This window comes from Actinoplanes sp. NPDC049668, assembly GCF_044465445.1.
GTDB lineage: Bacteria > Actinomycetota > Actinomycetes > Mycobacteriales > Micromonosporaceae > Actinoplanes.
The window spans coordinates 618718-673058 of the sequence record NZ_JBITLR010000006.1 but is presented as its reverse complement, the minus strand read 5'-3'; the positions used below and the strand labels follow the sequence as shown (position 1 = coordinate 673058).

Below are 54341 nucleotides of genomic sequence, written 5' to 3'. Positions count from 1 at the left end.
CCTCAAGTTGCTCGGTGATCCTGCCGAATGAAATGCGGCGGGGAGCGTAAGCGCTCGACGTACGACTGGTCTTCGCAGGGCGGGAAGCTGCCAAGATGCGTCCTTCCGAGGACCGGTGCTGCTGATGCGGCTGAGCTGCTGATGCAACTGTCTGCGTCACTTGTCTGCGTGCACTCCAATGAACCCCCAGGAAATCATCCGGATGGATATTCCTGCAGGGCTCAAGACAGAAGGCAGCGCAAACTAGCAGTGTAGCCGCTCGGCTAACCGCTGTCCAGCCCACACCAGAGGGTGCCTGCGGAACGCATCCCCGCCGCCCCTGACCTGCGCCTCCAGGTCGGTGCGTCGTGCGGGGCCGCTCGGAACGCGGCTTCTCTCCCTCGGGTGCCGATCTGCGAGGACCCGTTGAATCCCGGTGTACCCGCAGGGCGGCTGTCGCAAGCGCGGAAACTTGCTGATGTCAGCGTGCCTGTCACGGGACACACAGTCAAGGCCTGCGCCATTGGTCGGTACCGCGCCGACGACCGCCGGGCACGTAAAAGCGACTTTAGCGTACGAAAAGCGGGGTTTGGGGGCTTTTGTCCGTCGACCTTCGGACGGTCGACAAAACCGGCGCTGACCTGCGTATCCATCGAAACGAAGACGGGGGTGGCGGTCCTTGCGGACCACCACCCCCGACCGGCACAGCCTTAGATCACTTGAGGGTGACCTTCGCGCCTTCGCCCTCGAGCTTGGCCTTGGCGGCCTCAGCCTTCTCCTTGTTGACACCCTCGAGGATCGCCTTGGGGGCGGCCTCGACGGCGTCCTTGGCCTCCTTGAGGCCCAGGCCGGTCAGCTCACGCACGACCTTGATGACCTGGATCTTCTTGCCGCCGTCACCCTCGAGGACGACGTCGAAGGAGTCCTGCTCGACCGCGGCCTCGGGCGCGGCGGCAGCGCCACCGGCGGCGGCGACGGCGACCGGCGCGGCGGCGGTGACCTCGAAGACCTCTTCGAACTGCTTCACGAACTCGGACAGCTCGATCAGCGTCATTTCCTTGAACGCGCCGAGCAGCTCGTCGGTGCTGAGCTTCGCCATGGTGGCAACCTTTCGTTGGTTCTGTGGATTGAAAGTCAAACTCCGCTCGGGGCCCGATCAGGCCTCGGCGGAACCGTCCTGTGCGCGCTTGTCCTGCAGGGCCGCGGCCAGGCGAGCGACCTGGGCGAGCGGGGCCTGGAACGTCGCCGCCGCCTTGGTCAGGTTGCCCTTCATGGCGCCGGCGAGCTTCGCAAGCAGCACCTCGCGGGACTCGAGGTCGGCGATCTTGCCAACCTCGGCGGCCGTGACGGCCTTGCCCTCGAAGACGCCGCCCTTGATGATCAGGACGGGGTGGGCCTTGGCGAAGGCACGAAGGCCCTTGGCCGCCTCGACCGGGTCCCCGCCCACGAAGGCGAGCGCGGTAGGACCGGTGAACAGCGCGTCGAGGCCCTCGATGCCCGCGTCGGTCGCCGCCCGCTTAGCGAGCGTGTTCTTCGACACGGAGTACTTGGTCTCGCTGCCGAGCGAGCGCCGCAGCTCGGTGATCTCCGAGACCGTGAGGCCGCGATACTCGGTCAGCAGGGTGGCCGACGAGTTACGGAAGTTCTCCGTGAGCTCGGCGACGGCAGAGGCCTTGTCGGCCCGGACCGGCTTGTCCGCCATGTCCCTCCTCTCTCAGTGCTGGGCCGCCGGTCGTCCGATCGGCCCGAACAATGAGAAACGCCCCGGCGCAGGGCGCACGGGGCGGGACACGGACGCGTTGCCGCGTCGACGTGATCACGAACCGTTCTCCCCTGCGCGGGCCGCCCGCATGCTGCGAGGCCTTCGTCCGCGACCCGTGAGGGCGCGGCGACCAGCGGTCTATGGGTGGAACTTCAGGAGGAAGAGTACGCGGCCGGACACCCGAAAACCAAATCGGCGTCAGGCGCGGCCGCGGCGCAGCCGGGCGTACCCGGCGAGCGCCGCCGCGCACCACGCCAGGGTCCAGCCGGCGAGCAGCAACAGCGTGCCGCCGGGCGGCGCGGCGTCGGCCGCCAGCGCCCGGGCGGTGGCCATCACCGGGGGGACCAGCCACGGCGCGATCGAGTCGCTGAGGCCGAGGACGATCGCCAGCACCGCGCCGGCGACCAGCACCGTGATCCCGTTACGGACGGTACGCGTCACCGCGCGGCTGGCCAGCGCGCCCAGCGCCACCGCGGCGGGCAGCGCCAGCAGGTGCGCCAGCACGCCGAGCGCGACGCCGGCGGCCGTCGACGGCTCGCCGGAGCCGAGCAGCGGGCCGCGGATCGCGTGGAACGGCCACCAGGGCACCACCATGGCGACGGCGCAGAAGACGGCTCCGAGCAGCGCGGCGGCCAGCAGCCCGGCGGACGCCTCCCGGCCGGGCCCGACGCCGAGCCGGGCCAGCCGGCGCTGCACGTCCGGCTCCGCGTCCAGCACCAGCTTGGCCTGCCAGGCGAGCACCGGGAAGAGCATCACGGCGGAGTAGCCGTACGCCGGGGCGGCCGCGGACTGCCCGCCGCCGTGCACGACCCCGAGGACCACCACGGCGGCGATGACCGGCGCCAGGGCACGCCCGCTACGCACGAACCCCGCGAGGCGCATCCGGACGAGCGCGGTCATTGCGTGCGCTCCGCGCGTACGCCCAGGACACGGTGACCGTCGGCACGCAGCCGGGCCATCGTCTGGTCGGCGTCCGCCCGGCGGACGGCGAGCTCGACGACCACCTCGTCGGGTTCCGCATCCGGCGCGAGGTCCGCGGGGGTGACCGTGCCGCCGGTGACCGTCCAGCGGATCGCGTCCGGCAGGCCGGCGATCTCGCCGCGGTGGTCGCTGACCAGCACCGCGCCGCCGGCGGCGGTGACCTCGCCGACGAGCTGCGGTATCAGCGCGCGGGCCACGGAGTCGAGACCCTCCCACGGCTCGTCGAGCACCAGCAGGCCCGGGGGGACCAGCAGCGCCTGCGCGAGGCCGACCTTCTGCGCGGTGCCCTTGGAGAGGTCCGCCAGGCGGGTGTGGCGGTGCTCGCCGAGCCCGAGGCGCTCGATCCAGCGGTCGGTCCCGGCGCCGCCGCGCAGGCCGCGGACGGCGGCCATGTGGGTCAGGTACTGCTCGGTCGTGAACGGCTGATCGGCCGGGAAGCGCTCCGGGACCCAGCCGACGACCGGCGGGCGCTCCCGGACCGCGCCGTGCACGGGCCGCAGCACGCCGGCCGCCAGCTGCAGCAGGGTCGACTTGCCGGCGCCGTTGCGGCCCAGGACCACCACCGTGGCGCCCGGCTCGACGGTCGCGTCCACCGTCCGCAGGGTCCAGCCCGCGCGGCGCCCGTACCGGAACCAGACGTTGTCGAATCGCACGGCGGAAGCCTCGCACAGAAAAGGCCCCCGGGGTGTACCCCGGGGGCCTCATTCGATGTTGCCGACGATCAGCTGGCGGGCTTCTCGCCGCGCAGGTTCTTGACCACGTTCGGGTCGATCTGCACGCCGGGGCCCATCGTGGTGCTGACGGTGACCTTCTTCAGGTACTTGCCCTTGGCGGCCGACGGCTTGGCCCGCAGGACCTCGTCGAGCACCGCGCCGTAGTTCTCCAGCAGCTGGTCCTCGCTGAACGAGGCCTTGCCGATGATCAGGTGCAGGTTCGAGTGCTTGTCCACCCGGAAGGTGATCTTGCCGCCCTTGATGTCCGAGACGGCCTTGGTCACGTCCATGGTGACCGTGCCCGTCTTCGGGTTCGGCATGAGGCCACGGGGGCCGAGGATCCGGGCGATCCGGCCGATCTTGGCCATCTGGTCCGGGGTGGCGATCGCCGCGTCGAAGTCGAGCCAGCCACCCTGGATGCGGGCGACGAGCTCGTCCGTGCCGACCTCGTCGGCGCCGGCCGCGGCGGCCTCCTCGGCCTTGGCGCCCTGCGCGAAGACGATCACGCGGGCGGTCTTGCCGGTGCCGTGCGGCAGGTTGACCACGCCGCGGACCATCTGGTCGGCCTTGCGCGGGTCGACGCCGAGGCGCATCGCGACCTCGACCGTCGCGTCGAACTTGGTGGGGCTGGTGTCCTTGGCCAGCTTCACGGCGTCGGCGGGCTCGTAGAGCTTCGCGATGTCGATCTGCTCGGCGGCCTTGCGGTAAGCCTTGCTGCGCTGCATTTCTCTCTTACTCCTGTGGTAGATGGCGGGGCGCGCGGTTCGCGCCCCTCCCACGACTTGCGTCTTAGATCTTGGCGACCTGGTTGAAGTTGAGCTCAACCGGCGTCTCGCGGCCGAAGATCGAGACCAGCACCTTCAGCTTCTGCTGGTCGGCGTTGATCTCGCTGATCGAGGCCGGCAGCGACGCGAACGCGCCGTCGGTGACGGTGACCGAGTCGCCGACCTCGAAGTCCAGCACGCGGACCTCGGGCTTGACCTTCTTCTCCTCGGCCTCGACGGCCGGGGCCAGCCACTTCAGCACCTCGTCGAGCGACAGCGGCGCCGGACGGTCGACCCGGTCGGTCGCGCCGACGAAGCCGGTCACACCCGGCGTGTTGCGCACGCACGAGTAGGACTCGGGGCTGAGGTCCATCCGGACCAGGATGTAGCCGGGGAAGACCTTGTTCTGCACCTGGAGGCGCTTGCCGTTCTTGACCTCGACCTCTTCGCGGGTCGGCACCTCGACCTGGAAGATGAAGTCCTCCATGTCGAGGCTCGTGATCCGGGTCTCGAGGTTGGTCTTGACCTTGTTCTCGTAGCCGGCGTACGAGTGCACCACGTACCAGTCACCCGGTGCGTAGCGCAGCTTCTGCCGCAGCTCGGCGACCGGGTCGTAGTTGTCGTCAGCCTCGGGGGCCTCCGCCTCGGCGACGGGCTCTGCGCTGGCGGCCTCTACCGACTCGGCGTCGTCCGCCGTCGCGACCGTGGACTCGTCCGCGGTCGGGGCGGTCTCGTCGTCGTACTCAGGCACGCTTGCTCACTTCCGTAGCTAACAGCTTCAGTTGCCGAACGTCGCCAGAACAGCCTTGCCGAATCCGTAGTCGAGCGTCACCACGATCGTCGTCACCACGGTGACGAACACAACCACCACGGTTGTGTAGGTCAGCAGTTCCTTGCGGGTCGGCCAAATGACCTTACGCAGCTCACTGACGACCTCGCGGAAGAACCCGCCGATGCGGTTGCCGCGGCGGCCTGTCTTGGTCGTCTTCGAGCCGCCGTCGCGGTCGGCCTTGTCGCCGCCGCGGGCCGCCGGCTCGTCGGCCGCCTCGACAGCATCGTTCTGGACGTCACCGTCGGCGAACGCCTCGTCCTCGGGGCGGTCGCCTGCGGCGTCGTCACCGGGTCGGTTCCTCTCGGCCACTTCCGCCCTCTTCCGTCGTCGATAGGGGTGTCACATCGGCGCCGGGTGCGGCGCTCGGTCAGGCCGGCCGCCCGCCGCCGGGCGGACCAGCCGCATGGCCGGTCCGGATTACTGGGCCGATCGGTGCGCAGGGGTGACAGGACTTGAACCTGCAGCCTGCGGTTTTGGAGACCGCTGCTCTGCCAATTGAGCTACACCCCTTTGTGGGGCTCTCCTGCCCGTCGCAGCGCGAAAGGCAGGGTTCACTTACCCCACGGCGGACCAGTGTACGGGTAGGTCCGCCGCTTTCCCAACCCGCCCCTACCTCTTACGGATGGTCGCCCTCGCGAGCGACAGGACCTTCTCGCCGTTGCAGGTCGCGGTCAGCTCGAGCTTGGTGAGGCCGTCGTCGGTGACCTCCTTGACCACACCGGTCACCACGACCTCGGTGCCCTCGTCGGTGTCCGGCACCGGGACCGGGCGGGAGAACCGCACGCCGAACTCGACCACCGCGTCCGGCGCGCCGGCCCAGGTGGAGACCGCGCGACCGGCCAGCGCCATGGTGTACATCCCGTGTGCGATCACGCCGGGCAGGCCGACGCTGTTCGCGATCCGCTCGCTCCAATGGATCGTGTTGAAGTCGCCGGAGGCGCCGCAGTAGCGGATCAGGTCGGCCCGGGTGACGGTGAACGTCTGGGTGGGCAGAGTCTCAGCCATGATCATTCCTCCCCGCGCTGAACGAGCTTGGACCACACCGTGACGACGGCCTCGCCGGCCTCGGTGGTGACGTCGGTGCGGGTGGTCAGGAAGTCGTGCCCGCCCCGCGAAATGATCTCCTCGACCGTGTTCACGCAGACCAGCGAGTCGCCGGCGACCACGGGCCGGCGGTATGCGAACCGCTGGTCGCCGTGCACCACCCGGCTGTAGTCCAGGCCGAGCCCGGGGTCGGCGACGATCTGCCGGCTGGCGGTCATGGTGATCACGACCGGGAACGTGGGCGGCGCCACCACATCGGCGTAGCCGAGGGCGCGGGCGGCCTCCGGGTCGTGGTACTCGGCATCCGTGGCGCCGATCGCGGTGGCGAACTCACGGATCTTCTCGCGGCCCACGAGATAGGGCGCGGTGGGCGGCCAGCTACGGCCGGCGAACGACTGGTCCAAAGGCATTGCTAGAAAATACTCTGCGGCGACCGGAAACCGGTCGCCGCAGCAGGCGTTGCGTTTTCAGTACGCGGTCAGCGCGTCTCGCGGTGCAGCGTGTGCTTGCCGTCCCGGGGGCAGAACTTCTTGAGCTCGATGCGGTCCGGGTCGTTACGACGGTTCTTGCGCGTGATGTAGTTGCGCTCCTTGCACTCCGTACACGCCAAGGTGATCTTGGGACGGACGTCGGTCGCCTTGGCCACGGCGGGGTGCCTTCCTGCTAACGGGATTCACATACGACATAACAGCGTAGACGCTAGCCGCGCTGACATGCAAAAACCTGGACGAAAGCCCGGGTCGTACGGCATCCGGGACGGGTCCCGGATGAGTAGCGGTGGCCGGACTTGAACCGGCGACACAGCGATTATGAGCCGCTTGCTCTGCCATCTGAGCTACACCGCCGCGCCAGGCTCTCGGTCACGAACCCGGGTGGAGCCCCCTTACGGAATCGAACCGTAGACCTTCTCCTTACCATGGAGACGCTCTGCCGACTGAGCTAAGGGGGCGCGCGCGATCTCTCGCTTGATGCGCAGACAGAAGCTTACACGGCCACGCAGCCGAGGTGAAATCGCCTCCCCGGCCCGGCGAAGCCGCAGGTCACTACCGTGTCAGCCGACCGCGCGCAGTCGGCGGACCTCGCCGGTGGGCGTCTCCTCGGGCTCGGTCTGCGCGCTGAGCCACGTGTTCAGCCGCTCGACGGGCAGCGGCCGGCTGAAGAAGTAGCCCTGGCCGATCTCGCAGCCGAGCTCGGCCAGCAGGTCGAAGGTCAGCTCGCTCTCGACGCCCTCGGCCACCACGGTGAGGCCGAACTCACGCGACAGCCCGATCACCGCGCGCACGATGGCGAGGTCACCCGAGTCGGTCGCCATCCCCTGCACGAAGCTGTCGTCGATCTTCACCTCGTGCACCGGGAGCTGCCGCAGGTAGGAGAGCGAGGACGCGCCGGTGCCGAAGTCGTCGACCGACAGCCGCACGCCGAGGTCGCGCATCCGGTAGAGGGTCGGCAGCGCCCGTTCGATCTCGCCGAGCATGCCCGGCTCCGAGATCTCGAAGGTGACCTGCCCGGCCGGGACCTTGTACTGCTTGAGGAGCCCGTGCACCTGGTCCGGGAAGCGCGGGTCCAGCAGGGTGCGCGCGGACAGGTTCACGGCGATGGAGAGCGGCCGGCCGGCGTCCGCCCACTCCCGGCAGTGCCGCAGGCCCGCGGTCAGCACCACCTCGGTGAGGCGGTGCAGCTGGCCGGTGTGCTCGGCGACGGCGACGAAGTCCTCCGGGGACACCTCGCCGTGCGCGGGGTGCTGCCAGCGGGCCAGGCACTCGACGCCGATCAGGTGCCGGTCCTGGATGGTCACCTTGGGCTGGAAGTGGACCTCGAGCTGGCCCGAGTCCAGGGCCCGGCGCAGATCGGCGGCGAGGCCGAGGCGGCGCACGGCCCGCGACTCCAGCGCCGGGTGGAACAGCTGCACGCCGTACGGCAGCACCTTGGCCGCGTTGGCGGCCAGCTCGGCGCGGCGCAGCAGGGCGTCCGGGTCGTCGCCGTGGTCGGGCTGCACGGCCACCCCGGCCGCCGTGTCCACGTCGAGGGTGAGCGTGCCGACGGCCAGCGGACCGCGCAGCTGCTCGCGCATCTCGGTGGCGAGCCGGACGGTCTCCTCGGTGCTCTCCGCGCGCAGCGTCACGACGAACTCGTCGCCGCCGATCCGGCCGACCAGGGCACCCGGGTCGGCGATCTTGCACAGTCGCCCGGCGACCTCGGTGAGGAGCTTGTCGCCCGCGTCGTGGCCCATGGACTCGTTGACGTCGCGCAGCCCGTCGACGTCGAAGAGGATCACTGCGACCACCTCGCCGGGCGTACGGATCTTGACGGACTCGGTGAGCGCGTCGATGACCCGCCGCCGGTTCGGCAGCGCGGTGAGCCGGTCGTGATAGGCGTCGTAGCGCAGCCGCTCGACCAGCCGGGAATTCTCCACCGCCGCGGCCGCGTGCGCGGCGATGGTCTCGACCACCGGCACGTCGCCGGTGGTGAAGTGCTTCATGTCGCCGAGCCGGTTGACCATCTCGAGCGTGCCGATCACGGCCTGGCCCGACCGCAACGGCACGACGATGCAGTCCTTGACCCCCGCCTCCCGCAGCGCCGGCAGCAGGTCCCGGTCGGTACCGATCTGCGTCCCGACGGCGACACTGCGGCGCTCGGCGGTCGCTCGCTGGGTGAGCGCCGCCGGCGTGCGGCTGACGTCGAGCAGGCCCTGTGCCTCGATCTTGGAGGTCAGCAGCACCTCGGGATAGCGGCCGGAGGTGGGCAGCCGAACCGTCGCGTACTCGGTCTGCATGAGGGCCCGCGCGCGGACCAGCACCGAGTCGATCAGGGTGACGTCCTGTCCGGACTCGACGACGGCGTTGGCCAGCTCGTAGAGCTCGGCGAGGGTGTGGTGCTGCCGCAGGAAGTCCGAGTAGGACCGGTACGCCAGCGTGAGCACGGCGGCGAGCACGAGCAGCAGGAAGGCGGACCACCACGTCGTGTCCAGCGCGATGGTGAAGACCAGTCCGATGACGATGCAGACCTCGGCGGCGAGCAGGACCGGCCAGGCGACACGGACGATTTCCAGGCCCGCCGACAGGCCCTGCACGGTCACCATCGCGGCGGCCACCGCGAGAACCGTCACCAACGTGGTCACCGTGACCGCGACACCGAGGACGCCCCAGGTGACGGGGCCGACGCCGTCGATCGGTGGGAACAGCTGCAGGACGATGCCGCCGGTCGCGGTGGCAGCGGCGGCCCGGGCGACGTTGAACGAGAGTTTGTCCGGCGCGGCGTGCCGGCGCATCTCCTTGATCAGCACCGCCACGGCGCTAACGGCCACCACGAGGACGGCCGGAACGAAGAAGAAGGCGAGCACGAGGGGAATCTCGATGATGCTCAGGGAGACGCTGTGCCGGCGGATCAGAATGTGCCGCGAGCTCATTCCCAGCAGTACGAAGAATGGGAGCGCCAGCAGCGCAACGGGCCACCCGTCCTGCCAGTCGTCGTGCCGAACGGCGAGGATCACGCTGAACACGACGGCAATGACCGTCAGCGTCCCAGTGACCAGCCAGACATATTCAGGAGATCGTCGCGGTGGGGACTGACGTCCTGCCATCCAACGCCCCTACCGTTCGAGGTGCTCCATGCTCGGTCCGCGTCAGGCCCCTAGGTGTGACTTCAGGACCAGTCGAGGTCGAGCTGGGCCGCGGCCGCCCCAGCAGTCACCGTGGTGGCGCTGACCATAGCCACGCCGCCGAAGACCAGTCCGAGCGCCACGAGCAAGCCGACGGCGAAGCGGCCAAGCCTCTTTGCGGACATCTGTGGCTCCCGTAGTGAAGTGGTATCGGGTATGCGTTCCATGATGGTGCCACACGCCGCGTGCGTCAGACAGCGGCGAACGGCCGGTCGAACCCGCACATCCCGAAATCTTGACTGAACGGCTGAGGCGTTCATGGAATTGTGGGCAGCAAAATTGGTGGCTTTGAGCCCGATTTAGCGGGAGAAGTGAGTCCAATTCGCATGTCATCGTCAGGGCTTCTTGACGTCAAGACGGCCTGACGAAAGACTGCGAGTCATGACGACTCCCGACGAACTGGAGCAACAGCACACACTCTCTACCGCCACAACGCGTTACGACGAGCTGAGGATGCGGGAGGCCCTCGCCGCGATGACGCCGGACAGTGGCGAGGAGGCCCTGACCCGGGAGGAGACCCTCGAACTGCTGGCGCTCAGCGAGGTGGTCATCCGCAAGGCCGGCTACGGAAGGCAGTCGATGGTCCGCTCGGCGCGGGCGGCCGGGGCGTCGTGGAACCAGATCGGCGCGGCGCTGGGGACCAGCAAGCAGGCCGCCTGGGAGGCGCACAACCGGTGGATCGAGGAGCAGGCGCGGCAGCACGAGCTCACCGGGTACCAGGGATTCAACCCGGACGAGGCGTCCGCGGCCCGCGGCCTCGCCGGCAGCCCAGACTGAGTTACCGGTCGCCGGTCGCCGCCGGTCGGCTCGTGGCGCTGTACTGCGACCAGGAGCCGGGGTAGAGCCGGCCGACGCCGAGGCCGGCATGCTCGATGGCGAGCAGGTTGTGACAGGCCGTGACGCCCGAGCCGCAGTAGGAGACGACATCCGCGCCGTCCGTCACCCCGACGGAGGCGAAACGCTCCCGCAGCACCGGCACCGCCAGAAAACGGCCGTCGTCGGCGAGATTCTCCCGGCACGGCAGGCTGCGCGCCCCCGGAATGTGCCCCGCCCGCGGATCGATCGGCTCGGTGTCACCCCGGAACCGCGCCCGATCACGGGCGTCGAGCACCACGGCGGAGCCGTCGGCCGCATCGTCGATCCCGGCCAGCCGGTCGGCCGGCCAGGCCCGCGCGGTGAAGACCGCCGCCGGCCGCTCCGGCTCACCACGGACCAGTTCACCCTCGTACGCGCCGAGCCCGCCGTCGAGCAGGGCGGCCTCGTGCCCGATGGCGCGCAACATCCAGACCAGCCGCGCCGCCACCACACCCCCGGCGTCGTCGTACCCGACCACGATGTCGCCGTCGCCGATGCCGGCCGCCGCCATCCCCCGCGCGAACACCTCAGGCTCCGGCAACGGATGCCGCCCGCCGCCCGCCGAGCCGCGCTCGGCCAGCCAGCGATCAAGATCCACAAACACGGCACCCGGCAGATGCCCCGACTCGTACGCGGCGCGCCCCGACCGCCCGTCGAGATACCAGCGGACATCGGCGAGCACGACCCGATCGCCCTGCTCCCGCACCCATTCCGAGCCGACCACCGGATCGATCACCAGCCGCTCCCCTGTTCTTCTCTAGCCTTCATCCCCCGGCTTTGAACGGCGCGGCCGATAACGCACCACCGCGACAACGACCAGCGCGACCGCCAGCACGGTGATCACCAGCGTCGCCCCGGTCAGCAGGTTCAGCACCATCAACACCAGCGCCACACCGAAGAGCAGGTGGTACATGCCGGCGGCACGCACCCGCGTGAAGTTGCGCAACGTGACGGCCGGGGCCTTGCCCGTGACCAGCATCGCCGCACCGAAAACCGCCAGCAACAGACCGGCCCCGCCGCCAATCAGCAGCAGAGAGTCAGCAAGGGTCATAACCCTCAGTCTGCGCTGCCGCCCGTCCCGCTACCGGTAGTTCGTGAACTGCAGCGCGACGCCGAAGTCCTCGGCCTTGAGCAGCGCGATGACCGCCTGCAGGTCGTCACGCTTCTTGCCGGTGACCCGCAGCTGGTCGCCCTGGATCTGCGCCTGCACGCCCTTCGGCCCCTCGTCGCGGATCTTCTTGCTGATCGCCTTGGCCTTGTCGGCCTCGATGCCCTCGAGCACCTTGCAGTCAATCTTGTAGGTCTTGCCGGACTGCCGCGGCTCGCCGGCCTCGAGCGACTTCAGCGAGATGTTCCGCTTGACCAGCTTCTCCTTGTAGACGTCGAGCGCGGCGACGGCCCGCTCCTCGGTCTCGGAGGTGATGGTGACCCCGTTCTCCCCCGACTTCGCGATCGTCGTCCCGGTCCCCCGGAAGTCGAACCGGGTACCGAGCTCCTTTTCCGCCTGGTGGAAGGCGTTGTCCACCTCCTGGCCGTCGACCTTGCTGACGATGTCGAACGACGGGCTGGCTGCCATGATCAGACTCCTGCTGGTGGGCCACGTATCGATGTACACGGAAGGCCGAGACAAACCTCCGACATGCCGACCGTACCCGGTTGTGGATCCGCCCGGCGGTATGGCTATCCTGTTGTTCGCTGCCGCGGGCGACTGCGGCGGCATGCCCAGGCGGGTTGCCCGAGCGGCCAATGGGAGCGGACTGTAAATCCGTCGCGAAAGCTACAGAGGTTCGAATCCTCTACCCGCCACCACAGGCACAAGAAGGCCCCTCACCAGCCGAAACAGCCGGGAGGGGCCTCTCTCGTGAGTCTCACTCGCTCTCGCTCAAAACAACTCAGACTCAGTCGCTGTGCCCAATACGTGCCCACGGGGACAGGGCAAGATCACTCGGCCGTGTCGTCAGCTTCTGGCAGCTCTTCGTATCGCTCGGCGATGCGATCCATGGCGGCTCTCTCCTCCCCGAAGATCCAGCTTGCGTAGACCGTTAACAGGACCTTGACGCTGTGACCGGCCCACCGCGCTACCAGGGCCGGGGAGATCCCCATACTGAGCCACAGCGACAGGCAGGCGTGCCGAAGCTGGTACGGCACAGTTGCCAACGGAGACCGGTGCTCGGCAGGCGTCAGCGCGACCTCTCGTGCCTTGCGCCACGCAGTCGAGATCGCGTTGCGCGTGACCGGCCGGCCAGCTGTTGGCACGTACATGCCGCCCGGCCCGCGCCGGGTGACGAACAGCCGGCCGTTCGGTCCCGGCGGCCATTTCGTGATGTGCCGGTCAAGCAGTGCGCACAGAGGCGGCGATGCGGGAACGTCGCGGACCGCCTTCCGCGACCGGTGCTTGAGCCCTCGGTCCTCGGTCGTGTCGTCCGTGTCGCCCCAACCGTTGCCGATCTCCACGGTCGCCCCGGTGAGGTGCAGCCAGCCCCAATCACCCTTCTTGACCGGACGCTCGTACTCGTCGTTCGTCAGGTGCAAGGCTTCCTCGGGCCGCAGACCGGCGAAATACAGAGTGCCGAAGAACGCCTCCAGCTCGGGCGCGGTCTGACGGACCCCGACAAGGAGTCGCCGTGCCTGCTGCTGGTTGGCAACGGCTCGCCGGTCGATCTCTTCGTCCTCGGCCGTAGGCGCTGACCACTTCACGTTGTCCATCGGGTGACCGGCGAAGTGGCCCAGCTCGACCCCGTAGCGGAGTGCGCCGCTGAACACGGCCCGCTTGCGATGGACCGTGCTGGCGGCGGCGGCCCGCCCATCGAGAGTCAGCGCCAGGCCGTCGAGCACCTTCCGCACAAGCGACGCATCGGCGAGATCAATGAGATTGACCGTGTTCGACTCCACCCACGCGACGGCCGAGGCCAGATCGGGCGGCGGCGGCCCGGCGTCGCGCCGATTCTTGTTGCAGACGTAGGTACGCAAGGCCTTCCGCAACATCGCCTCGGACGGCATACCTCGCGTCGAGGAAAGCAGCAGCATTGTTGCTCCGGCCAATGTCTCGGCGATGCCCTTGCGGTGGTTCGCCGAGGCGCGCGCCCACTTCAGGTCCACGAAGGCCACAACGTGCTGATACCAGCTTCGGGTGTTCAGCGCTCGGGCCATGGGTTCGGGCAGCCCGCAACGCTCATCGAACGCGATGCCCTCCCGCTGGGCGGTGATCAGCTTCGCGCGGAAGCTCTCGGCGAGCGCACTGGTCTTGAAGCTGTCCCCGAACCGCTCCCCTGCCACCTGCCAGCGAACCCGATACGTGGAGGTCGGCTTGCCCGCCCTCTTGCTCTTGCGTTCCTCGATCTTGTAGACGCGAACGTCGTAGCTACTCATGCGGCTTGCGGCTCCTCGCGGCTCGACAACCAGGCGTCGTAATCGGTGCGGCGGATGCGGATTGATCGGTTGGGGAGCTTGTAGGTCTTGGGACCCTGCCCAAGCGCCTTCCAGCGGAAGAATGTCGATCGCGGGACATCCAGCTCGGCGAGAAATTCGTCCAGAGTGATGAAGGTGCGTGCCATCGGGTCCGGCCTCCCTTGGCGGGGTCGTGCGGGCAGTCAGCGTTGCTATGACGGGCTTTCAGCGGGCTGGAGTCCTCATTGGAAGAGCGGGAGGCGACGGCTGAAGGGAGGGCTCCTGCCTGCCCGCTGAGAGCGCCGTGGGCGCATGATTTGGAGTGCTCCGGCATGAAGCGGAATCTCTGTGCGGCTCTGAGCGGGTCGGCGTCCCCGTGGTCGAGGGGGTGCGGGCCGCGCGGAGGGGCCTGCCAGAACTGCCACAACTGCCAGAACCTCGGCGGGTGGGGAGTTGTGGCGGTTGTGGCAGTTCTGGCAGGGCCATCACGCGGACCTCCGGCCGCCGGCAATCGGGTGCACGGTCGCGGCGGGGCGGTGGACCTCGGGATGCACGAGGTAGCTCGGCGAGCGCGGCCTACCGCCGACGCTTTTCGGTACGGGCGGGTCGAGCGGCCGGAGGTAGCCGTGTGCTTCGAGCACCGACAGCGGCGAGTCGAAGTCGGCGGCAGTCGGTAGCTGCGAGGACTTCAGCGCCCGGAACACCTCTCGCTTGGTGAACGCGGTGGAGCCGGTGCGCTCGATCCACGCCAGGATCGTTCGGGCGCTGCGGGTGCTCTGGTCGGCGCCCATGTCGTCGAAGGCGGCCAGGGCGTGCGCGGCGTAGTAGTCGCCGATCATCGCCGCGCGTTCGAGGGTGTCGGCGCTGACGGGTTGTCCCCATCCGTCGCGCAGGTTCTCGGCGAGGTGGATCAGGCCGGCGATCCGCACGACCGCGCCGGTGTACTTCGATCCCCAGTCCACGATGTGCGCCCACGCCCCACCCGGCGCGAGCCTGGGCTCTACCGTCCTTTCGATGTCCAACACGAGGTTGTTGGCGTCCGGGGTGAGGACCAGCACTGCCGGGTCGGTCCACCCGGCAAGGGTGAGGACCAGGGCGTGCAGGTTGGCGAGGTAGTCCGCCGCGACGTGGGTAGGGATCGGGTCGGCGCCGATCTTGCGGCGGCCGACGGTGTTCTCCGGCAGGGCGAACAGGATCCGGGCGAGCAGGCCCAGCCCTCGGAAGCCGGGCATGTTCGCGATGTCGCGCAGGATCTCCGGCTGCACGGCGAGGCCCATGGTCAGCGCGGGTTTGTCGACGTGCTCGGTGTCGCGGGACTGCCGGCCGACCCGGAGCATGTCCCCGGCGTGGCCCTTCAGGAAAACCTCGAGGTTTGGGGTGCCGGAGTACCGCCCGGCGATCGTGGCGAAGATCCCGCCCTCCGGCGACAGCACCGCCAGCCGGCCACCTTGCGCGGCGAGCCACGAGGTCGCGGTCTCGCTGGTCACGTCGTCAGCGATTAGGACCGGCTTGACCGGCACCGTGATGGCTTCGGCGTTCATCGCGGCGGCGGTCGCCTCGGCAATCAGCGTGTCCCGGCCTGAGGCGTCGGCGTTGGCGGCGGCGAGGGCCGTTTTCTCGGCTGCTTTCCCGGCGACCTTGGCCATCAGTTCGGCTTCGATGATCGCGGGTGCGGCCCGCTCATTCAGGGCCTTTTCTGCGGCGAGGATCGGCGCGACCATCGCGGCGAACACCGCCGACTTCCGTGAACCGGGCGGCAGGACAACGACGGTGTAGAGGTTGGTGGGTTCGCGCCACGAGCCGCGTACCTCGACCTCGGCGCGACCTCCGGCGGCGGTGGACAGGCAGGCCAGGGCGATACTCCCAGCCAGGTCGACCGGGGTTTGGGTGAACTCCGCGACGGCGAATACCTGCTCGGCGAGCCAGCCGGGCAGTAGCTCGGCGGGGAACGGCGGTAGGTGCCGGCCGCGCCCAAGCGGGATCAGCGGCGACCAGCCACCGGGAGTGTCCGCGTCGTCCAGCAGGGCGCGGCCGGTGGCGACCACCTCGGCCGCGTCGGCCCCGGAGGCGGCGAGCTGGGCGAGCTGGGTACCGAGGTCGGCAACCTTCCGCCGCTTGGCGTGCCCGGCGACGATGCCGGCGTAGTGGCCGGCGTTCGCGGCCGAGGGGACCTCGGCGGTCAGCGTGTGCAGGTACGGTGCCCCGCCGACCTTGCCGAGGTCGCTAGCCTCGGCCAGGTGCGCGGTCACGGTAATCGGGTCAGTCGGGATACCGGCGGCGTGCATGGCGCACATCGCCTCCCACAGCACCGCGTGGGCCGGGCGGCCGAAGTCGGACGGGGTGAGGGTGGCGGCGAGGTCGGCCATCAGGGTCGGGGCGAGCAGGGCGGCACCGATGACGGCTTGCTCGGCGGCCAGGTCGAATCCGGCGTGTGCCAAAGGGATTCACTCCTCCACAAGTCAGCGGGACAGGACGACGGGCTGGGTTAGTGGCGTCGCGCGGTGAGATGGTCGGCGGTGGCGTCGAGCGCGGCGAGGGTGCCGGGGTCCATGAGGAGTCGGTCGGCGAGGTCGAGACCGTGCCGGATCGCGGCGACGCGGCGGGCCTCCAGTAGTGCCGGGAGGTCGGGGTGGTGGATTTGGCGTCGGCCGCCGGGCAGGTGGGTGACGGTGAGGCCCTGGGCGCGGGCGGCGACGTCGTGGCGGGCGTGGATGCGGTCGGCGATGCGGTTGAGCAGGCTCACGGTGGGTCCTTTCGGCGGGTGGGTTAGCGGGAGGCGCGGCGGATGCCGGACAGGTGGTTGTAGATCCAGCGGCCGGCGCGGAGGCGGCGGCCGGTGCCCTCGCAGCGGCGGCAGAGCCGGAACGCCCGCCGGGACGGTGAGCGGCGTTTGCCGTCGCCGCCGCACTTGCGGCAGGACTTGAACGGCCAGATCCAGCACGCGACGGCGTAACCGAGGGTGAGCGCGAGCAGGGCGAGGATGAGGGCGGTAGCAGCGGTGAGGTGGGGGGTCACAACAGCCTCCAGGGCCGGTTTTGGGTGTGCGGCACCGTGAACTGCTATCCGCTAGCGGGCAGCTCAGGTTTCGGTTCGGGTGCTAGCGGGTCTGCTAGCGCTAGCAGCAGCAGGTGCTAGCGCTAGCAGCCCTGGTGACCTCAGTCCGTGGGTCGTTTGCGGTTACGGTCTGCGATCGCATCGAGCAGGTCGGTGTGCTTGATGCCGCGCCGGGTGACCGACTTGCCGTCGATGCGGCGGCCGACGTCGGCGACCTTGATCGCGGGGTACGGCTTGAGTGCGGTAGTGAGCTGAGCGGCTTCCCACCCGCCGTAGACGGCGGGCCTCAGTTCGGCGAGGTGGGCGCACAGGGTCTCGTTCCATGCCGACTTGTCGTCGTCGGGCCAGATCCGGGCGAGGTCGTGCAGCACGCTGTGCTGCGGGGCGATGTCCCGCTCGGCGGGGAAGGTCGGGATGTTCCCGGCGGCTGTCCGCAGGGCGATGGCGCGGGCGACGATGCGGGCGGCGGCGTTGGTGTCGACGTAGTACGACCGCACGGCCTGCGCTCCGGCGCCGAAGCCGCGCAGGATGCCCCACCCGGCCTCATCGACCGGCCGGAACACTGTGGCCCGGTAGCCGTTCTTGTAGGCGCTGGTGCCGAGGATCATGTCGTTGGCGGTCTGGTCAGCCACCGACAGGCAGAAGCGGCTGTTGACGTTGCGGGTGATGCCGGTCGGCAGGCTGTCCTTGTCCGGGATCTGGGTGCCGATGAACAGGATGATCCCGAACGCGCGGGCCAGCTTGATGACCTTCTCCAGCAGGATGCCGGCGTCTTTGCCGTACTTGCTGAGCATCAGCTCCTGCAGCTCGTCGAAGAACGCCACGAGCGGGTGCAGCCCGGACCCTTTGAGCGAGGCCAGTTCGGGGGTGACCTTGTTCTCCGGAGCCTTGCCGAGCCGGGCGTAGTGGGCGATGCGCTTGGAGCGGCGCTGGCACTCCTCGTAGAGCCACTCGATGAACGCGAACGCCCGGGCGAGGGTTTCGTCATCGAAGCCGTTGCCGTACTCGGCCATCACCGGCTCCAGCACCGCGAAGTCCCCGACCCCCTTGAGTTCGTAGCCCCGGATCTCGGTACGGGGGTCCAGAGCGGCGGCCAACACGAGGTCCCGCAGGGCGAAGGTCTTGCCGGAACCGGGCTGACCGCCGAAGAGGAAGTTGCGGTACATCAGGTCCACGCTCACGGTGTCCAGCCGTGGTGTGGTGGCGAACGGGAACGGCTTGAACACGTCCACCTTGGCCGACTCGCTCAACAGCGGCCAGGTCGGCTGCTTCATCTGCGAGGCCGGTTCGTAGCCGACCCACAACGCGAGGCGGCCGGTGTGTCCGGGTGCCGGTTCGGGCCAGACCTGATCCAGCGGCAGCCGCATTGCCGAGGCCAGCTTGCCCCTGCGGGCGATGACCTCGGAGGCTTCCACGCCGTACGGGAGGTCCACGATGGCGATGTGGCCCGGGCCGTCGCGGTGGATGTCGACCGGGAAGCTGATGGCCTTCGGGTCCTTGCTCACGGCCGAGTTGATCGCGGCCATCTGCAACGAGGTGAGCGCGCGGCGGACCAGCTCGGCGGTGAGCTTGCGGTACCGGGTCCCCTCCGATACGCGGTCGGTGAGGGGCTTGTCGGCCGGGCGGCCCACGGTCGCCAGCAGCGGCACCACGGCGGCCAGGGCGAGCCACCGCCACCAGACCGGGCCGAGGGCGAGCACGACGGTGCCGGTGATGATGAGTGCGGTGGTGAACGCCAGGACCCACCAGCGCCAGGCGGTCTGGCGCTGGCGGCGGGCGTCGAGCTTGAGCCAGGTGTCGGCCTCGCCGCGCTGCGCGGCGGCCTGCCGCAGCTCCCAGTTGCCTTCCTCGGCGGTGGCCCAGTGCAGCGCGCGGCCGAGGCCGCGGAACAGCCCGACCGGTGCCCACACGGCCGTCTTCGCGGCGTACTTCGGCGTCCGGACCGCGTGGTAGGCCAGGACGTAGCCAGCGTCCTTGCTCTGGTGCTTGGCGGCGGCTTTGAGGGCGCGGCCGGAGCGTGCCCAGTCGGCCAGGATCGGCCGGCGCTCCCGCTGGCGCAGCTGGATCTCGTGCGGGATGTCCTCGGCCACGTCGACCGGGCCGCCATCGGCGGGCGCGGTGTCGTCGACGGTCTCGGCGTCCGTGTCGTCGGTGTCGTCCTCCGCCGGGGCCGGGGCGGCCGTCGCGCCGGTGCGGCGGGTCCGGGCTGCTTCCAGGTCGACCACCTCGGCCTCAGCGGCGGCCTGGTCGGTAGCGTCAAAGTCGTCGGGTTCGTGGTGGGGGTGGGTGCTCACGATGTCCTCCGGTCTCAGGCGGCGATCACGAGGGCGGCGACGAACAGGAACAGGTAGTGGAAGGACTGATCCAGGGCGTACGAGCCGGTGCCGAGCGAAGGGTTGTCGTCGCGTCCGGGCCGGGGGCAGCCGAGGGCGTAGAACCTGGCGGAGCCGGTCAGCTCGGCGAGCTTGCGCAGCGGGGTGCGCCGGTCGGCGATGTAGTGCGTGACGGCGGAGACCGCGAGTCCGGCGGCGACCTGGCCGACGCTGGTATCCAGGTCGGTCGACAGCGCCAGGGCGGCGAGGGCGACCAGCGCGGTCAGCGTGTAGGTGGTGACGTGCGCAGCGCAGGCGATGCGGCCGGGCCAGCCGAGGCGGCCTTTGCAGTCGGCTTGGTGCTGGGTTTGGATCCAGTGGTCGGCGACCTGGTGAGCGACGAAAAGGGCAACGAAGACAGCGGCGAAAGTGGCAGTCATGATGGGGGTCTCTCCTGAGGTCTGATGACTGACGGGAGGGCCGGTGACGCGGCGCTTGCTTGGCGGTAGGGGCCGCGTCACCGGGCGAAGCTAGGCAGCGGCGAGGGCGGGGGTTTCCGCAGGAACCGGGGCAGATGGTGACGCGTCGGTGGCGCTCAGCGCGGCGAGGTGACGCCGGGCGGTCGACGGGGAGACACCCGCCTTTTCCGCGATGGCCTTGACCGGGGCGCCGGGCATTCTCGCGGCGACCTTGGCGACTTTCTCCGCCGATGCGGGGCGCGGCGTGACGCGTTTGGCGGGTGTCTTCTTGACCACCGGAGCCGGTACGGGTTGCTCGGCGATCACCGGCGCGGCGACCGGTTCCGGCGTCACCACGGCGGCGACCGGGGCAGGCGATTCGGCCGGCACGGAGACTTCAGCCTTGCGGCGGGCGGTCGCAAGCAGCGCCGCAGAAGCCATGACCATCAGGCCGTCGACGGCGAGCGGGCCGAGGTGGGCGGTCAGGACGTCCTCGCCGTAGAAGGTGAGCAGTCCGGAGCCGTGCTTGTAGGACACCAGCGCGGCGACCAGGGCGACGGGGAGCAGGCCGAGGAACCGCAGCGCCGTCCAGCGGCGGCCGGTCGGCCAGGCGACGCGGGCCAGGATCTCGGTAGCGACGAACAGAGCGACGGGCCAGAAGATCGAGCCGATGACTGCGCCGGTCTGCGGCGTCCACTCGGCTGGAGCTCCGGCGGGCGGGACGTAGGAATGCGCGACGTTCGCAGCGATCGAGACCGAGCCACCGAGAGCGGCACCGATGTAGGCCCAGCCCCGGCCCGACACGGACAGCTTGCGCATCACGCCACCGCCTTGAAGGCGGCCGGGCGGGCGGCCAGCTCGGCGGCGACGCGGGTCACGCGGGCCTCGGCCCGACGCAGCCGACGCCAGTCCAGCGGCGACGGACCGCCGTGGTCAGCGGCGTAGATCAAAGCGAGTTCGGCATCGAGCACGTCCATGTCGGCCTCGATCAGCGGCCACTCGACCTCGATTGCGTCCAGGTCGGCGGCCGACGGGCCGTCAGTGATGAGGTAGACCTTCTTCACGGGATGTCCTCCGGGAACGGGAATCGAGGGTCCTTGGAGACCTCTTGGCTTGCCTGGCTAGTCAGGCTGGCTGAGATCAACGTAAGCCGACCTGACTAGTCAGGTCAAGGTCTAAACGAGAACTTCCCTAACTTGGCTAGTCAGCGATACCGTGTAGCGGTGACCGAGAATCTCGACTTCCTGGGCCAGCTAGACCCCGATGACCCCAAGCAGGCGTCGCAGCAGATCGCCAACAAGCTGCGCGCGGCGATCCTCACGCGTCGCCTCCAGCCGGGCGACAAGCTTCCGTCGCAGCCGGACCTTGCCACCCGCTATGGCGTAGCGCGGGAGACGGTTAAGCGCGCGCTAGAGATCCTGCGCACGGAACGGCTGATCGTGACCCGGCAGGGCAGCGGGGCCTTTGTCCGCGCACAGACGCAGCTCGCGGTGGAGTTGCGGCCGCACATCGAAGCCGCGTTCGAACGGGCGCACGTCACGATCGACTTCGCGGGATTCTCCGGCGAGACGCTACGAGACGCGGTTGCCGAGGCCCTCGACAAAGTGCGCAGCGGCCGGCTCGCTCCGGAGACGATTGCCGTACGGGTCCTGATCTCCGACATGACGGCGCCGATGGCGCTGCCCGCACGCGCTGAGACCCAGGCCGACGATCCGGCCGTGCGGGAGCGGGCTGAGCGGATCACCCGCCGCGCCGCAGACGGGATCATCGATCAGGTCGCCGAGCTGGGCGACCTCGGCCTGGTCCGCTCCACCACAGTCGAGGTCCGAATGCACCGGGCGTCGCCGCTGTTCAAGCTCTACATCATCAACGGCGAGGAAGTGTTCTACGGTTTTTACCCCGTTGTGGAGCGCACCGTTTCGATCAAGGGCGAGCCCACGGCCATCTATGACCTGATGGGCAAGGACGTGCCGCTGTTCCACTACGCCGTGACTGAGGACGACGCGTCCCACGGCACCCAGTTCGTGCAAGCGTCCCGCCAGTGGTTCGACTCGATGTGGTCGACGATCGCCTACCGGTACGACGGATGAGCGCCGACCTCGCCCGGTTGCTCGCCGAGGTGGACGCCGTCCTGCTCGACTTCGACGGTCCGGTGTGCAGCATCTTCGCCGGCTACCCGGCCCCGAAGGTCGCCGCGGAGTTGGTCGACATGCTGCAACGTCGAGGGGTCGCGATGCCGCCGGGCCTAACGACCGAGCCGGACCCGCTTGAGGTGCTGCGCTGGGCTGATACAGCCGGAGATCCGGCAGTCACCCGGGCGGTGGAGGATGCGCTGTGCGCGGCCGAGCTGCGTGCTGTCGAGAGCGCCGAACCGACGCCGTATGGCCGGGAGGTGATCGTCGCAGCCCGACAGGCCAGACTGCCCGTGGCGGTGGTCAGCAACAACTCGGCGGGGGCAGTGACCGCGTACCTGTCAGCGCACCGCCTGGCGTCGTACGTGTCGCCGGTCGTGGGTCGGGCGTACGCCGAGCCGGGACGGATGAAGCCCAACCCCGAACCGATCCTGCACGCCGTATGTGCCCTCGGCATATCGCCGGACCGAACCATTCTCGTCGGCGACTCCCTCTCGGACATCGAAGGCAGCCGCATCGCTGGCGTTCGGAGCATCGGCTACGCCAACCGACCGGCGAAGGCTGCAACGTTCCGGCAGGCAGGGGCAGACGTCGTGATCGACAGCATGGGGGCAATCGCTAATGCACTGATCGAACGGGCAACAGGCTGAGCACCCGGTCTGCCTACTAATCGGCCGGCTAGGAATGGCTCGTGATTGAAGATCGCCTATCGTGCCGGGATGATCACCGGGGAGATCCGCCGACCGCTACCGCGCGGGTCGTTCGTAGCTGGGTGGAGCCTCCGACGGCGGTGGGCGCTCGCTGTTTGCCTCATGGTCGGCTTCCTGTGCTGCGGCTTGGGGGCCGCCGTACCCGTTGCTGCGTTCCTCGACCACACGGACAAGCAAGGCGACCCGCCGGCCACTGCCGTCGAGGCGGTGGACATCTACCTCAACCAGCTCTTGCTCAGAGAGCGGATCGGGCTGACGCACGCCCTGATCACGAGGGAGCGTGACGACCTAGTCCAGCAATGGGAATCCTTGATCAAGGACATGCAGCGCACGGACCCGCCACCGGACAAGCTCGAATGGGGTCCGCACTTCGACGTTGAGGACCAGGGCGACGAGGTCGCTCGGGTAACCGTGCCGGTCCGGGCGGTGTGGTGGCAGGAACGCGGGATGTCGATGCAGGGCACCGAACACCCGTGGGTCTTCATTCTCCGGGCCGAGGACAGCGGATGGCGTATCGCAGCGGTCCGGCCGCATCCGTGGTGCGGTGGCCACGTACGGGTCGACGCGTGCCGGTGATCGCCCGGCCTCGGACGATGACGAACGTGGCTAGGTCTCGTCCGCGTTGACGTCGGGGCGGTTCTCGCGTAGCCACGCCTGAACGTCCGGCACTCGCCAGACTGTGATGCCGTTCTCCCACTCGTCGTACGAGTCCGGGAAGCCTTTCCGGCGCGTGAGGGAATAGGCGTACTGCCGGGTGACGCCGAGCAGGTCGGCGACATCTCCGGTCGTGTACAGCTTCCCCTTGCGGCCCACGTGATCACGCTAGGTACCCGCGAAGCTTACCGAGGAAGTTTACCTAGGACAGCTACCTGCGTAACCTGAAGAACCCAAGGCGGTGCACATGTGCAGGAAGGCTTGACGGATGCGCTGGTATCTCACTCAGAAAGTCGTCGGGGAGCCCGAGATCGACGTGCGCGACGATGAGGATCTGACGTTCGGCTACTCGATCATGCGCGAGCTGGCCCGCCGCGACGCGACGCTCGTGGAGATCGCTCCAGGAGTCTGGTGGCAGAGCAAGACGGACAACGTCCGCGAGAATTGAGGCGTGAGGCAAGTCAGGACGGCCATGTAGGCCATGCGTGGGCTACTTCGCCGGCTGAGCGCGGCCCGTGGCCGCACGCGGGGTAACTCGCCTGCCCTCTAACCCGAGTAAGCCTCCACCTGCCTGCAGCTCCACATTTCAGGCAGGAGCGTCCGTGGGACTCGCTTCGAGCCGCTCAATGACCTCGATTACCTCGCGAACTGTTGCGTATCGCTTACTGGCCTCGTTTGCGGTGCATTTTTGGACGATGCGACTCACCTCGTCGTCACCCGACTTTAGCGAGTCCCGCCCCGTGAAGATATACGACAGAACCCATCCGACTGAATATATCTCGTTTGTCTCCCCATACTCCTTGAAGCTCGCCAGAAGAGGGTCGCGTATGCTGCCTCGCATCTCTGTCTGCGTTCTAGTGAACTTCGATGATCGATCCTTAGCTAGCCCGAAATCAGACAGCTTCACTAATACAGCGCCGCTGACGTAGACCTTCAGCAAGACGTTCTGCAAGCTCAGGTCTCGGTGCCACAGGCCCTGCGTGTGGATGTAGTGGATGCCGTACAAAAACTGCAGGGCGATGCGCTTTCTTGAGGAGAAAGAGAAAGACCGGTCGCCGTTCCGCCTTGCAATATAATGCCTAAGAGTCTCGTCACAAAACTCCATCCTGTACTGGTTGTTGTCTTCTTCGTAGCTATAGACCTCCACTATGTAAGGGAAGCTGAGCCGCTTCATGATTTCAAATTCCTGCTTAAACCGAAAAAGGTCCCGCTCCGAAATAGTCGGTTTAGCGCGTTTGATCGCGAATTTCTTGCCGTAGTCAGGATCTACATAGGAGTAGACAATCGCATAACTGCCCTCACCCTCCATCTTCAGTTTTGGTTGCGTGTCGCGCTTTCGAAGCTTCACGGTCGTCGGCCGACTGAAGACTGGCTCATGCTTAATCAAAGCGATGGGTTCAAAATCGTCAGGCACCCTACTGCCGCCACCCATGGCCAACCAAGGCACACAGCGCTCAATTGCTTGCCGATACCTGTCATCTAGCGCAACCTGGATGCCGGCCGCCTTCAGGTCGGCGAGGTCTTGGTTTAAGTCGTCAATGAGAGCAATGAGCTCGCGGCTAGGATCCGCCCAGTAGTGGCGGGAAGTCCTGGCTCGGTCGTTGATTTCCTCAAAGTGTTTGTTAAGCAGCATATGGAGCACCGCGAACATATGCCCGAATTCCTGATCATCGTACAGCCGCGTGAAAGCAGACGACACCTGCTGCACCTCAAACTTGGATTTGAGATCTTCTAGCATGAGTTCGACGGGGCTTTGCGCCATGATGTTACCGCTCCTTTGACCGTGGGCCGCGGTCCGAGGGTATCCGGATGAAATGCGAATCACAATCGCCGAAACGCCACCTCCGACTTATCCACGCTGAGTTGACACGCAGCGGGGGTGCCAAGGGTGCACATCACCCCATCCTCCCGACCAGAAGGAGATCAAGTCCTCTACCGAACCGGCATTTTTTCATCCAGTTGTTCGATATCCAGCCAATAGGTATTGCGCAGTCGGCGGTAATCGAGATCACGACTTTGCGGAACGCGCGTGATACTGAGGAGCCCCAACTCCTCAAGTTCTTTACGCGCTCTCGTCCATGTGTCGTCGGATATTCCATAGCGTTTTCTGTCACGCCCAGAAAGCCAGGGGGGCTGACTAGGATCAAGATTGCTTCGCATATCACGCGTAATTATGATAAGCGCCACCGCCCCGGCGGATAGGTGGTAAATCCATTCGTATGACCAGAAGCCAATCGGGATGTTGACCCACCAGTTCTTGGTCCGCAGACTTACTTCCTGCACGGGAGCTTCTAGGACTGTAATCGTTGGGGGCATCCCTGGCCGGCGTTCGAGCTGGACGAGATTGGCAGATTCCAGGCTGCTTAAGGCATCTGAAATGCGTCTTGCCCCATTCACATCCGGATCTGGGAGCGCGAGCATCGACGCCCACACTCTTGCAGGGGTATTACGGATGTCGTGCGGCGCCCTCGTAGCGAGCATCTTCATCGTCATGTAGAGCTTCAGCCGGACTTCGCCGCCATGACCACCGCGGAGCAGCTGAGCAAGTGGCGGAACGTTCTGGAGACTGTCGTCCCTGTAGAAGCTCGGGAAGAACGAGACCGAGCGCCGTTGTGAACGCTCGACTGCACGTTCGAGGCGACGCCGGCCCTCCGGCGTAGGACTGCTGGTGGCGATGTTCGGCAACTCAATGACCTTTGCAGCGGGGAAACCAGGGGTACGGGGGTTATAGGGGTACGTGGGGTACTAGGGGTACTGGGGGTACAGAACTTCTTCCTATAACTTTCCTGCGCTAGCTCAGGCTAACACCGCTCTAAAGGTGGCTTAGATCTAGGTAGTAGCTCGGCGTTCCACCGCTACAGCCTTACCGATACTCCGCAGCAACCGTGCCATGCAACCCGAAGCAAGCGTCGTTCTCATACCGCTACAGAGGTTACGGAAGGCGCTTTGACCAGGGGTAATGGTCCTGTCAATCTTGGAATCCAAGCCACGCAACTTGTCGAGGTCGGCGAGATCGGAACGAGACGCGTGGAAGGGCGGGCAGCCGGTGCAACGACTGCCCGCCCAGTGCCCCAGATGACCGCTGAAGAGCAAAAGGCCAGGTGAGACAAGGCGATGGTAAGAGAACGTAAGCGTAAAGGCACTCGAAACGGGTCGACGTGCACGCAATGCGGTCGGCAGGCTTTCGTGTCCGGCGCGCCGATGTGGGTTGCCGTAGTTGACATTGCCGCGAAGGTCGTGGAGGCGGTGTCCAGGCTGATGAGCTGACGTAGGAGCCGGGGTCGGGTAGTACGAGCGGCCGACCCCGGTTCCCGTGGGCTTCGACCGGGCCGCTCCCGCGCTGTTGCGGTAGGGGCTAGAGGTCGCCGAAACACAGGGATGGTTGGCCGCCTGCCCAATACGTGCCCAGGTCCGGCGGATCTCCCCTGTTTCAGCAGCTCAGAGGCTACGCGCAGGGCGGACTGTAAATCCGTCGCGAAAGCTACAGAGGTTCGAATCCTCTACCCGCCACCACAGGCAAAAGAAGCCCCTCACCTGCTAAAACAGCAGCGAGGGGCTTCTTTCGTCAGTCCCACTTGATCTCACTCAAGACCGCTTGATCTCACTGGTCGTGTCGCATACGTGTCGCCGATCAAGCTGCCTTGACCGGCCGCTCCCCCACCGGCGCGTCGGCCGCCGTGAGAGCCGCCTCAACCCGTCTGCGGGCCGCTTTGTCCTGGCCATAGACGCACTTCGCGTACACCCGCATGAGGACGTGCACACTGTGTCCGGCCCACTCGGCGACCTGGGTAGCCGGGACCCCGGAGTTCAGCCAGAGCGACACGGCGGCATGCCGGAGGTCGTACGGGCGCCGGGCCAGCGGCGAGCGGACCTGCACGGGTGTCAAAACGGCCTCACGGGCATCACGCCATGCCTTGCCGTAGGTGTTGCTTGGGATCGGCTGGCCCAGCGTGGGCACGAACCGGCCGCCGGGGCCGCGCCTAGTGACGAACAGCCGGCCGTCCTTCGACGGCTTGTACTCGGCAAGGTGGTGGTCGAGCAGGGCCACCAGCGCGGGTGGCGCGGGGACATCCCGGGTTGCGGAGTCGGCCCGGTGCTTGAGGCCACGGCGCTCGATCGTGCCCGCGGCGTCGCCCCACCCGTTGCCCACCGCGACCGTTGACCCGGTGAGGTGCAGCATGCCCCATCCGCCCTTCGTGGTCGGGCGTTCGTACTCGTCCTCGCGGAGGTTGAGCATTTCCTCGGGCCGCATGGCCGAGTAGTACATAGCTTCAAGCTCGGGAACGCTGGCACGCACGGCGGCGAGCAGGGCGCGGGCCTGCTCGGGATTGACCACCGCCTTCCGGTCGATCTCGTCTCTGTGCTTCGGAGCCACCCAGCTCACGAGAGACAGCGGGTGTACCTCTAGCAGACGTAGCTCAACCGCGTACTTGAGAGCGCCAGAGAACACCGCACGCTTCCGGGCGACAGTGCATGCGATTACCCACCGGCCGCCGCTGAGGAGCCGGCTTGATCGGCGTGCGCACGGTCGACGCGGAGCGTTAGGCCGCGGGGGTAAAGGGTGGCGGTCGTGTCGGCGGCGACGGGGCCGGAGTCGGCTGCCAGTCGGTATCGGCGGAACACGCGGACGGCCTCGACGAGCTGCGCCTTGGCCAGGTGTGTACCGACGCACCAGCGTGGGCCGCCGCTGAACGGCAGGTAGGCGCCCGCCGGAGGACGCCAGTCGCGCCAGCGTTCGGGGCGGAACTCGGCCGGGTCCGGAAAGTGGCGTTCGTCGCGGTGGATCGCGTACGGGCTGATCATCAGCGCCGCGTGCGCCGGGAACCGCCATGGGCCGCTCACCTCCTCGGCGTGGGTGGCTCGGTAGATCAGCCAGGTCGGCGGCCACAGCCGGAGCACCTCGTCGACGATGTGTGCGGGCTCGCCGGTCGGCCGGTGCAACGCCAGCGCCCGCAACGTCCACGCGTTCGCGGCCGCCGGGACGAAACGGGCCGCGACGGAGGCCGACACCAGGATCCGGACCAGCGGCTCGCGGGGCACACCGGCGTCGCGCAGGATCTCGGCGAGCCCTCCCGGCGGTGGGCTGTCGACAAGCACTCCCATCTGCGCCTCGAGCCGCTGCTGGGCTCGCGCGGCGCGGCGTCGGCGCCCGGTCAGCAGTTCGAGGAACCAAGGCAGTTCGTACGATGACCGCACGATCGGCCTGAGCGAGTCCAGCAGTTCCTCCACGGCGGCGGCGAGTCCGGCGCGCTGGTCGGGTCGGCCCGACGGGCCGGAGCACAGCCGCAGGAAGGCGTCGGTGTCGAGTCGTACCAGCGGCGACAGCGGATCGTCGGTGCGGCCCCGCGTCGCCCAAGTGTCGAGCAACGCCTCGAGCCGGGCCGAATACCAGCGCAGGTGCTCGGCGACCAGGCCGCCGGAGAGTGCGGACAGCAGCGACCGGCGCGCGGACAGCCAGCTCTCCAGCGCGTCGCTGCCGCGGCGGCCGTCGATGGGACGCCACGCGCGGTCGCGGTCCTTCAGGTAGTCGCGGTCGGTCCGTCGCAGCACGTCCTGTGCGATCTCACCGTCCGCGATGAGCACGGTGCCGGGGCTGAGCTCCACCACCGGGCCGTACCGGCGGACCGCGCTCAGCAGGAAGCCGAGCCGGTCCCGGTTGTACTCCTTGATCAGGTCGGCCCGGGACAGGTTCGCCTGCACCGGCGGCGTCACGATCGCCAATGTCTCCTCCGGGTGGCCGGCGGTGGCCGGTGAGCGCCGCGGCGCTCACCGGCCACCGGTCATCGATGTCACTCCCACTCGTAAGTGCCCCCAAGGGCCTTGCGTGCGAAGCGCGCCTTGAACCACCGGATCATGTCAACACCTCCCCCGTTTCCGTCGGGCCGAAAATCCGGCACGGCAAGACGCCGCGCCCGCTCGATGACAGGTGTCGGTCGTTTGGCGGGTCGGCAACCCGCCGGAGATGAGTCAGATACCGAATAGGTCGTCGCGGCGTTCTGCCGACAATTGACATTGACCGTTAGTGATGGCGGACTGGAAGTCGCCACTGTGGAATCCCCGTTAGCCCCGTTGTGGAATCGACTCTATGAAGACCGCAGGCGGGTCGCAACCCCTGCCGACGACGAGCACCGGAAGCGGCGCCTAGATCTTCAGGCGTTGGCGGAACTCGGCCTTCAGGGTTTCCGGTTGCGGTCGTCATCGGGTGTCCTCCGGCAGGTCGTGATCGGGCGGGAGGTAGGCGTCGAGGTAGACGCGGAGTTGGTCGGGGTTGTCGCGGTTCGGGTAGAGGCGGATCTTCATCAGGCGGCCCCGGGTCAGCGCAGCCAATAGACGGCGGCGCCGAGGAACCCGGCGAGCCCGACGACCACGGATGCGGCGAGGCGGGGCATTCCGGCGCGTAGTTCCCACCGGTAGCGGTAGGCGAGCCGGGTGAGAACGAAGAGGGCTCCGGCGATGGCGGCCAGTGCGGGGATGCGCGGCATCCACCACGCGGCGGTACGGACGGCGACCTAGACGGCGGCGCCGAGGACGGCGAGGATCAGCAGGGTCGGCAGGACCCGGCGGATGGCCCATCGGATGATCTCGAACGTGGTGAACCAACGCCAGAAGCGCCGGCCGAACTCGTAGGCGGCTCCGCGGCGGGCGAGCCGGAAACCCATGACAACATCAGCATCACTTTCTGTACATGATCGAGAGCCTTCACGGATTTCACGGAGGCTTGCACGCGCACGCGTAGATGCACCTCAAAGGCCTGCGGGTGAAGTCCGTGAAGCGCGTGAAATGCCCACCAGCGCGCATCGCATTGCGTGATGTTCGAGCGTGTCGTGCGAGGGTGAGTGATCAGCCGTTGCCGATACGCGGGCGGCAGCCGAGGGCGCTGCGGCGGAAATGCCGGGCCGGGCGCATAAGCCCGCAGTACGGGCATCGGATGCTGACGGTGGCGCCCCGGCCGCCGGGCGGCCAGGATGCGGCCCGGCGGATGCGGCGGGCGATCGTCGAGCCGGTCATGCGGCACGCGCCACCCGCCGGCTCCAGGTCGGGTGGGATCCGCGGACGCGCCGGCAGGGTGATCGGCTCGTGCGGATCCTCGTCCGGCGGCAGTCCGGATCGACCGGCGGCGGCGCGTACTCGAGGTCCTTGTCGGCGTCCGGGTCGTCGTCCTCGTCGTCGCGGACCGGCATCGACGGGCAACCGGGATCGGCGCGGCCGGCGCGCCGGCTGCGGGCGCCTCGCCGATGCCGGCCAGGTAGTCGACCAGCTCGGCAACAAGCCCGTCCCGGTCAATCTCAATTCGGCAGTAGACCGCTCGATCCGCTCGATCCGAAGCAGATCGCATATTGGGTTCGGTCGTTCGTTTGGAGGCAGGCAGGTGCGAGGCAGGCAGAGCCTGGCGTTGTCTCGTTACGGCTGCTGCTCCGCACCGGCGTCGGCAGGATCCCCGGCCACCCTCCGCCAGAAGGCTAGGTTGTTGACGGTTTCCAGCGTGTGGGGGTGATCCGGGCCCAGCACCCGCAGCCGATCGGCCAACACCTGCTCGAAAGCGGCGACAGCCCCGACCGCATCCCCGACCCCAGCCCGCCAATGGGCGAGGCTGTGCCGGGCGGCCAGGGTGTCCGGGTGATCCGGGCCCAGCACCCGCAGAGCATCAGCCAACACCTGCGCGAGGTCGGCGACAGCCCCGACCGCATCCCCGGCCACGCCCCGCCAATGGGCGAGGTGGTGCCGGGTCGTCAGGGTGTCCAGGTGATCCGGGCCCAGCACCCGCAGCCGATCGGCCAACACCTGCTCGAAAGCGGCGACAGCCTCGACCGTGTCCCCGGCCTCACCGCGCCACCGGGCGAGGTCGTGGCGGGTGGTCAGGGTGTCCGGGTGATCCGGGCCCAGCACCCGCAAAACATCAGCCAACACCTGCTCGAAAGCGGCGACAGCCCCGACCGCATCCCCGGCCTCACCCCGCCAATAGGCGAGGTCATGACGGGTGGTCAGGGTGTCCGGGTGATCCGGGCCCAGCACCCGCAAAACATCAGCCAACACCTGCTCGAAGGCGGCGACAGCCCCGACCGCATCCCCGGCCTCACCCCGCCAATAGGCGAGGCTGCGCTGGGTGGTCAAGGTTTCCGGGTGGTTGGGACCGAGTATCTCCAGCGCCTTCGCAAGCTGGAACTGGTAGTGGTCGCGAGCGGCGGCGACCTGCCCCACCTGCCCGAGACTGTCGCCTGCCCGGAACAACACCCTGCGGATGCCGGGTTCGCCGGTGCCGGTGTGCCACAGGTGCTCACCACCGGCGATCGTGAGTGCGGCGGTGTTGGCGCGTAGGAGTTGGCCGAGCCGCGTGGTGGTGGAATCGCGTTCGAATTCCGGCCAGATTGCTATCAGTGCCTCAGAGGCGGAGTGAGCGAGCAGTTGAATCTGATCGGATGGCGTGGTCTCCGCGGCGACACGTTGCACAAGGGCATGCACTCGTATCAAGGTGACGCCCGTGTCCGGATCGCGGGTCGTGTCGGCCAGGCTAAGCCTGTGCAGAACATGGATGGCGTCGACGACATCGTTGGCATCGGCATCTTCCCCGCTCTGCTGGCGGCATATGTCCACGACGGCCTGGGCCGTGAAGAGGCTGGTAGGGATGCCGTTGGGGTCCAGCAGTGCCGCCAGCCGCAGGATTGGCGTTGCCAGTCCCTCAGTCGCAGTGTCGGCAAGCTGAATCGACAGATCCCAGGTCTCGGCGACCGCGAGTTGCTGCTCGTCGGGCAGAGTGTCGGGGCGGACCCGGCCGAGACGGCGCTCGTGTAGCCGCGTGCGGTATCCGGTGCAGGTGAGACCCAGGTCCAGCAGGTAGGCAGCGGCCTGAGCGAGGGCGATCGGCAGGTACCCGAGGTCCGACGCGAGTTGGTCCGCTTCCTCGAAACGGTGCGCGTCGTCGCCGATCTGCCCAGCGAGGTAGGCCCGTGCCTCCACTGTGGTGAACACCCCGACGTCGATCACCTGCCGCCCGGCCAACAGGGCCGTGTCACGGCGCCGGGTGGTGACTACTGTCCGTCCGGATCGGGTGTCCGGCGGCCACCATCCGGCCAGGTCGGCAGGATCTGTCAGGTCGTCGAGTACCACCAGCCACCGCACCGGGGTTGCGGCCAGCCAGTCCAGGAACCAGTGCGCCGCCCGCCGAGGGTCGCTGTCGTCGCCTGTGCCCCTGATCTCAGCCGCTGCCCGGGCGTAGTCGTCCACAATGCTGGTGCGGTTGGTAGCGGTGACCCACACCAGCAGATCTACCTGCCCCGCGGCCCATAGTCCGGTAGCCAGATTCGCCGCCAGCTGGGTCTTGCCGACCCCGCCCATCCCGGCCAAGACCTGACACACCACCGCCGTCCGGCCAGCAGCGACCGCGGACGCCAGCAGCCCATCCGCCGGCCGGGGTTGACGACCGGCCGCCAGCCGGGGCACCGCCCCCACCCGCAACGGCCACTGCACCGAGGACCGGCCACCGATACTGACCGGACCGTGAAAGACACCCACCGCACCCGCCGACCCGACGCCAGGTGGCGGACCTCCGGCAGCCGCTGGGCCTACTGTCCGGCTGCCGGCGACGAAGGGTCCGGCGGAGCCTGGGTGCGTTGGTCGAATGAGACCGGACCATGGAACTGCCCGACCGCGCCGTTCACCGTGCCACTGATGTTGAACGTGGCCGCTGCTTTCGGATCCGCCAGCAACAGCAGTTCCCGCGCAGCGCTCAGAATCTGCTCGTCGGATGCCGCCCCTGAATCCTGAAGGTCCCCACCAATCAGTGCCTGCCACACCCCCGGCTCGGTCTCCTGCGCCTCCAACGCCGCCCGAGCTTGCTCCCGCCCACCGAAGCTGCGCCGGATCAACTGCTTGAGCAGCCCATACGTGTCCGACATCGCCTGCGTGGCCGCCCCCGACACCCCCGCAGTCGCACCCGCCGCCAACGCCGCAACGATCAAATCCACCCCGAACACTCCCAGACCTCCCCCGCCGCCATGATCGCTATACGCACAGTTGGCAACACGGAAAGTAGCAGTCACGTGTCAGGCGGCCAACCAGCAAATGAGGGAATCCCTTGGCAAGCCAGCGGTACAGCGAGGTGCATCCGTGGCTGATCACGGTGGCGGAGGACGACGGGTGGCGTGTGGCTGCCGTCAACAGGCTTGCATTTGCAGCCCGTTCACCGATCATGAACCGTATGGAGGACCAGCAGGCGCCGCGGCCGGCCGAGGGGGTGGCGAAGGTCGTCACGCTCTGTGGCTCGACCAAGTTCGAAGCTGAGTTCGCGGAGGTTAACCAGCGGCTCACGATGGAAGGTTGCGTCGTGGTCAGCCTCGGAATGTTCAGCCTCCCCGATCTGCCGGACTACGACTGGACAGTCGACAGCTCGGACCTGAAGGGGCGGCTTGGCAACGTGCACTTCCAAAAGATTCGCATGGCTGACGAGGTGTACATCGTGGATCCGGGCGGCTATTTAGGTGAGTCAACCCGACGGGAGATCGCCTACGCGGAGTCGCTCGGCAAGCCGGTTCGGTACTTGAGTCGCGAGCGCTCGCCGCGAACGGGAGACGGCCCCCAAGAGTGAGTCCGACCGAGCGGTCCGCTCATCGGCAGTTCCGCCTGTTCGGCGAGCCAAGCCGTCGTCACGCCGAAAGAGCTCAAGTGGTGGGCGCGTTGGTAAGCGCCGCACCGCGCGAACGCAGGACTGCCAGCAGCCGGGCCCGTTCGGTCGCGGTCAGATCGGCGGTCGGGATGCTGGACATCCGGCGCTTGCCGTTGGGGAGTCCGCCGTGCGAAAGCAGGATTTGGCCGCGCGCCCGACGCACCGCCTTGATCGCCGACCAGGGCAGCGTGACCCGGATCGCCGGCCCGGTATGCGCATCATAGAGACGATCTTGGTTGCCTCCTCGGGGGAAGTCGGGGTCGGGAGGCCTGCTCGCTCGGGGCTGCGGCTGTCAGCGCTGGTCCGTTACGGTGGGCTCTGGTCTAGTCATGTTCGGAGTTCTCGGTGGCGGAGCCGACTGGTGAAGCGCAGCTCGGGTTCTTCCCTGAGCTGAGAGGCCTGGAACGGGATGCCGCAGCCCTGGCCGGCAAGCTGAAGGCCGCCGAGGCGGCGGTAACCGAGGCCTCGGGCAGGGACCCGTCCGAACAGGTGCGAGTAGCGCTGGGAACGCTCGGCCGGGTCGCGTTCGTGGAGGTTGATCCGCGTTGGCGTACCCGGATCAGTCCCGGGGACCTGCCCGCCGCGGTGCTGGCGGCATATCGGGAAGCCGGCATTCGCAGGTCGGAGACCTGGGCGGCCGAGATCGGCCGGACCGACGCCGGCTCTCTTCTCGACGATCGAGGCTCGATGCCGAGCGCCGGCGCCGGGTCAGGGCCGGCAGATTTCGGGTCCCACGAGTCGATCCGCCGGTTGTGGCACCTGCTTCAAGAGGCGACCGACCGGCTTGACGATGTGGTGCGGGAGGCAGCAGCCCGCCGCGAGGCTGTGGTGACCGGCCGCGATCCGAGTGGGCACGTCACCGCCTCCTTCAGCGGGGGCGGCGAATTGACCGACCTGACCGTCGACGACGAGCGGCTCGCTGAGGTCGGCGACAGGGAGCTGGGCGCGGCGATCACCGCAGCGATCATCGACGGGTACGCCGTGGTGGACCGGCTCGCCCGCGAGTCGACCAGCCGGTGGCCCTTCCCCGACCTGGATCGGCTCAGCGGCAGCCCGGCCGCCCTGTTGGCGACGCTGGGTCTGCCCGCGGTCGCCCCGGACGATCGAACCAGGGGTGGTCATGCCGCCGACTGAGCAGCAGATCAAGGCCGCTATCCAGGCGCTGCGCAAGGACGCTGACATCTGGGCCGCCGGGAAGGACAACCTGGTCGACGCGGCTGCCGTCGCCGCCCGGCTCGAGTTGAGCGCCCTGCACTTTTCGTATATCGCTGACCAGCTCGGCCTTGCTGAGGTGTATCAGCAGTTGCAGCAGCGGCTGTACACGCTGCTCAACGAAGGTGCCGCCAACTTCCTCGCGTTGTCCACGGCCTTGCACGAGGCCGCCGACGGCTACGAGCAGGACGAGAACAACGCCGTGCATCGCCTGACGGGCATCTACTGACCGGGGGAACCGTGATGGGAGCAGCGCTGCCGCTGTCGGAGGGCGAGTTCAACGACGTGCTGCGCCGGGTCGACGAGGGAATGCAGAAGATCGGCGATCTGACCAACGACATCGTCGACGCCTGCAACCGCTTCGGGCGGTGGCTCGGCCCGCTCTGGGACGACGTGGCGGACCTGCTCGACAGGTTCGTCGACCTCGTACAGAGGGTGCTCTCGGAGATCGGGAAGTTCTTCACCCGGCCCGGTGTGCCCTGGACGTTGTGGAATCACGGCACCGACTGGGTCAAGGGCGTCGGCAAGCCCGTCAGTGACCTGATCTCCCAGGCCACCACCGGGCAGAGCGACATCGACGAACGGTGGCAGGGGCCGGCTGCGACCGCCTACCTCGGCACCCTCCCGGACCAGGGCAAGGCTTTGGCGGCGATCGTCGCGGCGACCGCCGACATCGACGACGCCCTCACCAAGGTCGCCGGCGGCATCATCGCGTTCTGGCTCGGGGTGCTGGCCGCGATCGTCCCGTTCATCATCGAACTCACCGGGTGGGGAGCCGCCGCCTCCACCGGGGTCGGCGCGCCGCCCGCGGCCGCCGGGGCCGGCGTCTCCACGTTGAAGGTGCTCGGCATTCTCACCGCCGTGATCACCGCGGCCATCACATACCTGACCGCGGTCTCCAGTCAGTACAAGGACCTGTTGCAGCGGGTCGAGAACAACGACGGCTTCCCCCAGGGGCACTGGCCGCGCTCGACCAACGACGTCATCGCCGACGGCAGCATGACTCCCGACGAGGCGGGCGACAAGACCACCAACTGGCACCTTCGCACGTCATGACCGTCGGCCGGGCCGCAGGGAGATGCCATGAGTGACCGCGTCCACGTACCCGATCCAGAACTCATGCGGCGAGCCGGCAGACGCATGACCACCGCCCTGGTCATCATGCTGATCCTGACCACGTTCCTCACCGTCGCCGGCATCAGCCTCGTGGCCGCCGGCGAGCTCGCCGGGCTGCCGCTGGCGGTCGGCGGGGCCGTGCTGGAGATCGCCGCCATCGTTCTCGTAGTCGCGACACTCCGCGTTCGCCGAACGCTGGACGGCCGGACGATTGCACGTTCGGCCCTGCTCACGGCGCGCCAGACGGCCAATCGGGTTTACCGCGTCGCACTCGTGACGACGATCGCGCTCATCGGGTACGGCGTCGTCCGGCTGGTCCTCGGCGATCCCTGGAGCCTGGTCACGGCGTGCGTCATCAGCATCGGGCTGTTCCTGCTCGCCAGAGGCAGCAAATCCATGGGCCTTGCCCAGGACCAGGCGCTGAACCCTCAAGCAACGTCATAGGGGTCAGCCGGCCGCCCTCCGGACGAGGTCGGCGATCCGCTCCTCGGCCTCGGCGGTCAGCTCCGTCAGCGCGTACGCGGTCGGCCACATCGTGCCGTCGTCGAGCTCCGCGATGTCGTTGAAGCCCAGCGTCGCGTACCGGGTCTTGAACTTGTCGGCGGGCTGGAGGAAGCAGACGACCTTGCCGTCCTTGGCGTACCCGGGCATGCCGTACCAGAGTTTCGGGCCGAGTTCCGGCGCGGCGGCCGTGATGATGGCGTGCACCCGCTCGGCCAGGGCGCGGTCGGCTGCCGACAGCTCGGCGATCTTCGCGAGGACCGCCGCCGTCGCGTCGGCCTTCTTTCCGCGTGGGGCCTTCAGCTCCTTGGCCCGTTCCTTCATCGCATCGCGTTCTTCGTCCGTGAAGCCCACGCCGGTGTCCTCCCTGCATAGCAGTCATCACCATGCTAGTGAGCGGACGTCATTACACTGCGCCGAATGGATCAGCCGGCACCGCACACCGTCCAGTCCCTGGCGTCCGACCTGCGTGCGCTCGGTGTCGCCGCGGGCGACGTCGTGCTGCTGCACTCGTCGATCCGCAGCCTCGGGTTCGTCGCCGGCGGATCGCAGGCGGTCGTGCAGGCGCTGCTGGACGTGCTCGGGCCCGGCGGCACCCTCGTCGTGCCGACGCAGACGTCCGAGAACACCGACCCGGCCGGGTGGTCGCGTCCGCCCGTCCCCGAGGCGTGGTGGCCGGTGATCCGGGAGCAGACCCCGCCGTTCGACCCGGCGCGGACCCCGAGCCGGGGCATGGGCGTCATCGCCGAGACGGTACGCACGTGGCCGGGCGCGCTGCGCAGCGATCACCCGCAGGTCTCCTTCGCCGCGGTGGGCGGGCGGGCCGCCGAGATCGTCGGCGGGCACCGGCTCGACGACGCGTTCGGCGAGACCTCGCCGCTCGGCGCGGTGTACCGGCTCGGCGGCAAGGTGCTGCTGCTCGGCTGCGGCCACGGCTCGAACACCTCGCTGCATCTCGCGGAGTACCGGCAGGCCTCGCCGCCGCGCGTGGTCACCGGATCGTCGGTCCGGCAGCCGGACGGTACGGGTCGGTGGACGACCTGGCTCGACGTCGATGCCGACGAGGGTGACTTCGAGCGGCTCGGTGCCGACTTCGAGGAGACCGGCGCCGCGGTGGTCGGCCGGGTCGGGAGCGCGACAGCCCACTTGATGTCGCAGCCTGATGCGGTCGACTTCGCGACCGCGTGGCTGAGCGTCAACCGGGCGTAGTCACCCGTAGAGGTGGCGGCGGACCAGGGCGTCGTGTTCGAGGACGGTGTCGACGACCTTCCAGAATTCGGGGAGCCGGGGGTGCTTCAACCCCTGCTCGCGGGTGAGCTTCTGGCCGAACATCGGGTCGTCGGGGGTGACGGCGCCGCCGTCGACGAGCGTCGCGGCGGGCGCCGGCGAATTGTCGACGGGCCCGACCCGGCAGCCGAACGTGAGGTGGTCGTCGACCCGGTTCTCGCCCCAGGTGCCGAGGATCGCGTCGATCCAGGTCTCGTGCACGCCGTTGTGGTGGTAGCAGCTGGCGAAGTAGACGCCGAGCGCGCCGTCGCCGTCGTGGATCCAGGCCCAGGTCCGGTCCGCCTCGGTGTGGCAGCACGGGCAGACGAACTGCCGTACCTGCCGGCTGCCCTCGTCGATGGTGTAGGTCACGACGGGACCCTACTGCGTTCGGCTAGATCTTGAGGCGGCGCCGGAATTCGTCCTTCAGGGTCTCCGGCAGTTCCAGGTCCAGGTAGCCGCGCAGCCGCTCCGGCTCGTGCAGCCAGGCGTGGAAGCCGTCCGCGACGCTCACACCGTGGCCGGGGCGGTCGAGGATCTCGATGCGGTCGCCGGCCTGCACGTTGCCGGGCCGGACCACGCGCAGGTAGGCGCCCGGCCTGCGTTCCGCGCCGAAGCGCTTCACCCACTGCGGCTCGGCCATCTTCCACTGGAACGTCGCGCACGGGATGCGGCCGAAGGTGGTCTGCAGCACCAGCTCGTCGCCGATCCGCCACGTCTCGCCGAGCATCGCGCCGTTGACGTCGAGGCCGGCCGTGGTCAGGTTCTCGCCGAAGATGCCGCTCGGCAGCTTGCGATCGAGTCGCTCCTCCCACCAGTCGTAGTCCTCGCGGGCGTACGCGTAGACGGCCTGGTCGTCACCGCCGTGGTGCTCGGTGTCGAAGATCTGGTCACCCACCAGGCCACTGTGCAGTCCCGTGCGCTTCGGCCCCGGTGCCCGCACCGCGACCGGATGGTCGACCGGCTGCTTGTTGATGCCGGTCGTGCCGACGTGCTTGGCGTTGCTCTTCTCGGGTACGGCAAGGTTGACCTGCAGAACGACGGCATTGCTCATCAGGCGAACTCCACTACGCTGCGGTCCTCGATCGGCAGGTAGCCGATTCGCTGGTAAAGGGCGTTGCTGGTCGGGTTGGCCAGGTCGGTGAAGAGCACCACGTCGCTCACGCCGGCGTCCAGGGCGGCCTGGCTGACGGAGACGGTGACCGCGCCGGCATAGCCGCGGGTCCGGTGCTCGGGCGGCGTGTAGACCGACAGCACCCGGACCATCCCGGCGTCCCGGCGGGAGGCACCGGCCATCGACACCGGCTCGCCGTCGACCTCCCACAGCCGCAGGCCACCGTACGAGAGCCGGTCGTCGACCAGTTCGCCGGCGGCGTCGGTCGGCTCGCCGAGCTCCCGCATGAAGGCGTCCGTCCAGTCGACGAGCAGGCCGCGATCGCCGGGGCCGGCGACGCGGGCCCGGCCGGGCGCCGGCGGGGTCGGGGGCGCCAGCGTGCCGAGGCGGAACAGGCGCATGCGCCCCGCGACGCGCGGTGTCGCGCCGGTGCGGCGTTGCCACTCCCGGGCGAAGGCCTCCGTGACCGCGTCGGGCCCGGCGACGGCCGGCAGCGCCACGCCGTCGAGCCGGCCGGCCAGCTCCGCCGCGGCGGCCGGGGACATCGCACTGAGCACGCCGGCGCGGGGCGGCGTACGCAGAAAGGCGCCGCCGTCGCACCAGCCGAAGATCGGCGGCTGGTCGCCGAAGGCGTTGGGCCCACGCTCGCGCACGGTCTCGCTCACGGTCAGGAGCAGGGTGTTCTCCACCGGGTGCGCGCGCAGAAACTCACCGGCGCCGGCGAGGAAGTCGTCGACGCTGTCGGTGATGTGCCAAGTCATGCCCCATCCTGTGCCACGAGCCGTGCGCGGCGCACCTCAATTCGGCAGGCCCCAGGCCTTGGCGATGCGGGCCAGCGAGTCCTGCCTGGTCGCCGGGTCGTAGGCCGCGCCGGCCAGGATCAGCTCGTTCGCGCCGGTGCGCTCCACCAGCGCGTCGAGGCCCGCGACGACGTCGTCGGCGGTGCCCGCGTACTGGGTGCCCGGGAGGTGGTCCAGGACGTCGCGGTCGAGTTCGGACAGTTCCTGCCGCGCCGCCGATTCCGGTGAGACGATCGGGCCGAGGCGGCCGGTACGCAGGCTCAGCGCGACGATCCGGCTCGGCCCGGCCAGGAACTGCGCCTCCTCCCGGGTCTCCGCCGCGAGCACGGAGGCACTGACCATCAGGTGCGGTTCGGGGTATCGCGGCGACGGCTTGAAGCCCGAGCGGTACAGCCGCGCGGCGGTGTCCACATCGGAGCTCATCGCGAAGTGGTACGCGTAGCAGAACGGCAGCCCCAGCTCGGCCGCCACCTGGGCGCCGTAGGTCGACGAGCCGAGCATCCAGACGTCGGGGAAGGTCCGCGGCGCCGGGGTCGCCCGCAGCCGGCTGACCCGGTTCGGCGACACCCGGTCGTCGCCGAGCAGGGCCAGCACCATGGCGAGGTGGTCGGGGAACTGCTCGACGGTCAGGTGCGGCGAGCCGCGCAGCGCGGCGGCGGTGGCCTGGTCGGTGCCGGGCGCCCGGCCGATGCCGAGGTCGATGCGGCCGGGATGCAGCGCCTCGAGCAGGGCGAACTGCTCGGCCACCACGAACGGCATGTGGTTGGGCAGCATGACCCCGCCGGAGCCGACCCTGATCCGGCTGGTGTTCGCCGCAACGTGCGCGATCAGCACCGGCGGCGAGGTGGACGCGACGGCCGGCATGTTGTGGTGCTCCGCGACCCAGAAGCGGGAGTATCCGAGGTCGTCCGCGGTCCGCGCGATCTCGGTCGTGCCGCGCAGCGCGTCGGCGCTGTCGTGCCCCTCGCTGACGGTGGCGAGGTCCAGCACGGACAGGGGTACCCGACTCATGACCACGGATCCGACGTTACGTCGCCGGCGCCGGGCGCCACCCGCCGCCGGCCCATGAGCTGCGCCACACGTCTCAGCGGCGGCGCTGCCTGCGGATCGACTGGACGCCGACCGTGGTGGCGGCCAGGGCGGCGCCGGGCACGAGCACCCAGATCGGCCAGGGGTAGACGTGGCCGGTGGTGGTCACCTCGACGACGAACCAGACCATCAGGTTGACTGCCGCGATCGCCGCCCAGATGGTCCAGAGGACCTGCAGCGCCAGCGGCATCTTGCGGGCCAGGCGGCGGGCCTCGGCCAGGCGGCGGGCGTGCACCTCGGCCGCGCTCAGGCCGGGCTTCGGCAGGTCCGCCACCAGGCCGAGCAGGTCGGCGTAGGTGCGGGCCGCGTAGGCCTCGCTCACCCGGTCGTCGTATTCGCCGAGGGAGAGCCGGCCCTCGTCGAGCGCCGCCTTCAGCTCCTCGGCGATCTTGTGCCGGTCGGCGTCCGCCGCACGCATCGTCTCGACACCGGGTCGCGGCACGACTTCCCTCGCCATGCCCGTCAGGCTAACCGAGCGACCGAGACCTCTCCAGCCCCGAACGGCGCAAACCGCCCGGACCGCACCGCCAATATCGGCGGTCAGAGAGAGGTCGCCATCGCCGCGCGCATGCGGGCCGCGGCCAGCTCGTCGGCGCGGGCCATCGGGCCCGCCGGGACCGCGGCGACCAGCGCGGCCATGCCGAGCACCGCGGCCGCGAAGACGAACGCCCACGGCAGGCCGCCGGGCCGGTCGGCGAGCGCCCCGGCCACCGCGCCGCCGGCCGCGCTGCCCGCGACCGTCACGGTCACCGCCCAGGTGTACGCCTCGTTCAGCATCCCCGCGGGCGCGATCCGGCCGATCAGGCTGTTCTCCACGGTCAGCGCCGGTGCGATCGTGGCGCCGCCGATGACCAGGGCCGCGCCGAGCGACAGCGGGCCGGGCATGAACGCGAGCACCAGGAAGCTGAGCGCGACCGCGCCGAGCAGCCAGGCGAACTGCCGGGGCAGCGCCATCGCGGGCCGCCGGGTGCCGAACCAGATGCCGCCGATCGCGCTGCCGATGCCCCAGACGCCGAGCAGGACGCCGCCGAGCCCGTCGCCGCCGCCGTGCTGCGCGGCGTACGCGGGGACGATCACGCCCGCCGCGCCGAACGCCATGCCGAGCGCGCCGACGCAGGCGAGCAGCGCCGGGAAGCCGCCGACCCGGAGCGGGCCGAGACCGCGGGTGGTGTCGGCGTCCTCGTGCCGTACCCAGTGCCGCATGATCGGCAGCCAGGCGATCGCGAGCGTGCCGCCGAAGGTGACGACGGCCGCGAAGATCAGCGCGGACGCCGGGTCGTGGGTGATCACGATGAGGGCCGCGACGAGCATCGGGCCGAGCACGAAGACCAGCTCGAAGAGGGAGGTCTCGGCGGCCATCGCGGCCGAGCGCAGCCCGTGCCGGCCGGTGCCGACCTCGGTCGCGTCGGTCCAGGCCCGGCGGATCGCCGCGGTCAGCGGCGGGTAGGTCGCGCCGGCCAGCGCCGAGGCCACGATGATCGCGGGGAGGCTCGCGCCGCCGCTGCGGCTGACCAGCAGGAGGCCGATCAGGGCGAGCGGGTGCAGGATCGCGGTCGCCAGCAGTACGGGCGAGGGGCCGATCCGGTCCGCGACGCGGCCGGCGACCGGGCTGATCGCGGCGCCGGAGAGGGCGTAGATGCCGCCGGCCAGGCCCGCGACGGCGTAGCTGCCGGTGGCCCGCTGCACGAGCAGCAGCAGGGCGAGCGGGGTCATGCCGATGCCGAGGCGGGCGAGGATGCCGACTATGAGGAGGACCCGGCCGCCGGGCATCCGCCACACGCCAAGGTACTGACGCAACGCGGCCATCCGGTCCTGCCTCCGAAGCTGGGTGGGGGTGTAACGAGCGGGAGCGCTCATCGAACCTAACGTTCGGTGAGCGCTCCGCACATCTGAATTCGTCGTCCTGTCACGGACGTCACCAGGGGCGGCCGGCCCCGTTGCCGGTGACCGCGGCGAGGTGGTGCAGCCGCCTGATCCGCTCCTCCATCGGCGGGTGCGTGGAGAAGAGGGACGCGATGCCGCCGGCCCGCAGCGGGTTGGCGATCATCAGGTGCGCCGAGCCGGCGAGCTGGCCGTCGGCCGGCAGCGGCGCCCGCTGTGCGCCGTACTGGATCTTCTGCAGCGCGCTGGCCAGCGCGAGCGGGTCGCGGGTCAGGGTCGCGCCGGACGCGTCGGCCTGGTACTCCCGGTTGCGGCTGATCGAGAGCTGGATCACCGACGCGGCGATCGGGGCGAGGATCATCATGAGCAGCAGCGACGCCGGGCTCGGGCCGTCGTCGTCGTCCGAGCCGCCGAGCGGCAGGAAGATCGCCAGCTGGGCGGCCATCGTGATGATCCCGGCGAGCGCCGCGGCGACGCTGGAGATCAGGATGTCGCGGTTGTAGACGTGGGAGAGCTCATGTCCGATGACGCCGCGCAGTTCGCGGCTGTCCAGCAGCCGGGTGATCCCCACGGTGACCGCGACCGCGGCGTTGCGCGGGTTGCGCCCGGTCGCGAACGCGTTGGGCTGCAGGGCCGGGCTGACGTACAGCCGCGGCATCGGCTGTCCCGCGGTCGTGGCGAGCTCGCGCACGATCCGGTACAGCTCCGGGAACTCGGCCTCGCTGACGGGCCGCGCCCGCATGGACCGCAGGGCGATCCGGTCGGAGAAGAAGTAGGTGCCGGCGTTGAGAGCCAGCGAGAGGATGACGGCGAACACCAGGCCGCCGCCCCCGCCGAGCCAGTACCCGATGGTGAGGATCATGGCGGTGAGCAGACCCAGCAGAGCGGCCGTCTTGAGGCCGTTGTGGTGGCTGTGCACGATGTACTCCTTCAGAGAGCGGGCCGGTGGGCCCACGTCTCATGGAACATCGCGATTATGTGAATCAATCCGGGATGTAGCTGTGAGTTCACTGTGTGTGACCTGGGCCACGGCTCCGAATCAGCTGAGGGCGTCGAAGACCCATTGGGGGGCGAAGCCCAGGATCACCGTCAGCAGCGTCGCCACCGCGACGGCCGCACCCACCGTGCGGGACACGTCGACCCGGGTCAGCGTCGCCACGGCACCTGGCTCGGCGGCGGGCACCGGCTCCGACGGGAGGCCGACCGGGGCGTAAAGGCTCGCGGCGACCCGGGCGTAGTAGGCCAGGGCGATCACCGCGTTCAGGGCGACCACGCCCGCCAGCCAGCCCCAGCCGTTGTCGATCAGGGACGCCACGATGGTCACCTTGGCGAACAGCCCCGCCAGGCCCGGCGGCAGGCCCGCCAGGCCGGCGAGGGCCAGCACCAGCGCCGCGCCCAGCCACGGGTGGTGGCGGCCCGTGGCGCGGTACTCCGTCAGGTCGCCGCCGTCGCGGCCGGGTCCGCGCAGCGCAACGACCACGCCGAACGCCACGAACTCCAACAGGACGAAGAACACCGCGTACGCCAGGGCTGCGGGCACGCCCGCCGCGCCGGCGGCCAGCGGCGCCAGGATGTAGCCCGCCTGCGCCACCGACGACCAGGCCAGCAGGCGGATCATCCGGGTCTGCCGCAGCGCCACCAGGTTGCCGACCGTCATGGTCAGCACCGCCAGCACCGCGACCAGCGGGCCGGTGTCCAGCCGCTGCGCCACCGCCGCGAGCGCGATCACGCCGCCCAGCTTCGAGGCCGTCGACAGGTACGCCGCCACCGGGATCGGTGCGCCGTCGTAGGTGGCCGGCGCCCACGCGTGCAGGGGCACGGCCGCGACCTTGAAGGCGAAACCGATCACCAGCAGCGCGGCGCCGACCGACGCGAGCGGGGCGAACTGCCCCGCGCCGCCGGTCAGCTCCGCCAGGTGCAGGGCGCCGGTCGAGGCGTACAGCAGGGCCGCGCCGAGCAGGGCCAGGGCTGTGGAGACCACGCTGACCAGGAAGAACGTCACCGCCGCCGAGGCGCCCTCGGTGGTGACCCGCTCGCGCGGCGCGAACCGGCGCAGGCCGACCAGCACGTACAGGGGCAGGGTCAGGGTCTCCAGGCCGACGATCAGCGTGATCAGGTCGCCCGCGTACGCGACCACGACTCCCCCGGCCATCGAGGAGGCGAGCAGGAAGCAGAACTCGCCGGCCGGCGCGATGCCGAGGCGCAGTGCGGGCGCGGAGAGCGCCAGCACCCCGATGGTCAGCGCGGCGAAGAGCACCGCCATGACCGCCGCCGGCGGGGTGGCCACCCAGGAGCACCGCGCCGGGCCGCAGAACGTGTCCGCCGGGTCCAGCGCCAGCGTGACCGCCGCGCCGATCGTGGCGAGGCCGCCGGCGATGCCGGCCGGCACCGCCCACCGGCCGACGGCCAGCTCCAGCACAAGCACCAGCAGCGCCGTGCCGGCGGCGGCGTAGAGCGGCAGCAACGCGAAGTGGTTCACCGACTGGATCATGGGAGGACTCCGGTCAGCGCGGCACCAGGGCCGGCGGTCGCGGCGAGCACCAGGGCCGGCACCAGGCCGACCACCAGCGCCAGCAGGATCAGCGGCGACCAGGCCAGCCACTCCGGCCGGGAGATCTCCGCGAAGCCGGTCACCGCCGGGGTCGCGGGGCCGTGCGTCACCCGGCGCAGCAGGCGCAGGAAGTATGCGGCGGTGAGCGCGCCGCCGACCGCCGCCACCACCGCCAGCGTCATCCACAGCGGACCGCCGCGCTGCGCCGCCGCCACCACCGCGAACGCCTCGCCCCAGAAACCGGCCAGGCCGGGCAGGCCCAGCGAGGCGATCGCGGCGAAGCCCAGCAGGCCCGCCAGCCGGGGCGCGGTCTCGCGCAGCCCGCCCAGCTCGGACAGCTCACCGCTGTGCGCCCTGTCCTTGATCGCGCCGGCCAGGAAGAACAGCAGGCCGGTGATGATGCCGTGTGCCACGTTGCCGATCAGCGCCGCCTGCAGGCCGGTGACCGTCAGCGTGGCGATGCCGAGCATGACGAAGCCCATGTGCCCGACGCTGGAGTAGGCGATCAGCCGCTTCAGCTCGGTCTGGCGCAGGCACACCAGGGAGCCGACGATGATCGCGACAACCGCGAGGATGCCGAGCGCCGGCGCCGCCCAGGCCGCGCCCTCCGGCGCCACCCCGACGCCGACCCGGATCAGGCCGTAGGTGCCCATCTTCAGCAGCACGCCGGCCAGGATCACGCTGCCGACCGTCGGCGCCTCGGTGTGCGCGTCCGGCAGCCAGGTGTGCAGCGGCCAGAGCGGCGCCTTCACCGCGAACGCGACAGCGAACAGGGCGAACGCCGAGCACTGGACCGTGCGGGACAGGTCGGAGGCGCCGGTCAGGGTCACCAGGTCGCCGGTGCCGGCCGCGACGATCACGGTGAAGACGCCCAGCAGGAGCAGCACCGAGCCGAACAGCGTGTAGAGCACGAACTTGCGGGCCGCCCGCCGGCGGTCCGGGCCGCCCCAGCCCGCGATGACCGCGTACATGGGCAGGAGGACGACCTCGAAGAAGATGAAGAACAGCACCAGGTCCAGGGCGAGGAACGTGCCGAGGATGCCGACCTCGAGCACCAGCAGCAGCGCGGCCAGCGTCCGGCCGCGGCCGCCCTCGGGCACCTTCCACACCGTGTACGCGCAGCACAGCGCCGTCAGCAGCCCGGTGAGCACGACCAGCGGGTACGAGATCGCGTCGACGCCGAGGTGGAAGCCGACGTCCAGCGCGGGCACCCAGGGCACGTTGACGTCGGCCCACGGCACCAGCGCCAGCGGGCCGGTGCCGTAGTCGAAGTAGCCGAAGTCCGACGCCTGCAGCGCCGCGAGCAGCACGGTCAGCACGAGGGTGACGGCCGCGAACGCCGTCGCGAGCAGCCGGGCGCCGCGATCCATCCGGGCCGGCAGCAGCGCGACGACCAGCGCGCCGAGCGCCGGCACCGCCAGCACGGAGATGAGCAGCGCCTGCGCCGCCCAGCCTCCGGTGGACGAGTACTCCACGTAGTTCATCAGGCGGCTCCGTAGATCGCCGCGGCGAGGCCGAGGACCAGCGCGCCGGCGAGGACCGCGACGGCGGCCCGGGGCAGGGCCGCCCGGTGCGCGTTGGACAGGATCACGCCGAGGCGGGTGGTCGAGGTGCCGGCGCCCTCGACGGCGCCGTCGACCACGCGCTCGTCGAAGCGGCGCACGGCGCCGGCAAGCGCGCGCACCGGGCGTACCACGAAGCGGTCCTGCAGGTCGTCGATCCGGAAGCCGGCGGCGAACAACGGCCCCAGCCGGCCGAGGGCCTGGGCCGGGTCGACGCCCGGCGCGGTGCGCCAGAGCCACCAGGCGCCGCCCGCGCCGAGCGCGAGCAGCAGCAGCGGCAGCGCGAGCCCGGGCGTCAGGTGCGGCGCCGGCAGCGTGAGCGCGGAGCGGAACGCGGGCAGGAAGACGGCGAGGCCGAGCAGCGCCGACGGGACCGTGAGCACCAGCACCGGCCAGCGGATCAGCCGCGGCGGGTCGTGCGGTGCGGCGGGACCGCGCTCGTAGCGGGCGTCGTCGAAGCCGACCTCCCACTGCTCGGTGCGCGGGCGGCCGAAGAACGTGCGCAGCAGCAGGCGGGTCGCGTACCAGGCGGTGATCGCGACGCCGAGCAGCCCGGCGACCCAGACCACCCAGCCCACCCAGGCCGGCGCCGGGCCGTGGCCCGCGGTCGCGGCGTGCTCGGCCGCGGCCAGCACGCTCTCCTTGGACCAGAAGCCGGCCAGCGGCGGCAGCCCGGCCAGGGCGCCCAGGCCGATCACGAAGGACCAGAACGTCACCGGCAGGTGCGCGCGCAGGCCGCCCATCCGGGACATCAGGTTGGTGCCGACGGCGTGGATGACGCCGCCGGCGGCGAGGAACAGCAGCGCCTTGAAGGCGGCGTGGGTCAGCAGGTGGAACAGGGCCGCACCGGGCACGCCGATCGCCAGGGCGCCGGTCATGTAGCCGATCTGGGAGACCGTCGACCAGGCCAGGACCCGCTTGAGGTCGTCCTGCGCGGTGGCGCTGAGCGCGCCGAGCAGCAGGGTGATCGCCGCCATGACGCCGAGCACGGCGAGCGTGGCCGGCGAGCGCGCGAAGAGCGGGTACAGGCGGAAGACCACGTACACGCCGGCGGCGACCATGGTCGCGGCGTGGATCAGCGCGGAGATCGGCGTCGGGCCGGCCATCGCGTCGGGCAGCCAGGTGTGCAGCGGGAACTGCGCGCTCTTGCCGGCCACCCCGGCCAGGATGAGCAGCAGCGCGACGGTCAGGTGCGCGGGCTCGGCGGCCAGCACGTCGGCGAGCCGGAAGCTGCCGGCCGAGACGCCGAGCAGGGCGATGCCCAGCAGGAAGCCGACGTCGCCGACGCGGGTCACCAGGAAGGCCTTGACGGCCGCGCGGGGCGCCTCGGGCAGGCGCCGGTCGTGGCCGATGAGCAGGTACGAGCAGGCGCCCATCACCTCCCAGCCGACCAGCAGCATGATCAGGTCGTTGGCGGCGACGACCGTCAGCATCGCGCCGGTGAAGAGGCTGACCTGCGCGGCGTAGGGCGCGTAGCGCGGGTCGTCGTGCAGGTAGCCGACCGAGTAGATCTGCACGAGGAGCGCGACGACGGTGACCGCGAGCGCGACGTAGAGCGCGGCCGTGTCCAGCGAGACGCCGACGGTGACCGGCAGATCGCCGAAGCGGACCACTTCCGTGCCGAAGTCGACGGTGTCGCCGGCGATGAGCAGGACGACCGTGGCGAGCAGGGCGATGGCGGCGCCGGCTATGCCGAGCGCCGCGGCCGGGCGCCGCGCCCGTCCGCCGTCGCCGGCTGGCAGCAGCAGGCCGACCAGGCCGAACAGCAGCGGCACGCCGAACAGCGCCGTACCGAAGATCTCGGCGATCACCGGGCGTCCAACTCAATCTCGTCGAGCTGGACCGCGTGGCGCATCCGGTAGTACTGCAGCACGATGGCCAGCCCGACGCCCACCTCGGCGGCGGCCAGCACGATCACGAAGAGGGCGAACACGGCGCCGGAGTATGCCGGCCCGCCGGGCTGCGGCGCCGGTGCCGTCGCGTCGGCGGTGATGAAGATCAGGCTGACCGCGTTGAGCATCAGCTCGACCGCCATCAGCACCAGGATCGCGTTGCGCCGGAGCAGCACGCCGTAGACGCCGAGCCCGAAGAGCAGGGCGGCGGTCACGTACGGGATGACCGCGTGCATCAGGCCTCGTCTCCGTTCCGCGCGCCGATGTCGGGTCGCGACAGCACGATCGCCCCGACCAGGGCGGCCAGCAACAGGATCGAGAGCACCTCGAACGGCAGCACCCAGCGCCCGAAGAGCTCGGCGCCCATCCGCTCGGCCGTGCCCGGCGCGGGCAGCTCGTAGCGCATCCAGCGGAACGCGTCGGCCAGCAGCACCGCGAGGCCGAGCGCGACCCCGCCGCCGACGATCCGGGCCGGCCAGGCCGGCCGGTCCAGGTCCTTCGACGCGCCGATCGGTGCGCGGGTCAGCATGACGGCGAAGAGCAGCAGCACCACGACCGCCCCGACGTAGACGAGCACCTGCACCCAGGCCACCAGCTCGGCGCCGAGGACCAGGTAGATGCCGGCCATCGCGCCCAGGCTGACGACCAGGTAGAGGCCGGCCCGGACCAGGTGGCTGGTGCTGACCACGGCCGCGCCGGAGCCGACCGCGACGGCTCCGAGCGCCAACAGCAGGACGTCGGCGACGGTCACGGTGCCTGCTCCCGGCGTACCGGGGGGCGGGCGGTCTGTGCCGCGGTGGCCGCGCCCGGGCCGGCGGCCTTGCGCGCGGCGGCGGACTCCTCCTTCGAGGGCTCGCCGAGCACGTCGTGCGCGGGCGGCGGCGGGACGGTACGCATCCAGTCGCCGAGGCGGCTCTTGTCGTGCAGCAGGTCGAGGACGTCGGTCTCCGCGTACTCGAACTCGGGGGTCCAGTGCAGCGCGTCGAACGGGCAGACCTCGATGCAGATGCCGCAGTACATGCAGAGGGAGAAGTCGATGTCGAACTTGTCGAGCACGTTGCGCTGGCGGGGCCGGGCCGCGCCGGGGACCACGACCTCTTCCTTGTGCGAATCGATGTAGATGCACCAGTCGGGGCATTCGCGGGCGCAGAGCATGCAGACCGTGCAGTTCTCCTCGAGCAGGGCGATGACGCCCCGCGAGCGCGGCGGCAGGTCCGGCTCGACGTCGGGGTACTGCTGGGTGATGGTGGGCTTGACCAGCATCTTGAGCGTGACGGCGAGGCCGTCGATCAGCCCCTTGCCCGGCGTGCGCCGCTCACCGCTCTCGCTCATAAGGGCCTATCCTGCCCGGTCGCCCTGGCGGAGGCGAGCACACCCTCGTTCTTACCTCTCACGTCGCCACCTTCACCACGGCGGTCAGCACCAGCTGGCCCAGCGCCACCGGCACCAGGACCAGCCAGCACAGCCGCTGGAGCTGGTCCTCGCGCAGCCGCGGATAGGTGACCCGCAGCCAGATGATCACAAAGGACACGGCGAACACCTTGGCGAGCGTCCAGAGCCAGCCGAGGTGCGCCGGGTCCGGCCCGTGCCAGCCGCCGAGGAACAACACCGTGGTCAGCGCCGCGATCACCACGATGCCGACGTACTCGGCGAGCAGGAAGAACGCGAAGCGCAGGCCGGTGTACTCGGTGAGGTAGCCGAAGACCAGCTCGGAGTCGGCGATCGGCATGTCGAACGGCGGCCGGCGGATCTCCGCCAGGCCGGAGACGAAGAACACCAGCGCCGCCGGCGCCTGCCAGAGCAGCCACCACGGCTGCCAGGCCTCGACGATGCCGGGCAGGCTCAGCGTGCCCGCCGCCATCGCGACGCTGGCCGCCGAGAGCACCAGCGGCAGCTCGTAGCCGAGCAGCTGGGCGGCACCGCGCAGGCCGCCGAGCAGGCTGTACTTGTTCGCCGAGGCCCAGGCGGACATCAGCACCGCGACCACGCCGACGCCCAGCACGGCCAGGACGAAGAACAGCCCGATGTCCATCTGCTGCGCGACCAGCCCGCCGGGCCCGATCGGGATGGCCAGGAGCACGACCAGGTACGGGAAGAGCGCGACGATCGGCGCCAGCCGGAACACCGGGCGATCGGCGTCGCGCGGGGTGATGTCCTCCTTCTGCACGAACTTGACGCCGTCGGCGACCAGCTGCGCCCAGCCGTGGAAGGCGCCCGCGTACATCGGGCCGAGCCGGCCCTGCATGTGCGCCATCACCTTGTGCTCCATCTGACCGACGACCAGCGGCAGCACCAGGAACGCGGCGACGACCGCGACCACCCGCACGAGCAGGTCGAGCCAGAGCGGCATCAGGCGCCCTCTCCCTCGGTCTTCGGCGCCGGGCCGGCCGCCGGGCGCTCACGCGGTGCGCGGCGGGCCGGCGTCTCCGGCGGCGGGATCTTGCCCTTCATCGGGCCCCACTCGTTCGGATCGGGTACGCCCGGCGGCCGCATCGGTGCCCGCTTGGCCGTGCCCGACTCTGACTCGCCCGGCTCCTTCGCGCCCGGCCACGCCTTGGCGACCCGGGACGCGAGCACGAACTCCTTGCGCAGCGGATTGCCCTCGAAGCCTGGCGGCAGCAGCAGCGGCCGCAGGTCGGGGTGGCGCTCGAAGCGGATGCCGAACATCTCGTGCGTCTCGCGCTCGTGCCAGGCGGCGCCCGGGAACAGGTCGATCACCGACTCGACCACCGGGTTCTCGCGCTCCAGCCGGGCGCGCAGCAGCACGCCGTGCCGGCGGCGGCTGGACCACAGGTGCGCCACGATCGTGAAGCCCTCGTCCAGCTCGTCGACGGCGGACAGCCAGTCGAAGAAGTCGCAGCCGAGCGCGCCCGGATCACGGGCCGCCTCCAGCGCGGCCCACCACCGGGCGGCCGGAACGTCCACGACGGCCCGCTCGTGCCCCGGGCCGCCGCCGGAGACACCGGCGGTGATCTCACCCTCGTCGGGCGCGTCGGGTTCGGCGGCCGCCAGCAGCGCGATCATCCGCTCGCCGACCTCTTCGGGCGTCATGGGGCACATCCTATGGTCAAGCCGGGAGGGACCCCGGCCGACCGCAACCCTTCGATGTCCCGGGGCGTGTTGTCGCTGTGACATCCCAGGCCACAGCCATCAGACCGGAGACGCTCATCGCCGTGCCAGACACCCCAGCGTCGTTCGACGAGCTGTACGCCGCGCACTACGCCGATCTGACCGTGCAGCTGTACGCGTACTTCGGCGACCGGCAGGAGGCACAGGACATCGCGCAGGAGGCGTTCTGCCGCGCCCTGGCCCGGTGGCGGACCGTCCGGGTACGACGACCCGGTCGCGTGGATCCGCCGGGTCGCCTGGAACCTCGCCGTCAGCAGGTGGCGCCGCACCCGCACCGCCCTGGGCTTCCTGCGCAAGCAGCGGATCGCCGAGGCGCAGGTCGCCGGCCCCGGCCCCGAGCGGGTGGCCCTGGTCGCCGCGCTCGGCACGCTGCCGCCGGCCCAGCGCCGGGCGATGGTGCTGCGCTACCTGGCCGACATGACCATCGCCGAGATCGCCGACCGCGAGGGTGTCGCCGAGGGCACCGTGAAGTCCTGGCTGCACCGGGCCCGGGCGGCACTCGCCGCCCGGCTGGACCCGACCGACACGACCGCCCAGGAGGCCCGCCGTGCCTGACCAGCTCGAGGCGCTCTTCGCCGACCTGCGCGCCGAGACCCTGCCCCGCGTACGCCCGCCCGGCGCCGAGGCGGCTCGGCACACCGTGCGCCGGCGCCGGGCCCGGACCCGCAACGCCGCCGCCGCGACGGTCGCGCTCGCCGTCGCCGGCGGCCTGATCGCGACCCGGCTGCCGCAGACCGAGGAGCGGCCGGCCGAGCGGCTGACGGACCTGGTCGCCTCCGCGCGCCGGGCGCTGGAGGACCAGCTGCCGAAGCTGGCAGGGCGGCTGACGACCGGAGTGGTCACGGGCCACCGCAGGCTGACCTTCGCGGACCTCCGGCCGGGCGGGTACACGCTCGCGGTGACCTGCGCCGGGTCCGGAACGGTCACGATCGACATCGAGCAGGTCCGCAGCTCGGAAGAGCCCCGGGTGCTCGGCGTGCAGACCGTCTCCTGCGGCCGGACCCCGGCCGTCGCGATCATGACCTTCCGGCTCACGAAGACCGGCCCGGTGGCGATATCGGCCTCCGGCGACGCGGGGGCGGCAGGCAGCGCCGGGTACGCGCTGGAGCTCGGCGATGGCGACGGCGCCTCCGACTACCTACCGGGCAGCGACGTTCTGCACAGCGACGACGCCGTCGCGTCCGACGAGTCCGCCGAGAACTCGGGCCGGGCGGCGGACATGCTCACGACGGGCCACGAATTGACGCCGCTGCGGGTGACGACCGAGCAGATGCGGGCCCGGCGGGAGGTCAGCTACCTCCCGCCCGGCAAGTTCGAGCTTCGGATCGTCTGCGCCGGGCCGGGCACGCTGAACCTCCTCGTCGCGGCGGTGCCACCCGGCGGTGTGGTGAGCGGCGAGCACTACGCGCTGATGTCCCGCCACACCCCGTGCCAGGAGGCGACCCCGCTCACCGTGCACGCGGACGTCCTGTCGCTGCCGAATAGCCAGTCGCTCGTGATCATCGCGGTACCGGACCCCGCGGCCCGCAACCGCGCCGGCTGGGCCTTCCAGGTAAGCCCGGCGCTCTGAGCCGCCGCTACAGGCCCGGGAGACGGCCGTTGCGGAACAGGTCGACGAAGTCCTGGTGGTCCTCCCGGGCCTGGTCGCCGTAGCGGTGCGCGAAGTCGACGAGCAGCGCGACGAAGCCCGCCTCGTCCTTGTCGATCTTGGACACGATGGCCTCTTCGGTGGAGAAGTCGACCAGGTCGTGGCTGGACTCGTCGTCGGCGACCGAGTGCATCCGGGCCACCGCGCGGCCCAGGTCGGCGACGACGCCGGCCAGCTCCTCGGGCTCGTTGACGTCGGCCCAGTCCAGGTCGGCCGCGTACGGCGAGACCTCCGCGACCAGCTGGCCGACGCCGCCGAGCTCGGTGTAGCCGAGCCACGGGTCGGCGTGCGCCTGCAGGGCCCGCTGCGACTCGGCGGTGCGGTGACCCTGGTGCTTGAAGTAGGAGCGGACCCGCTCGTCGTCGATCCAGCGGGCGACGGCGGGCACCTGCGCCTGCTTCATGTAGATGATCACGTCGTTCTCGAGCGCCTGGGTGTTCCCCTCGAGCAGCATGTTGTACGACGGCAGCCCGGCCGAGCCGATGCCGACGCCCTTGCGCAGCTTGATGTCCTTGATGTTGGTAGACACCGGGGCGCCGTGCCGCGGCAGCGTCGGCAGGTACCGCTGGAAGGCGGCGACGACCGTCGCGGCGGTGGCCTCGTCGACCTCGTACACGCCGTCGCC

Annotated in this window: 64 protein-coding genes, 4 tRNA genes and 1 pseudogene (2 of these 69 only partly in view); 14 read left to right on the top strand and 55 right to left on the bottom strand. The window is 69.8% G+C overall.

Features of this window, described 5'->3' with window-relative positions; all coding sequences use genetic code 11:
- The 16 genes from ACIBSW_RS27755 to ACIBSW_RS27680 form a co-directional block, all read right to left on the bottom strand.
- Positions 1–94 carry the 5' end (the start) of a DNA-directed RNA polymerase subunit beta gene (locus ACIBSW_RS27755; RefSeq protein WP_354726843.1) on the bottom strand. The gene continues 3347 nt to the left of window position 1, outside the view, so only the first 94 of its 3441 coding nucleotides appear in the window; it begins with the start codon at positions 92–94; its stop codon lies off the left edge, out of view.
- A 600-nt stretch (positions 95–694) separates the two neighbouring features.
- Positions 695–1078 carry a 50S ribosomal protein L7/L12 gene (gene rplL / locus ACIBSW_RS27750; RefSeq protein ID WP_354726841.1) on the bottom strand — a complete coding sequence of 128 codons (384 nt, stop codon included), beginning with the start codon at positions 1076–1078 and terminating at the stop codon, positions 695–697.
- A 57-nt stretch (positions 1079–1135) separates the two neighbouring features.
- Positions 1136–1681 (bottom strand): 50S ribosomal protein L10, encoded by a 546-nt coding sequence (gene rplJ, locus ACIBSW_RS27745; RefSeq protein ID WP_354726839.1) that lies wholly within the window; start codon positions 1679–1681, stop codon positions 1136–1138.
- A gap of 258 nt (positions 1682–1939) precedes the next feature.
- Entirely contained in the window at positions 1940–2641 is a 702-nt protein-coding gene (locus ACIBSW_RS27740) for a hypothetical protein (protein ID WP_354726837.1), read from the bottom strand.
- Positions 2638–3375 (bottom strand): ATP-binding cassette domain-containing protein, encoded by a 738-nt coding sequence (locus tag ACIBSW_RS27735; protein ID WP_354726835.1) that lies wholly within the window; start codon positions 3373–3375, stop codon positions 2638–2640. The genes ACIBSW_RS27740 and ACIBSW_RS27735 overlap by 4 nt, the downstream gene beginning before the upstream one ends.
- Before the next feature lie 68 nt (positions 3376–3443).
- A complete protein-coding gene (rplA, locus tag ACIBSW_RS27730) occupies positions 3444–4160 on the bottom strand; it encodes a 50S ribosomal protein L1 (protein WP_354726834.1) in 717 nt (238 codons plus the stop codon).
- A gap of 64 nt (positions 4161–4224) precedes the next feature.
- On the bottom strand, positions 4225–4950 hold the full coding sequence (nusG, locus tag ACIBSW_RS27725; RefSeq protein ID WP_354726832.1) for a transcription termination/antitermination protein NusG: 726 nt from the start codon (positions 4948–4950) through the stop codon (positions 4225–4227).
- Between the two features lie 27 nt (positions 4951–4977).
- Positions 4978–5340, bottom strand: coding sequence for a preprotein translocase subunit SecE (gene secE, locus ACIBSW_RS27720; RefSeq protein WP_354726830.1), 363 nt, complete (start codon positions 5338–5340; stop codon positions 4978–4980).
- Positions 5341–5468: 128 nt separating this feature from the next.
- Positions 5469–5541: transfer RNA gene (locus tag ACIBSW_RS27715), tRNA-Trp, on the bottom strand.
- 99 nt (positions 5542–5640) lie between these two features.
- Positions 5641–6036 carry a MaoC/PaaZ C-terminal domain-containing protein gene (locus ACIBSW_RS27710; RefSeq protein ID WP_354726828.1) on the bottom strand — a complete coding sequence of 132 codons (396 nt, stop codon included), beginning with the start codon at positions 6034–6036 and terminating at the stop codon, positions 5641–5643.
- Positions 6037–6038: 2 nt separating this feature from the next.
- Positions 6039–6485, bottom strand: coding sequence for a MaoC family dehydratase N-terminal domain-containing protein (locus tag ACIBSW_RS27705; RefSeq protein ID WP_354726826.1), 447 nt, complete (start codon positions 6483–6485; stop codon positions 6039–6041).
- Positions 6486–6553: 68 nt separating this feature from the next.
- Positions 6554–6721, bottom strand: coding sequence for a 50S ribosomal protein L33 (gene rpmG / locus ACIBSW_RS27700; RefSeq protein WP_067495822.1), 168 nt, complete (start codon positions 6719–6721; stop codon positions 6554–6556).
- Positions 6722–6847: 126 nt separating this feature from the next.
- A tRNA-Met gene (locus ACIBSW_RS27695) sits at positions 6848–6920 on the bottom strand.
- A 28-nt stretch (positions 6921–6948) separates the two neighbouring features.
- Positions 6949–7024 (bottom strand) — tRNA-Thr (locus ACIBSW_RS27690).
- Positions 7025–7126: 102 nt separating this feature from the next.
- On the bottom strand, positions 7127–9655 hold the full coding sequence (locus ACIBSW_RS27685) for a sensor domain-containing phosphodiesterase (protein ID WP_354726824.1): 2529 nt from the start codon (positions 9653–9655) through the stop codon (positions 7127–7129).
- Positions 9656–9717: 62 nt separating this feature from the next.
- Positions 9718–9858: a hypothetical protein gene (locus ACIBSW_RS27680; RefSeq protein ID WP_354726822.1), complete on the bottom strand. Its 141-nt coding sequence runs from the start codon at positions 9856–9858 to the stop codon at positions 9718–9720.
- A 256-nt stretch (positions 9859–10114) separates the two neighbouring features.
- On the opposite strand from ACIBSW_RS27680, the gene ACIBSW_RS27675 reads away from it, so the two are divergent.
- Positions 10115–10510 (top strand): hypothetical protein, encoded by a 396-nt coding sequence (locus tag ACIBSW_RS27675; RefSeq protein ID WP_354726820.1) that lies wholly within the window; start codon positions 10115–10117, stop codon positions 10508–10510.
- A gap of 1 nt (position 10511) precedes the next feature.
- Here ACIBSW_RS27675 and ACIBSW_RS27670 read toward each other — a convergent pair whose 3' ends face one another.
- The 3 genes from ACIBSW_RS27670 to ACIBSW_RS27660 are packed head-to-tail and all read right to left on the bottom strand — an operon-like array spanning position 10512 to position 12164.
- A complete protein-coding gene (locus tag ACIBSW_RS27670; RefSeq protein ID WP_354726818.1) occupies positions 10512–11324 on the bottom strand; it encodes a sulfurtransferase in 813 nt (270 codons plus the stop codon).
- 21 nt (positions 11325–11345) lie between these two features.
- Positions 11346–11639, bottom strand: coding sequence for a hypothetical protein (locus ACIBSW_RS27665; protein ID WP_354726816.1), 294 nt, complete (start codon positions 11637–11639; stop codon positions 11346–11348).
- 30 nt (positions 11640–11669) lie between these two features.
- A complete protein-coding gene (locus ACIBSW_RS27660) occupies positions 11670–12164 on the bottom strand; it encodes a YajQ family cyclic di-GMP-binding protein (protein ID WP_184997695.1) in 495 nt (164 codons plus the stop codon).
- Positions 12165–12313: 149 nt separating this feature from the next.
- Between ACIBSW_RS27660 and ACIBSW_RS27655 the strand changes: the two genes are divergently transcribed.
- Positions 12314–12397: transfer RNA gene (locus ACIBSW_RS27655), tRNA-Tyr, on the top strand.
- A gap of 132 nt (positions 12398–12529) precedes the next feature.
- Here the strand turns inward: ACIBSW_RS27655 and ACIBSW_RS27650 are convergent.
- From ACIBSW_RS27650 to ACIBSW_RS27610, 9 genes are all read right to left on the bottom strand, one after another.
- Positions 12530–13957 carry an integrase gene (locus tag ACIBSW_RS27650; RefSeq protein WP_354726814.1) on the bottom strand — a complete coding sequence of 476 codons (1428 nt, stop codon included), beginning with the start codon at positions 13955–13957 and terminating at the stop codon, positions 12530–12532.
- A complete protein-coding gene (locus ACIBSW_RS27645) occupies positions 13954–14142 on the bottom strand; it encodes an excisionase (protein WP_354726812.1) in 189 nt (62 codons plus the stop codon). The genes ACIBSW_RS27650 and ACIBSW_RS27645 overlap by 4 nt, the downstream gene beginning before the upstream one ends.
- A 318-nt stretch (positions 14143–14460) precedes the next feature.
- Entirely contained in the window at positions 14461–16419 is a 1959-nt protein-coding gene (locus ACIBSW_RS27640; protein WP_404799483.1) for a DUF3987 domain-containing protein, read from the bottom strand.
- A 41-nt stretch (positions 16420–16460) separates the two neighbouring features.
- Entirely contained in the window at positions 16461–16718 is a 258-nt protein-coding gene (locus ACIBSW_RS27635; protein ID WP_354726808.1) for a hypothetical protein, read from the bottom strand.
- Positions 16719–16741: 23 nt separating this feature from the next.
- The gene (locus tag ACIBSW_RS27630) at positions 16742–16990 is read right to left on the bottom strand and encodes a hypothetical protein (RefSeq protein WP_354726806.1); all 249 of its coding nucleotides are present in this window, start codon (positions 16988–16990) and stop codon (positions 16742–16744) included.
- A gap of 140 nt (positions 16991–17130) precedes the next feature.
- Entirely contained in the window at positions 17131–19323 is a 2193-nt protein-coding gene (locus tag ACIBSW_RS27625) for a cell division protein FtsK (protein ID WP_354726804.1), read from the bottom strand.
- A gap of 14 nt (positions 19324–19337) precedes the next feature.
- A complete protein-coding gene (locus tag ACIBSW_RS27620) occupies positions 19338–19781 on the bottom strand; it encodes a DUF3307 domain-containing protein (protein WP_354726802.1) in 444 nt (147 codons plus the stop codon).
- A gap of 90 nt (positions 19782–19871) precedes the next feature.
- Positions 19872–20618 carry a helix-turn-helix domain-containing protein gene (locus tag ACIBSW_RS27615; RefSeq protein ID WP_354726800.1) on the bottom strand — a complete coding sequence of 249 codons (747 nt, stop codon included), beginning with the start codon at positions 20616–20618 and terminating at the stop codon, positions 19872–19874.
- Positions 20618–20863, bottom strand: a complete 246-nt coding sequence (locus ACIBSW_RS27610) for a DUF6284 family protein (protein WP_354726798.1) — start codon at positions 20861–20863, stop codon at positions 20618–20620. The genes ACIBSW_RS27615 and ACIBSW_RS27610 overlap by 1 nt, the downstream gene beginning before the upstream one ends.
- A 159-nt stretch (positions 20864–21022) precedes the next feature.
- Here ACIBSW_RS27610 and ACIBSW_RS27605 point away from each other — a divergent pair, with 159 nt between their 5' ends.
- The 3 genes from ACIBSW_RS27605 to ACIBSW_RS27595 all read left to right on the top strand — a co-directional run bounded on the left by ACIBSW_RS27605 (position 21023) and on the right by ACIBSW_RS27595 (position 23217).
- Positions 21023–21889 carry a GntR family transcriptional regulator gene (locus ACIBSW_RS27605; RefSeq protein WP_354726796.1) on the top strand — a complete coding sequence of 289 codons (867 nt, stop codon included), beginning with the start codon at positions 21023–21025 and terminating at the stop codon, positions 21887–21889.
- A complete protein-coding gene (locus ACIBSW_RS27600; protein ID WP_354726794.1) occupies positions 21886–22581 on the top strand; it encodes an HAD-IA family hydrolase in 696 nt (231 codons plus the stop codon). The genes ACIBSW_RS27605 and ACIBSW_RS27600 overlap by 4 nt, the downstream gene beginning before the upstream one ends.
- Before the next feature lie 162 nt (positions 22582–22743).
- Positions 22744–23217 (top strand): hypothetical protein, encoded by a 474-nt coding sequence (locus ACIBSW_RS27595; protein ID WP_354726792.1) that lies wholly within the window; start codon positions 22744–22746, stop codon positions 23215–23217.
- 30 nt (positions 23218–23247) lie between these two features.
- Here the strand turns inward: ACIBSW_RS27595 and ACIBSW_RS27590 are convergent, their stop codons facing one another.
- Positions 23248–23454 carry a helix-turn-helix domain-containing protein gene (locus tag ACIBSW_RS27590; RefSeq protein WP_354726790.1) on the bottom strand — a complete coding sequence of 69 codons (207 nt, stop codon included), beginning with the start codon at positions 23452–23454 and terminating at the stop codon, positions 23248–23250.
- Positions 23455–23563: 109 nt separating this feature from the next.
- On the opposite strand from ACIBSW_RS27590, the gene ACIBSW_RS27585 reads away from it, so the two are divergent.
- Positions 23564–23743: a hypothetical protein gene (locus ACIBSW_RS27585; protein ID WP_354726788.1), complete on the top strand. Its 180-nt coding sequence runs from the start codon at positions 23564–23566 to the stop codon at positions 23741–23743.
- Positions 23744–23881: 138 nt separating this feature from the next.
- On the opposite strand, the gene ACIBSW_RS27580 is transcribed toward ACIBSW_RS27585, so the two are convergent.
- From ACIBSW_RS27580 to ACIBSW_RS27540, 9 genes are all read right to left on the bottom strand, one after another.
- Complete coding sequence (locus tag ACIBSW_RS27580) at positions 23882–25057, bottom strand: protein kinase family protein (RefSeq protein ID WP_354726787.1); 1176 nt, start codon at positions 25055–25057, stop codon at positions 23882–23884.
- Between the two features lie 170 nt (positions 25058–25227).
- The gene (locus tag ACIBSW_RS27575; RefSeq protein WP_354726785.1) at positions 25228–25980 is read right to left on the bottom strand and encodes a hypothetical protein; all 753 of its coding nucleotides are present in this window, start codon (positions 25978–25980) and stop codon (positions 25228–25230) included.
- A 946-nt stretch (positions 25981–26926) separates the two neighbouring features.
- Complete coding sequence (locus tag ACIBSW_RS27570) at positions 26927–27670, bottom strand: hypothetical protein (protein WP_354726783.1); 744 nt, start codon at positions 27668–27670, stop codon at positions 26927–26929.
- Positions 27671–27774: 104 nt separating this feature from the next.
- On the bottom strand, positions 27775–29007 hold the full coding sequence (locus ACIBSW_RS27565; RefSeq protein ID WP_404799471.1) for a cytochrome P450: 1233 nt from the start codon (positions 29005–29007) through the stop codon (positions 27775–27777).
- Positions 29008–29609: 602 nt separating this feature from the next.
- Positions 29610–29777: a hypothetical protein gene (locus tag ACIBSW_RS27560; protein ID WP_354728894.1), complete on the bottom strand. Its 168-nt coding sequence runs from the start codon at positions 29775–29777 to the stop codon at positions 29610–29612.
- Between the two features lie 27 nt (positions 29778–29804).
- A complete protein-coding gene (locus ACIBSW_RS27555; protein WP_354728896.1) occupies positions 29805–29954 on the bottom strand; it encodes a hypothetical protein in 150 nt (49 codons plus the stop codon).
- Between the two features lie 345 nt (positions 29955–30299).
- Positions 30300–30476, bottom strand: a complete 177-nt coding sequence (locus ACIBSW_RS27550) for a hypothetical protein (protein WP_354728897.1) — start codon at positions 30474–30476, stop codon at positions 30300–30302.
- A 220-nt stretch (positions 30477–30696) separates the two neighbouring features.
- On the bottom strand, positions 30697–32733 hold the full coding sequence (locus ACIBSW_RS27545) for a tetratricopeptide repeat protein (protein WP_354728899.1): 2037 nt from the start codon (positions 32731–32733) through the stop codon (positions 30697–30699).
- 122 nt (positions 32734–32855) lie between these two features.
- A complete protein-coding gene (locus ACIBSW_RS27540; protein WP_354728901.1) occupies positions 32856–33257 on the bottom strand; it encodes a hypothetical protein in 402 nt (133 codons plus the stop codon).
- Between the two features lie 110 nt (positions 33258–33367).
- Here ACIBSW_RS27540 and ACIBSW_RS27535 point away from each other — a divergent pair, with 110 nt between their 5' ends.
- The 5 genes from ACIBSW_RS27535 to ACIBSW_RS27515 all read left to right on the top strand — a co-directional run bounded on the left by ACIBSW_RS27535 (position 33368) and on the right by ACIBSW_RS27515 (position 36727).
- Entirely contained in the window at positions 33368–33877 is a 510-nt protein-coding gene (locus tag ACIBSW_RS27535) for a hypothetical protein (RefSeq protein ID WP_354728903.1), read from the top strand.
- Between the two features lie 423 nt (positions 33878–34300).
- A complete protein-coding gene (locus tag ACIBSW_RS27530; RefSeq protein WP_354728905.1) occupies positions 34301–35089 on the top strand; it encodes a YbaB/EbfC family nucleoid-associated protein in 789 nt (262 codons plus the stop codon).
- Positions 35076–35396, top strand: coding sequence for a hypothetical protein (locus tag ACIBSW_RS27525; RefSeq protein WP_354728907.1), 321 nt, complete (start codon positions 35076–35078; stop codon positions 35394–35396). Before ACIBSW_RS27530 ends, ACIBSW_RS27525 begins: the two co-directional genes overlap by 14 nt.
- Positions 35397–35410: 14 nt before the next feature.
- Complete coding sequence (locus ACIBSW_RS27520; RefSeq protein WP_354728909.1) at positions 35411–36223, top strand: hypothetical protein; 813 nt, start codon at positions 35411–35413, stop codon at positions 36221–36223.
- A 27-nt stretch (positions 36224–36250) separates the two neighbouring features.
- Entirely contained in the window at positions 36251–36727 is a 477-nt protein-coding gene (locus ACIBSW_RS27515) for a hypothetical protein (RefSeq protein WP_354728911.1), read from the top strand.
- 3 nt (positions 36728–36730) lie between these two features.
- Here ACIBSW_RS27515 and ACIBSW_RS27510 read toward each other — a convergent pair whose 3' ends face one another.
- Positions 36731–37108, bottom strand: coding sequence for a DUF1801 domain-containing protein (locus ACIBSW_RS27510; protein WP_354728935.1), 378 nt, complete (start codon positions 37106–37108; stop codon positions 36731–36733).
- 96 nt (positions 37109–37204) lie between these two features.
- Here ACIBSW_RS27510 and ACIBSW_RS27505 point away from each other — a divergent pair, with 96 nt between their 5' ends.
- Positions 37205–37993: an AAC(3) family N-acetyltransferase gene (locus ACIBSW_RS27505; RefSeq protein WP_354728913.1), complete on the top strand. Its 789-nt coding sequence runs from the start codon at positions 37205–37207 to the stop codon at positions 37991–37993.
- On the opposite strand, the gene ACIBSW_RS27500 is transcribed toward ACIBSW_RS27505, so the two are convergent.
- From ACIBSW_RS27500 to ACIBSW_RS27430, 15 genes are all read right to left on the bottom strand, one after another.
- Positions 37994–38422 (bottom strand): hypothetical protein, encoded by a 429-nt coding sequence (locus ACIBSW_RS27500; protein WP_354728915.1) that lies wholly within the window; start codon positions 38420–38422, stop codon positions 37994–37996.
- 22 nt (positions 38423–38444) lie between these two features.
- The gene (locus ACIBSW_RS27495) at positions 38445–39104 is read right to left on the bottom strand and encodes an MOSC domain-containing protein (RefSeq protein WP_354728917.1); all 660 of its coding nucleotides are present in this window, start codon (positions 39102–39104) and stop codon (positions 38445–38447) included.
- Positions 39104–39925: a GNAT family N-acetyltransferase gene (locus ACIBSW_RS27490; RefSeq protein ID WP_354728919.1), complete on the bottom strand. Its 822-nt coding sequence runs from the start codon at positions 39923–39925 to the stop codon at positions 39104–39106. The genes ACIBSW_RS27495 and ACIBSW_RS27490 overlap by 1 nt, the downstream gene beginning before the upstream one ends.
- A gap of 36 nt (positions 39926–39961) precedes the next feature.
- Complete coding sequence (locus ACIBSW_RS27485) at positions 39962–40975, bottom strand: LLM class flavin-dependent oxidoreductase (RefSeq protein WP_354728921.1); 1014 nt, start codon at positions 40973–40975, stop codon at positions 39962–39964.
- Between the two features lie 73 nt (positions 40976–41048).
- On the bottom strand, positions 41049–41510 hold the full coding sequence (locus ACIBSW_RS27480) for a DUF1707 domain-containing protein (protein ID WP_354728923.1): 462 nt from the start codon (positions 41508–41510) through the stop codon (positions 41049–41051).
- 83 nt (positions 41511–41593) lie between these two features.
- Positions 41594–42859, bottom strand: coding sequence for an MFS transporter (locus ACIBSW_RS27475; RefSeq protein ID WP_354728925.1), 1266 nt, complete (start codon positions 42857–42859; stop codon positions 41594–41596).
- A 109-nt stretch (positions 42860–42968) separates the two neighbouring features.
- Positions 42969–43853, bottom strand: coding sequence for a zinc metalloprotease HtpX (gene htpX / locus ACIBSW_RS27470; RefSeq protein ID WP_354728927.1), 885 nt, complete (start codon positions 43851–43853; stop codon positions 42969–42971).
- Between the two features lie 120 nt (positions 43854–43973).
- Positions 43974–45425, bottom strand: a complete 1452-nt coding sequence (locus ACIBSW_RS27465) for a proton-conducting transporter membrane subunit (RefSeq protein ID WP_354728929.1) — start codon at positions 45423–45425, stop codon at positions 43974–43976.
- The gene (locus ACIBSW_RS27460) at positions 45422–46969 is read right to left on the bottom strand and encodes an NADH-quinone oxidoreductase subunit M (RefSeq protein ID WP_354728931.1); all 1548 of its coding nucleotides are present in this window, start codon (positions 46967–46969) and stop codon (positions 45422–45424) included. The genes ACIBSW_RS27465 and ACIBSW_RS27460 overlap by 4 nt, the downstream gene beginning before the upstream one ends.
- Complete coding sequence (locus ACIBSW_RS27455) at positions 46969–48858, bottom strand: NADH-quinone oxidoreductase subunit L (RefSeq protein ID WP_404799470.1); 1890 nt, start codon at positions 48856–48858, stop codon at positions 46969–46971. Before ACIBSW_RS27455 ends, ACIBSW_RS27460 begins: the two co-directional genes overlap by 1 nt.
- On the bottom strand, positions 48855–49175 hold the full coding sequence (gene nuoK / locus ACIBSW_RS27450) for an NADH-quinone oxidoreductase subunit NuoK (protein ID WP_354719967.1): 321 nt from the start codon (positions 49173–49175) through the stop codon (positions 48855–48857). Before nuoK ends, ACIBSW_RS27455 begins: the two co-directional genes overlap by 4 nt.
- Positions 49175–49690: an NADH-quinone oxidoreductase subunit J gene (locus tag ACIBSW_RS27445; RefSeq protein WP_354719965.1), complete on the bottom strand. Its 516-nt coding sequence runs from the start codon at positions 49688–49690 to the stop codon at positions 49175–49177. The genes nuoK and ACIBSW_RS27445 overlap by 1 nt, the downstream gene beginning before the upstream one ends.
- Entirely contained in the window at positions 49687–50271 is a 585-nt protein-coding gene (locus ACIBSW_RS27440; RefSeq protein WP_354719963.1) for an NADH-quinone oxidoreductase subunit I, read from the bottom strand. The genes ACIBSW_RS27445 and ACIBSW_RS27440 overlap by 4 nt, the downstream gene beginning before the upstream one ends.
- Before the next feature lie 58 nt (positions 50272–50329).
- Complete coding sequence (locus ACIBSW_RS27435; protein ID WP_354719962.1) at positions 50330–51289, bottom strand: complex I subunit 1 family protein; 960 nt, start codon at positions 51287–51289, stop codon at positions 50330–50332.
- Positions 51289–51990 (bottom strand): NADH-quinone oxidoreductase subunit C, encoded by a 702-nt coding sequence (locus tag ACIBSW_RS27430; RefSeq protein WP_354719960.1) that lies wholly within the window; start codon positions 51988–51990, stop codon positions 51289–51291. Before ACIBSW_RS27430 ends, ACIBSW_RS27435 begins: the two co-directional genes overlap by 1 nt.
- A gap of 122 nt (positions 51991–52112) precedes the next feature.
- Between ACIBSW_RS27430 and ACIBSW_RS27425 the strand changes: the two are divergent.
- Together ACIBSW_RS27425 and ACIBSW_RS27420 are read left to right on the top strand one after the other, a co-directional pair.
- Positions 52113–52623, top strand: a pseudogene (locus ACIBSW_RS27425) (RNA polymerase sigma factor).
- Complete coding sequence (locus tag ACIBSW_RS27420) at positions 52616–53638, top strand: hypothetical protein (protein ID WP_354719958.1); 1023 nt, start codon at positions 52616–52618, stop codon at positions 53636–53638. Before ACIBSW_RS27425 ends, ACIBSW_RS27420 begins: the two are co-directional and overlap by 8 nt.
- 7 nt (positions 53639–53645) lie before the next feature.
- Here ACIBSW_RS27420 and ACIBSW_RS27415 read toward each other — a convergent pair whose 3' ends face one another.
- On the bottom strand, positions 53646–54341 hold the 3' portion of the coding sequence (locus ACIBSW_RS27415) for a DUF2252 domain-containing protein (protein WP_354719956.1). Its footprint extends 606 nt past the window's final position; only the last 696 of its 1302 coding nucleotides appear in the window; its start codon lies off the right edge, out of view; its stop codon occupies positions 53646–53648.

Excerpts from the sequence above, each read along its gene's own strand:
- ACIBSW_RS27675 (WP_354726820.1), top strand. The coding sequence starts at position 10,115 with ATGACGACTCCCGACGAACTGGAGCAACAGCACACACTCTCTACCGCC.
- ACIBSW_RS27515 (WP_354728911.1), top strand. The coding sequence starts at position 36,251 with ATGAGTGACCGCGTCCACGTACCCGATCCAGAACTCATGCGGCGAGCC.
- ACIBSW_RS27560 (WP_354728894.1), bottom strand. The coding sequence starts at position 29,777 with ATGCCGCGCATCCCCGCACTGGCCGCCATCGCCGGAGCCCTCTTCGTT.
- ACIBSW_RS27550 (WP_354728897.1), bottom strand. The coding sequence starts at position 30,476 with ATGCCGGTCCGCGACGACGAGGACGACGACCCGGACGCCGACAAGGAC.
- ACIBSW_RS27705 (WP_354726826.1), bottom strand. The coding sequence starts at position 6,485 with ATGCCTTTGGACCAGTCGTTCGCCGGCCGTAGCTGGCCGCCCACCGCG.
- ACIBSW_RS27485 (WP_354728921.1), bottom strand. The coding sequence starts at position 40,975 with ATGAGTCGGGTACCCCTGTCCGTGCTGGACCTCGCCACCGTCAGCGAG.
- ACIBSW_RS27680 (WP_354726822.1), bottom strand. The coding sequence starts at position 9,858 with ATGTCCGCAAAGAGGCTTGGCCGCTTCGCCGTCGGCTTGCTCGTGGCG.
- ACIBSW_RS27480 (WP_354728923.1), bottom strand. The coding sequence starts at position 41,510 with ATGGCGAGGGAAGTCGTGCCGCGACCCGGTGTCGAGACGATGCGTGCG.
- rplJ (WP_354726839.1), bottom strand. The coding sequence starts at position 1,681 with ATGGCGGACAAGCCGGTCCGGGCCGACAAGGCCTCTGCCGTCGCCGAG.
- ACIBSW_RS27685 (WP_354726824.1), bottom strand. The coding sequence starts at position 9,655 with ATGGCAGGACGTCAGTCCCCACCGCGACGATCTCCTGAATATGTCTGG.
- ACIBSW_RS27595 (WP_354726792.1), top strand. The coding sequence starts at position 22,744 with ATGGTCGGCTTCCTGTGCTGCGGCTTGGGGGCCGCCGTACCCGTTGCT.
- ACIBSW_RS27430 (WP_354719960.1), bottom strand. The coding sequence starts at position 51,990 with ATGACGCCCGAAGAGGTCGGCGAGCGGATGATCGCGCTGCTGGCGGCC.
- ACIBSW_RS27440 (WP_354719963.1), bottom strand. The coding sequence starts at position 50,271 with ATGAGCGAGAGCGGTGAGCGGCGCACGCCGGGCAAGGGGCTGATCGAC.
- ACIBSW_RS27580 (WP_354726787.1), bottom strand. The coding sequence starts at position 25,057 with ATGGCGCAAAGCCCCGTCGAACTCATGCTAGAAGATCTCAAATCCAAG.
- ACIBSW_RS27660 (WP_184997695.1), bottom strand. The coding sequence starts at position 12,164 with ATGGCAGCCAGCCCGTCGTTCGACATCGTCAGCAAGGTCGACGGCCAG.
- ACIBSW_RS27460 (WP_354728931.1), bottom strand. The coding sequence starts at position 46,969 with ATGAACTACGTGGAGTACTCGTCCACCGGAGGCTGGGCGGCGCAGGCG.
- ACIBSW_RS27435 (WP_354719962.1), bottom strand. The coding sequence starts at position 51,289 with ATGCCGCTCTGGCTCGACCTGCTCGTGCGGGTGGTCGCGGTCGTCGCC.
- ACIBSW_RS27585 (WP_354726788.1), top strand. The coding sequence starts at position 23,564 with ATGCGCTGGTATCTCACTCAGAAAGTCGTCGGGGAGCCCGAGATCGAC.
- ACIBSW_RS27650 (WP_354726814.1), bottom strand. The coding sequence starts at position 13,957 with ATGAGTAGCTACGACGTTCGCGTCTACAAGATCGAGGAACGCAAGAGC.
- ACIBSW_RS27505 (WP_354728913.1), top strand. The coding sequence starts at position 37,205 with ATGGATCAGCCGGCACCGCACACCGTCCAGTCCCTGGCGTCCGACCTG.
- nuoK (WP_354719967.1), bottom strand. The coding sequence starts at position 49,175 with ATGCACGCGGTCATCCCGTACGTGACCGCCGCCCTGCTCTTCGGGCTC.
- ACIBSW_RS27510 (WP_354728935.1), bottom strand. The coding sequence starts at position 37,108 with ATGAAGGAACGGGCCAAGGAGCTGAAGGCCCCACGCGGAAAGAAGGCC.
- ACIBSW_RS27615 (WP_354726800.1), bottom strand. The coding sequence starts at position 20,618 with ATGCGCAAGCTGTCCGTGTCGGGCCGGGGCTGGGCCTACATCGGTGCC.
- ACIBSW_RS27475 (WP_354728925.1), bottom strand. The coding sequence starts at position 42,859 with ATGGCCGCGTTGCGTCAGTACCTTGGCGTGTGGCGGATGCCCGGCGGC.
- ACIBSW_RS27710 (WP_354726828.1), bottom strand. The coding sequence starts at position 6,036 with ATGGCTGAGACTCTGCCCACCCAGACGTTCACCGTCACCCGGGCCGAC.
- ACIBSW_RS27665 (WP_354726816.1), bottom strand. The coding sequence starts at position 11,639 with ATGACCCTTGCTGACTCTCTGCTGCTGATTGGCGGCGGGGCCGGTCTG.
- ACIBSW_RS27620 (WP_354726802.1), bottom strand. The coding sequence starts at position 19,781 with ATGACTGCCACTTTCGCCGCTGTCTTCGTTGCCCTTTTCGTCGCTCAC.
- ACIBSW_RS27600 (WP_354726794.1), top strand. The coding sequence starts at position 21,886 with ATGAGCGCCGACCTCGCCCGGTTGCTCGCCGAGGTGGACGCCGTCCTG.
- ACIBSW_RS27645 (WP_354726812.1), bottom strand. The coding sequence starts at position 14,142 with ATGGCACGCACCTTCATCACTCTGGACGAATTTCTCGCCGAGCTGGAT.
- ACIBSW_RS27520 (WP_354728909.1), top strand. The coding sequence starts at position 35,411 with ATGGGAGCAGCGCTGCCGCTGTCGGAGGGCGAGTTCAACGACGTGCTG.
- ACIBSW_RS27465 (WP_354728929.1), bottom strand. The coding sequence starts at position 45,425 with ATGATCCAGTCGGTGAACCACTTCGCGTTGCTGCCGCTCTACGCCGCC.
- rplA (WP_354726834.1), bottom strand. The coding sequence starts at position 4,160 with ATGCAGCGCAGCAAGGCTTACCGCAAGGCCGCCGAGCAGATCGACATC.
- ACIBSW_RS27490 (WP_354728919.1), bottom strand. The coding sequence starts at position 39,925 with ATGACTTGGCACATCACCGACAGCGTCGACGACTTCCTCGCCGGCGCC.
- ACIBSW_RS27555 (WP_354728896.1), bottom strand. The coding sequence starts at position 29,954 with ATGGGTTTCCGGCTCGCCCGCCGCGGAGCCGCCTACGAGTTCGGCCGG.
- ACIBSW_RS27740 (WP_354726837.1), bottom strand. The coding sequence starts at position 2,641 with ATGACCGCGCTCGTCCGGATGCGCCTCGCGGGGTTCGTGCGTAGCGGG.
- rplL (WP_354726841.1), bottom strand. The coding sequence starts at position 1,078 with ATGGCGAAGCTCAGCACCGACGAGCTGCTCGGCGCGTTCAAGGAAATG.
- ACIBSW_RS27525 (WP_354728907.1), top strand. The coding sequence starts at position 35,076 with ATGCCGCCGACTGAGCAGCAGATCAAGGCCGCTATCCAGGCGCTGCGC.
- ACIBSW_RS27495 (WP_354728917.1), bottom strand. The coding sequence starts at position 39,104 with ATGAGCAATGCCGTCGTTCTGCAGGTCAACCTTGCCGTACCCGAGAAG.